This is a genomic window from Devosia sp., assembly GCF_040509215.1.
In the GTDB taxonomy this organism is placed as follows: Bacteria; Pseudomonadota; Alphaproteobacteria; order Rhizobiales; family Devosiaceae; genus Devosia.
Window position 1 is genome coordinate 1 of sequence record NZ_JBEVLL010000268.1, and the last position, 41,916, is coordinate 41,916.

Genomic DNA, 41,916 nt, shown 5'->3' on the forward strand with positions numbered 1-41,916 from the left:
CCGAAACGGCCGGCTTCACATTGGAGCCAAACAGCCGCGCCGTGGATTTGACCCCCACCAGCGCATCGTCCTCGATGTCCTGAAGCGCATAGAGGGTGTCATAGCCGATCACCCAGAGGATGGTGCCGAGGTAGAGCAGGATCGGCGGCCAGGAGAGACCGCCGGTTTCGCTCGTCCACCCGATCAGCGCACCGTAGGAAAAGGCGAGGCCAAGGAAGGACTGCGGCCACCAGGTGATCCGCTTCATGAAGGGATAGATCGCCACGAGCACCAGGGAGGCGACGCCCGCCCAGACGGTGAAGCGATTGAACTGGAAAAGAATGATCGCCCCAAGCAGCGCCTGGGCAACCAGAAAAGCCAGCGCCTGCTGCGAGGTCACCTGGCCCGAGGGAATCGGCCGCAACCGCGTGCGCGCCACCTTCATGTCGATGTCGCGATCGACGATGTCGTTAAAGGTACAGCCCGCACCCCGCATCAGCACCGCGCCGATGAACATGAAAACGGCTGCGATCCAGCCAAAGCCACGCTCCGGAATTTCCACCGCCGCCAGCGCCAGGCCCCAGGCACAGGGCCAGAACAGCAGCCAGAAGCCGATCGGGCGATCCCAGCGCGCCAGCCGCGCATAGGGTTTCAGCCAATCGGGCGCATGGCGATCGACCCAATTGTCCCTCTGGGCGTCAGCAACGGGTGCGGAATGAATATCGGACATGGTGCCACGACCTCGCGGTTCGACTCACCAGAGGTCTACTCCAATCGCTTGAGACAAAGTAGACCTGATCCCAAGCCCATCCAAAGAGGAGGGCGCGGCACGCTGCCACGTCCCAAGAAAAATGCCTCGTAGCCATGCCAGCCTGCCCCGCCTTTTCGTTGACGCCGATCTCGCCAAGGGCGGCGAAGTCTCACTCAACAAGGACCAGTCGCTCTATCTTGCCGCCGTTTTGCGCAAAAACGTCGGCGACGAAGTCGTGCTGTTCAACGGCCGCGACGGAGCCTGGCTCTGTCGGCTGACCAGCGATTCGAAGAAATCCGTCACTCTTGCCGTAGCCGAACAAGTCGCGGCGCAGACGGAAAAATCCGACCTCTGGTACGGCTTTGCTCCCCTGAAGAACGAGCGCCTCGATTATGTGATCCAGAAGGCCGTGGAGATGGGCGCCGGCGCGATCCAGCCGGTGATGACTCAGTATACCCAGGTCCACCGCCTCAAGACCGAGCGCCTCCACGCCAATGCCATCGAGGCCGCCGAGCAGTGCGAAGTGCTCTCGGTCCCCACCATTGCCGAGGAAATCGCCCTTGAGCGCCTCCTCTCCGATTGGCCAACGGACCACGAAAACCGCAAGCTGATCTTTGCCGACGAAGGCGAGGCCTCATCCTCGCCCGTCGAAGCGCTTTCCGCGCTGAAAGGCCAAAAGATCGGCCTCCTCATCGGCCCCGAGGGCGGATTTTCCGATGCCGAGCGCGAAAAACTCCGCGCCCTCCCCTTCGTCGTCCCCATCAGCCTCGGCCCGCGGATCCTGCGGGCCGACACGGCCGCCGTCGCTGCAATGGCCGTCATTCAAGCTATCATCGGTGATTGGCGATAAAAGCCGATTGCATTCCGGCTTGCGCTCGCTATGGTGCCGGCCCAATTTAGACCTCACCCTTTAGACGAGGATCACATGGCCGGCGCCGACACTGCTTCGCCTCTGATTGAATCGCGCGCAGACCTGATCGAAGCGATGGAACGCGGTAGCAAACCCGCTTCCGAATGGCGAATCGGCACCGAGCACGAAAAGCACGTCTTCCACACCGATCCCCTGCGCCCCGTCGCCTATGAGGGCGAAAACGGCATTCGGGCGCTGCTTGAAGGCGTCGAGAAGGAAACCGGCTGGCATCCCTTCTACGATGGCGAAAACCCCATCGGCCTTCGCAATAATGAAGTTGCCGGCGGCATTTCGCTCGAACCAGGTGGTCAGTTCGAACTTTCCGGCGCGCCGATGGAGACCCTCCATGGCACGGCCGACGAAATGGCCGAGCACATGCGCGTCACCAAAAAGGTCGCGGCCCCGCTCGATATCCATTTCCTTGGTCTCGGCGTCACCCCGCTCTGGGCCGTCAATGAAATCGAAGTCATGCCCAAGTCGCGTTATGGCATCATGACGCCCTATATGGACAAGGTCGGCACGCTTGGTACCTCGATGATGTACCGCTCGTGCACCGTCCAGACCAATCTCGATTTCTCCGACGAAGCCGACATGGTCAAGAAGCTGCGCGTCTCGCTGGCTTTGCAGCCAATCGCCACCGCGCTCTTTGCCAATTCACCTTTCGCCGATGGCCGCGATACCGGCTATCTCAGCTTCCGCAGCCACATCTGGCTCAATACCGACAATGCCCGCACCGGCATGCTGCCCTTCGCCTTCGACGAAGGCTTTGGCTTCGAGCAATATGCCGACCATGCCCTCGACGTGCCGATGTATTTCGTCATCCGCAACGGCCAGTACGTGAACGTCGCCGGCGAAAGTTTCCGCGCTTTCCTCAAGGGTGAACTCCCGCAGCTTCCCGGCGAAAAGCCCACGGTGAAAGATTGGGAGGACCACCTTTCCACCCTGTTCCCGGAAGTGCGCCTGAAGCAGTTCCTCGAAATGCGCGGCGCAGATATGGGTGATGAAGCCCATGTCACTGCCCTTTCCGCCTTCTGGACCGGCCTCCTCTATGATGAAGTCTCGCTCGAAGCCGCCTGGGAATTGACGCGCAACTGGACGCAGGAAGATCGCGAGTATCTCCGCCGCGAAGTCCCGCGCCTCGGCCTCACCACGCCCTTCGACCGCTCCAGCATCTTTGACGCTGCCGCCCAGGCCGTCGGCATTGCCGAAGCCGGCCTCGTGCGCCGCAACCGCCTCAATGCCAAGGGCCAGGACGAGACCATCCACCTCGCCTGCCTCGAAGAGACGGTCCGCACCGGCAAATCCCAGGCCGGGCGCTGGCTCGACAAATTCCGCAACGAGTGGAACGGCGACGTCACGCCGATCTTCAAAGAGGCCGAGATGTAACTCGTTCCGACCAGCTTTCCCTTGCCCTTCCCGTCACTCTCGTGCATCACGCCCGCAGCACGGCATGGAGGCACGAGATGCGGGTTCTGGTCATCGGTTCTGGTGGGCGCGAGCATGCTCTTGCCTGGAAAATCGCCCAGTCGCCTGACCTGACCAAGCTCTTCGTCATGCCCGGCAATGGCGGCACCGAAGCCATTGCCGAAAACCTGCCGGTCGACATTACCGACCACACGGCGGTGATCGCCGCCGCCAAGGCGCACAACATCGACTTCGTCGTCGTCGGCCCCGATGCGCAGGTCGTTGCCGGTCTTGGCGATGACGTCCGTGCGGCCGGCTTCACCTGCTTCTGCCCCTCCAAAGCCGCCGGCCAGCTCGAAGGCTCGAAGAGCTTTACCAAAGCCCTCTGCGACGAGTTCGATATCCCCACCGCCGGCTATGCCCGCTTCGAGGATGAAGCCTCGGCCCTTGGCTATATCTACACCCAGGGCGCGCCGATCGTGATCAAGGCCGATGGCCTTGCCGCCGGCAAGGGTGTCACTGTCGCGATGAACGTCGAAGACGCCGAAGAGGCGATCATCGACTGTTTCTCCGGCGCCTTCGGCGCTTCCGGCGCGGCCGTCGTCATCGAGGAATTCATGGAAGGCGAGGAAGTCAGCCTCTTCGTCCTCTGCGATGGCGAGACCCTGCTTCCCCTCACCACCGCCCAGGATCACAAGCGCGCATTCGATGGTGATACCGGCCCCAATACCGGCGGCATGGGTGCTTATTCCCCCGCCCCGGTGATGACCGAAGAGCAATACGAATTCGCGATGACCCACATCGTCGAGCCCACCGCCCGCGGCCTGGCTCAGCGCGGTACGCCCTATCAGGGCGTTCTCTATGCCGGCCTCATGCTCACCGACCAGGGTCCAAAGCTCGTCGAATACAATGCGCGCTTCGGCGATCCCGAAACGCAGGTGATGATGATGCGCATGGAAAGCGACCTCCTTCCCCTCCTCCACGCCACCGCCACCGGCACTCTCAAGGGGCACGATGTGACCTGGAAAGACGCCTATGCATTGACGGTTATCATGGCGACCAAGGGCTATCCCGGCGACTATGGCAAAGGCAGCGAGATCAACGGCGCCGACGGCCTCGATACGGATGATCTGACCGTGTTTCACGCCGGAACGAAGCGCGACGGGGGCCGTTTACTCGCCAATGGTGGGCGCGTGCTCAATATCACGGCGCTTGGTAATTCGGTGAGAGAGGCACAGGACCGTGCTTATCGAGGCGTTGACGCAGTGGATTGGCCAGAAGGCTTCTCCCGAAGGGATATCGGCTGGCGTGAAATCGCCCGCGAGCGGACCTGAACCTTTCCTCAATCTTGCGGGCCTAGAGTCGCGCCGTACCGTCTTCGACGAGACGCCGCCGGAACGCGAGCTGACCCCGCTGCAACTGCGAGGCAAGGTGCTGGTGGACCGGCTGCGCTCCAAGGGAAGGGAGCGAAGCGGAATGAGCACTGCGTCTGGCCCCAAAATCGGCGTCGCCCTCGGCGGCGGGTCTGCCCGCGGGCTTACCCATATCCCCTATATCGAGGCGATGGACGAACTTGGCATCAAGCCTTCGGTCATCTCCGGCACCTCGATCGGCGCGTTGATCGGCTCCGGCTGGGCCGCCGGCATGACCGGCAAGGAACTGCGCGAACATTCCTTTGAGGTCCTCGGCACGCTGCGCACCATTGCCACAAAGCTCTGGTCGACGCAGATCAAGGGCATTGGCGGCCTGCTCCGCAATGGCATTTCCATGCAGCTCGACGCCACCCATATCGTCGACGCCTTCACCCCGCCAAACTTCCCAAACAATTTCAGCGACCTGAAAATCCCGCTCTATGTGGTCGCGACCGATTTCCAGTCCTGGCATCAGGTCGTTTTCAATTCGGGCCCTCTCCGTCCCGCCATTGCCGGCTCCATCTCGATGCCGAGCATCTTCAAGCCGATCGTCCACAACAACCACATCCTGGTGGATGGCGCCGTGGTCAATCCGCTGCCCCTCGACCAGGCCGATATCGGCACCGACTTTCTCATCGGCATCGACGTCAATGGCGACCCGTCGGTCGGCATCAACAAGACCGACCATCGGCCACTCGATATCTGGTTTGGTTCGGCGCAGATCATGATGCATTCGCTGATCGCGCATTCGATGGCCGCCTATCCGCCCGACATCTATATCCGGCCCCATGTCGCCAATTTCGGCGCCATGGAATTCTGGCGTGTACGCGAAATCATCACCCATGTGGAATCGGAAAAAGACCGCTTCAAGCACATCCTGACGCGCAAGATCGAAGACTATATCCAGAACAAGGTCGAGCCGATCCAGAGCAATCCGCGCTAGGATTTACGGGCCACCATGACATTGAGGGTGGTGCGAACTTCATAGCCGAGCGTCTGGTAGAGCGTGATCGCCCCGACATTGTTATCGAAGCAATGGAGATAGGGCCGTTCGCCCCACTCCTGCATATCGGCCGTGACCCGCGTCGAGAGCACCCGTGCCAGGCCCTTGCCGCGCTGGTCGGGATGCACGCAGACCGCGCTCATTTCCGCCCAACCCGGCTGCCGCAACCGCTCGCCCGCCATGGCGACCAGCCGCCCCTCTTCAAAGACGCCCCAGAATTTTCCCATGCGCATGGTGTGCGGCGCGAAAGGCCCCGGCCGGGTCAGCGTCGCCAGCGCATGCGCCTCCTCATCGTTTTCCGCGCTCAATCGCACCAAGCGATCATCCGGCGCCGTGGCCAGTTCCTTCTCCGCCACCATCTGCACAACGCGCGCTTCGGAAACCACCGTCATTTCCGGTGGCGCCACAATGGGCTCGCTGCGCACCATGACGATCGTCTCGCCGGGCGTCACGAGATCGGTCAGGCTATGCAATGTCTGGGGATCGTCATTCTCGACGGCTGCGAATGGGCTGATCAGCGGATCGTACGGCCAGGCACCGCCTCCGCCACGGGCAAAGTTTGCATGGCTCGAGGTCAACGCAGCCAGTATGGGCCGGTCCAGAAGATGGTCAGTCATGATCGATCCTTCAGCAATCGGCCAATCGATCCGAGATCTCGATCAACCGCAAACGCCTTTCGTTATGCCAAGCGGCCTAGCTGCGCAGCTTCCTGAAAAAGTCCACCAGCATGGCCTCGGCGCGTGAGGCCGAAACTCCGCCGATCACCTCGGGCTTGTGGTGGCAGGTCGGCTGCTCAAACAGCCTGACCCCGTTCTCCACCGCACCGGCCTTGGTGTCTTCGGCAGCAAAATATACGCGACGCAGCCGCGTATGCGCTATGGCCCCGGCGCACATGGCGCAAGGCTCGAGCGTCACATAGAGATCGCAGCCATCAAGCCGGCCCGTGCCCCGCACCTTCAGCGCCTCGCGGATCGCCAGCATTTCGGCATGTGCCGTCGGATCACCCAAAGCCTGCATCTGGTTGCTGGTCGCCGCAAGCACGCGATCGCCCTCCACCACCACGGCGCCCACTGGCGCCTCGCCAAGCGCGGCCGCCTCTTCGGCAAGGCGAAGCGCGAGATCCATGGGAGCGAGGGATTGGTTCATCAGCCGGATTTAACGCGTGACGATGCAGACGGCAAGAAAGGCGCTCATCGCTTCGGCGCGATGCCGTCGAGCAGAAAATCGAGGCCCCTGCGAAACGTGCCGTCCCAATCGTCGTCGAGCAACAGACGCGATCGCTCGATGGAGGGGTAAAGAGCACCGAGTTCGGCGAGGCGCTGTTGGGACGCAGCCCTATCCTCGTTCGAAGGCCCGAAGCTGGCGCGCGTTACCGTCGCCCCCATCACGTAGTTCCACAGCGACCAGATGGCGGCATTGACCTCGCCATCCGCCACCCCGCCCGCGGCAAGGCATTTGCTCAGGCGCTCTAGGCGGACGAGAATATTGGGGCCAAGCGCCCGCCGCGGCAGCAGCGAGGCCGACCAGGGGTGACGCAGCATGGTGGCGCGCCAATCCTCCAGCACGTGCACGATGTCGCCGCGCCAATCCTGCAATGCCGTCGGGCCGCGATATTCGAGCACCGTGTCGAGTGCCAGATCGAACACGTCGTCCTTGTTCTGCACGTGCCAATAAAGGCTCATGACGCCGGAGCCTAGCGCCTCGGCCAGTCCTCGCATGGTCAAGCCGTTGAGGCCATTGGCATCCAGCATGACGACGGCGGTTGCAGCGATCCTCTCGCGCGTCAGCCCGGGTTCATTGGGCTCAGCGCCCTGCTCCCGCCCGCCTCGCGCTTTGCCTTGCTTGTCTGCCATCCGCGTCCTCGTTTCCCGTCCAATTCTGACCAGCAGGACCAGCCTTGTCCATTCCGGGTAATTGACTCGTACATCGTACGATGCAATGAATTCGTACACCGTACGAGTCTTGCCTAACGACATCTGGAACAAACTTCAATCGTGTCGGAAACCGGCGGCGCCGCGATCCGCAAAGCCACGAGATCATCATGCCAAACGCCATAACGCGTCTCATCATCGGAGGAACAATCATCATGACCGCAGCCTTTGCAGCGACAACCAATGCCGCCGAAAGCAAGCTGACCATCGTCAACCCGCCCAATCTCGGCGACCCCGCACCCAATGGCTACAGCACGGCGGTGATCGTGGCGCCCAATGCCCGCATCGCCTATATTTCCGGCCAGGGTGGCCAGGACAGCACCGGCGGCCTCTCGCCAGATTTCGCCACCCAGGTCAAACAGGCCTATGCCAATCTCGGCGCCGCGCTTGAGGGGATCGGCGCCAGCCCCGATCAGGTCGCCAAGCTCACCGTCTATGTTGTCGACCACGACATGTCCAAGCTCGGCGTCCTGACCCAAAGCGTCGTGGGAATGTTCGGGACGAACCTGCCGGCGCAGACCCTGGTGCCCGTGCCGAAACTCGCCATCGACCCCATGCTGTTCGAGGTCGAAGCGGTGGTCGTCCTCGACTAGCGCGAGCAGTCTGGGCACAAATGCCATTCCGGGTCGGAAAGCGGCGCGCCCTCCCCTATATTGTGGGCAAGGAGAATCGCCTTGCCCATTCGCCAGCTACCCGAAGACCTGATCAACCGCATCGCCGCTGGCGAAGTGGTCGAGCGCCCCGCCAGCGTCGTCAAGGAACTGGTCGAGAACTCCATCGATGCCGGCGCGCGCCGCATCACCATCGCTACGGCCAATGGTGGCATGGATCTCATCCGCATCAACGATGACGGCCACGGCATGGACCGGGACGATCTAATGCTCTCGGTCGAGCGCCACGCCACCTCGAAGCTCAGCGAAGACGATCTCGACGATATCCGCACCCTCGGCTTCCGCGGCGAGGCGCTGGCCTCGATCGGCTCGGTCTCGCGCCTCTCGGTCGCTTCGCGACCCGCCGATGCCGAAGCCGGCCTCGCCGTCGTCGTCGATAATGGCCGCCGCACCGGCCCCATGCCGCAGGCGATGAACCGCGGCACCGTCATCGAAATGCGCGACCTCTTCGCGCAGGTCCCCGCCCGCCGCAAATTCCTCAAGAGCGCCCGCTCGGAAACAGCCGCGATCACGGATGTGGTCAAGCGCCTCGCCATGGCCAACCCGGAAATCCACTTCATCCTCGAAGGCTCGGACCGGATGATGTCGAATTGGCCGGCAATCACCGGCGAAGGCGCGCTCGCTGCCCGCCTCGGCCAGGTCATGGGCGCCGATTTCGTCGAAAACTCAGTGCCCCTCGCCATGGCGCGCCACGGCGTCGTCGTCGCGGGCATGGCTGGCCTCCCCACCTATACCCGCGCCAATTCCCTGTCGCAGTTCTACTTCGTCAACGGCCGCTCGGTGCGCGACAAGGTGCTGGTCGGCGCCATCCGCGCTGCCTATGCCGACTATGTCTTCCGCGATCGTTTCCCCGTCGTCGCGCTCTATGTCGCCATCGATCCCGCCGAGGTCGACGTCAACGTGCACCCGGCCAAGGCCGAACTGCGCTTCCAGGACCAGGGCGCCATTCGCGGTGCCGTCATCCGCGCCATCGGGGTGGCCCTCGCCGCCGCCGGCTTCAAGGCCTCCAACAGCGTCGCCGAAGACATTCTGGGCGCCTTCACCGCCCCGGAAATGGCCCCCACGCCAGAGCCGATCGGCTACACGCCGACCTTGGCCCCGCCGCGCCCGATGAGCTACGGTTACGCGCCAAGCACGGCCCCACTCAATCTCGACCGCTCTCCCGGCCGCTTCAGTGGTTTCACCGAGCCCAGCGCCCGCGTCGAAGCCCTGCCGGAAACGCCCGAGATCGTCGACTACCCCCTTGGCACCGCCCGCGCCCAGATGTTCGACAACTACATCATCGCCCAAAGCGACAAGGGCCTGCTGCTGGTCGACCAGCACGCCGCCCACGAACGCCTCGTCTACGAGCGCTTCAAGGCCCAACTCGCCTCCGGCCCGGTCGCGAGCCAGGCCCAGCTCATCCCGATCATTGTCGAGCTGCCCGAGGAAGACTGCACCCTTCTCGAAGAAGCGGCGCCTGAGCTCGAAAAATTCGGCCTTTATCTCGACCGCTTTGGCCCCCGCGCCATTGCCGTGCGCGAGACCCCAGCAATCCTGGGCAATAGCGACGTGGAGGGCCTCGTCCGCGATCTCGCCGATGGCCTTGCCGAATGGGAAAGCGCCGCGGCGCTGACCGATCGCATGGAAGCCATTATCGGCCGCATGGCCTGCCACGGCTCCGTCCGCTCCGGAAGGCGCCTGCGCGTCGACGAAATGAACGCCCTCCTCCGCGACATGGAAGCCACCCCCCATTCCGGCCAGTGCATCCACGGCCGCCCCACCTATGTCGAACTGAAAAAGGGCGACATCGAGCGCCTCTTCGGGAGAAGCCGATGACCTCCGGCATCCACCACGTCACCCTCATCACCGGTGACGTGCAGGCCAATGTCGATTTCTATGTCGGCTTTCTCGGTCTTCGCCTCGTCAAGCGCACCGGCGGTTATGAAGACGCGCGCCAGCTCCACCTCTTTTACGGAGACTACGCTGCCTCGCCCGGCTCGCTCATCACCTTCCTCGTCTGGCAAGGCGGCTCAACGGGCCAGGCCGGCGCCGGACAGGTCAGCGAACTCTCCCTTGCCATCTCGCAGGGTTCGATCGGCTATTGGCTCGAACGCGCCTTGACCCATCAGGTCAAGGTCGAGGGCACGGCGCAGGAATTCGGCGAAACCGTCCTCCGCCTCCGCGATCCCGATGGCGTCGTCATCAAGCTCGTCAGCGCAAATCTGCCGGCCCTGACCATGCCCGAAACCGACATCCCCGCCGAACACGCCATCCGCCGCATTCGCGGCGTCACCCTGCTCTCGGAAGTGCAGGAAGAAACCACCGCCTTCCTCACCCGCTACTTCGGTTTTCGCACCGGCCCGACCGAAGGCAAAATCCAACGCCTCGTCTCTGACATCGGCGATGTCCTGGACATCAGAGACGCCGCCGGCTTCTGGCCCGGCGCGCCCGGCACGGGCACGGCCGACCACGTCGCCGTCCGCGCCACGAATGAAGCCGAGGTGGAAGCGGTCGAGCGCGAATTGCGCAAGCTCAATTCGAGCCTGACCAATCTCCACGACCGGCAATATTTCACCTCGCTCTACGTGCGCGAGCCCGGAAATGTGCTTATCGAAATGGCCAGCGACGGTCCCGGCTTCACGCTCGACGAGACGCTCGAAAAGCTCGGCCACACCCTGTTCATGCCGCCCGACACGCCCGACCCCGAGGCGATGAAGGTCATGTTGCCCCAGTTCGGCCTGCCCGGCGAAGAGCGCGTCGTCTACCGCGACCTCATCTACAAGCACCGCTTCTTCACGCCCGAAAACCCTGATGGCACCACCATTGCCCTCCTCCACGGCACCGGCGGCAACGAAACCGACCTGATGCCACTGGCACACCGCGCCGCGCCCAACGCGACCCTCCTCGGTATGCGCGGCCGCAGCACCGAAAGCGGCGTGCAACGCTGGTTCCGCAGCTTTGGCCCGTCAATCTTCGACCAGAAGGACATCCGCTTCGAATCCGGCGCCCTCGAAGCCTTCTTCGGCGAGGTCAACATCGCCTACCAGCCAGATCCCGAAAAGCTCATCGCCCTCGGCTATTCCAACGGCGCCAACCTCCTCGCCGCCGCCATGCTTCTCCACCCCGGCTTCGTCCGCCGCGCGGTGCTCATCCGCCCCGCCATGGTGCTCGACGATGTTCCGCAAACCGACCTTTCCGGCACCAGCGTCCTCATCCTCCTCGGCGAAACCGACGCCTTCCAAACGCAAGGCGAAAAGCTGGCCGAAGCTCTGAGAAGCCTCGGCGCCGAAGTTTCGGTCGAGGTTCTCAACGCCGGCCATGGTCTGGGAGACGACGATGCCCCGGCCATAGCCAACTGGCTGAACTAACCCTCTCCAAAAACAGAAATCCCCGCTTTCGCGGGGATGACGTCGTGCTTGGAATTGCAGGCTCAGGCGTTCCGCCCGGCCCATTCGATGGCGTAGTCCGCCACTTCTTCCCAACCCGGTTCATTGGCGAGGTAGTGCGACCGGCCTGCAAACTCGTGGAAGTCGGTCACTGCCTTCGAACCCTTCTGGCGACCATAGGCCTGCTTGGCCAGGTTCGGCGTCACCGTATTGTCCTTTTCGCCCACGACGATCAACAGCGGCTGTGTGCGCTTCTTCGGGCTCACCCAGGTGCCGATATTGAGCGCGGCCTGGAAGAAGATGCGGCCGGGCGCCGGCACGACATATTTGGCATATTCCTCGTCGCGCTGCGTCTTGGGCGCGGTATTGGCAAAGCTCTTGTCATAGGCGGCCTTGCTGAGCGTAAAGGGCCGGCTCCAGCCATTGAGACGTGCCAAAACCGGGAAGGCGGCCGACAGCGGCTTGGGCCCGGGAATGAGCCCGCCAATCGGGGCCGGGTCCAGTGCCACGCCGGCGCTGCCAAGACCACGATCAAGCAGCAACTGAGCGATGAGACCACCAAAGGAATGGCCAAGGATCAGCGGCTTTTCCGGCAGCGTGCGGATGATGGCTTCATAATGGTCGACAATCGCGCCCACGGTCAGCGAGCCGAATTTCGGGTCGGGATTGGCATTGAGCTCTGCAACCGGGCGATCCATCAGCGGCCAGCTCGGCGCGATGACGGTGTAGCCGGCGGCTTCGAACCGGCTCTTGAAGCGATCCCAGCTTGCCGGAACCTGCCAGGCACCATGAATCAGAACAACTGTCTTGGTCATTTCGGTCTCCCATTGCTCGATGCCGGCCCCATGGCCCCTCAGCACCTTCGATGGCAATTACATCGCATGCGATTAGATCGTATTGAAGTGCAAAAATTGCATGGCTGATGTGAAATCCGCCTCTTGCGATTCCATCGCACGCGACTATATCAACTTTTTGACGTGGAGACCGAAGATGAGCGTGAACAATCTGAGCCCGGAAGAGATCGCCGAGCAGATGACGCTCGACCACATGATCTGCTTTGCCGCCTATTCGGCGAGCCAGGCCATGAACCGCTTCTATCGTCCCATTCTCGAGGAGATGGGCCTCACCTATCCGCAGTTCATTGCCATGATGGTGCTTTGGGAAGACGGCCAGACAACCATGAAGGCGCTGTCGGATCGGCTCATGCTCGAATCCAACACGCTGACGCCGCTGGTGAAGAAGCTCGAAGCCGCCGGCCTCGTCACCCGCGCCCGCAACAAGGACGATGAGCGCCTGCTCGACATTGCTGCCACCGAAAAAGGCATGGCGCTAAAGCGCCGCGGCTGCATGGCCCCGGTGGAATTGGCCGCCGCGACCGGCGAGACGCTGGAGGGTGTCGTCGAACTCCAGCAGCGCCTCGCCAATCTGCGTAACAAACTGAACGCGAAGGCGGACTAGGCGGCCTTGGGCCCAACATAGCGCGATTGCGGGCGGATCAGCCGCCCGTTCGCCACCTGCTCATGGGCGTGGGCAAGCCAGCCGCCGACACGGCCGGCTGCAAAGACGCCGGTAAAGGCATCGCGCGGAAAGCCCAGCGCTTCGAGCAGCAATGCGGTGAAGAATTCCACATTGGTGTCGAGTGCCCGATCCGGCTTCTTGAGCCGCAGCAGCGCCAGTGCCTCACGCTCCACCGCCTCGGCCAGTTTTATCCGCTCCGCATCCATGTCGCCCGCCGCACCCAACCGTGCCAACGCGCCCTTCAGCGCATCCGCCCGCGGATCGCGCACGCGATAAATCCGATGCCCAAAGCCCATCAGCCGCTCGCCGCGCGCCAATTCGCCCGTCAGCCAGGAACTGGCCCGCTCCGGCGTCCCCACAGCATCGAGCATGTCAAGCACCGGCCCAGGCGCCCCGCCATGCAGCGGCCCCTTCAATGCGCCCAGCGCCGCGAGTACCGCCGAAGTATAGCCGGCCCGCGTCGAGGCCACGACACGCGCCGCAAAAGTGGACGCATTGAGCCCATGATCGCTCACCGTCACGAGATAGGTATCGAGTGCCTCAATTTCCGCCTTGCTCGGCGCCTTGCCCTTGAGCATGGCCAGCATGTCGGCCGCATGGCCCAGCGCCGGATCAGGCGCAATCGCCGCCTGCCCCGCCTTGCGCCGCACCAGAGCCGGCACGAACACGGCCGGCGCCGCTACCAGCAACAGTGCCGTATCAGCATCTTCCCCATCCGGCAGCCGCGCCATCAGCGCCCGCAGGCCCTCGGTGATCGACAGCGCCAAAATGGCCTCGTCGAGCCAGGCAACCTCGGCAAAGGCGCGCAGCCGCGCCATGCCCAGCCGCGTCTTCAGCGCCGCGCCGCGTGGCAGCACCTCGCCAGCCAACAGCGCCAGAACTTCCTCATAGGATTTCGACCCGGCCAATTCGTCAAGCCGGTACCCGCAGATCACCAGCCGGCCATTCGTGCCGTCGACTTCGGACAGCGTGGTTTCGGCGGCAATGACATCATCCAGTCCAGACATGTTGCGTCTCCTTCGTCTTTACCGCTAGATTGGCCACATCAAGATTGACGTCAATCTTGATGCAAATGATCAATGTGAGACGCCATGAGCTGGATATCCGCGGAAGCCGCCCTTGCCCTCCTCGGCACCAAGCCACAAACGCTCTATGCCAATGTCAGCCGCGGCCGCATCGCCGCCCGTCCGGATCCGGAAGACCCACGCCGCAGCCTCTATAGGCAAGACGATGTCGAACGCCTCGCCGCCCGCCAGAAGGGCCGCCGCCCGGCCACCACCGTCGCGGCCGAGAGCATCGCCTGGGGCGAACCGGTTCTCTCCACCGCCATTTCCACAGTCGCCAATGGTCATTTTTACATCCGCGGCGAGGATGCAGCGGAGCTTGCGAAGTCTGCAACGCTCGAAGACATGGCCAAGCTGCTCTGGAGCACATCGGCCCCAGTCGATTTCGGCACCATGACCACCACGGGCGCCGATACCGGCCTCATCGCCGCCTATCGGCAGGTGGCCGAACTCGCTGCCACCCAGATGCCACCCTCTGGCCGGGCCCGCAGTGTGCTCATCAAGGATGCGACGCTTGTCGTGTCCCTCGTCGCCTCAGCCATCACCGGCGCACGAACCGGCCCGGTGCACGAGAGGCTGGCCGCTCAATGGCAACGCCCCGAGGCCGCCAACGCCCTGCGCTGCGCCCTAGTGCTCCTTGCCGAACATGAATTGAATGCGTCCACATTTGCGGCCCGCGTTACAGCATCCACAGGCGCTCCACTTGCGGCCGCTGTGCTGGCCGGCCTGGCCGCGCTATCCGGCCCCCTGCACGGCACCGCCAGCCTCAGCATGGGCGCACTCGTCCGCGACGCGAAGCGTTACGGCGTCGAAACCGCCATCTCCAGCCTATTGCGCCAAGGCCGCCCTCTGCCCTGTTTCGGCCACCGGCTCTATCCCGATCACGACGTCCGCGCGCCGGCCCTGATGGCGACTTTCCCCGTTCCAGCGCTCTTTGCAGAATTGGCCGAAACCGGCGAAAAACTCAGCGGCGAAAAGCCCAATATCGACTTCGCCCTCTCCGCCCTCGTCGCCGCACACGACCTGCCCGACGACGCGCCGCTGCAAATCTTCGCCCTTGCCCGGTGTGTCGGCTGGCTGGCCCATGCACTCGAACAGATCGAGACGGGCGCGCTGATCAGGCCAAGAGCCAGATATGTCGGCTTGCCGCCCCTCCAGGAGGCAGGTCACTCCACCTGAGGCGCCAGACGACCCTAAAGCACTACGATGCCGGCGTGCTTTGCCTTGTCTTCGGGCTCGACGTGGATGGTGATCTGCAGGTCTTCGACGGCTTCGCGGAGCTTTGCCTCGATGCAATCGCAAATGGTGTGTGCAGCCTCGACAGTCATGGCGCCGGGCACGACGAGGTGAAAATCGATAAAGGTCAGCTTGCCGGCCTGGCGGGTGCGAATGTCGTGGGCCTCGATGGCGCCATCGGCATTCTGGGAAATCACTTCGCGGATGGTCTTCTGCGTTTCGGGCGGCACGGCAACGTCCATGAGGCCGCCGACACTTTCGCGGATCACGCCCCAGCCGGACCAGAGGATATTGAGCGCGACGAGAGCCGCCAGCACCGAGTCGAGCGCCGCGATTCCGGTGGCATAGACCAGCACAAGGCCGATGATGACACCAATGGTGGAAACAACGTCCGTCATCAGGTGCTTGGCATCAGCGACGAGGGCCGGCGAGCGCACGCGACTGCCATAACGACGCAGATACTGAGCCCAGCCGATATTGATCAGGGTGGCAAAGACGCTGACAGCAAGGCCCTCAACCGGAGCCTCGGGAAGCTGTGGCTCCAAAAACCCGAAATAGGCTTCGCGCAGGATCAGGATGGCGGCGACGATGATCATGACGCCGACAAGCACGGCCGAGAAATATTCGGCCTTGTGATACCCATAGGGCAGAGACGCATCGGCCGGGCGCTGGGCGAGGCGAACCGCGATCAGCGCAAGAATGGCGGTCACGACATTGACGATCGATTCGAGCGCATCGGAATAGAGCGCGATCGAGCCAGTCAGATACCAGGCGAGGAATTTAAGGCCGAGGACGATAAGGCCAATGACGAGGCTAGCCGCCGCAATGGCGAGCGTACGGTTGGTTATGGCCATGTCGTGAGTCCCCGCTGCGGTTCGTCACGCGGCCATAGCGGGAATGCCAATTGCTCGCAAGCCCTTGTAATTGCGAGTGATTTTCAGAAGCATTTGTATCTGCGAAACGCGCCGGCAAGCCCTTGATTATGCTGAGTCTTCTTTCACGCGTCGGCCATGGGCGGTTCGCCTTTTAGTGTGAATGGCAGCCCTGCGGCGACGAAATAAACATCGTCGCAGACCTCGGCGAGGCGCTGATGGGCTGAGCCGGCCAGATCGCGAAAAGTACGGGCCATGGCGTTTTCGGGGACGATGCCGAGCCCAACCTCGTGGGTGACCAGAATCACCTTGGCATCACGAAACTCGACGAGCGTGGCGCAGAGTTCGTCGACCGCCCGCGAAACATCCTCGCTGGCGATAAGGAGATTGGTGATCCAGAGGGTAATACAATCGACCAGAATCACATCGTTCTGCCGGTCTGTCTCGATGATCGCGCGGGGCAGCAACAGCGGCTCTTCGCGTGTCGAAAAACGCCCGGCATGGCCGGCACGGTGGCTGGCAACGCGATCGCGCATTTCCGGATCAAGCGCCTCGGCGGTTGCGAGATAGAGAGGATGCTTGCCGGCACGCAATGCCAGTCGTTCGGCAAAGGCGGTCTTGCCCGATCGGGCGCCGCCCAGAACCAGTGCGTGGCGCATGGGATTTGCTCCTTGGCGAGTGCAGCAAGCCAGATAAAACCCGGCTGAGGGGCAAGGCGTTCCCATATCGATTGCGCTCAGGTGGAAACCAGCTATGCGAAACCTGCTCTTGGCTGGTCGATTTTGTCCGATATGCTACTTTCGTCTTAGCGTCTTTCGCATTATGGTCCGCGCCGAAATGACACCTTAGGGTGTGGCTCTGCGTCGGGTAGGGCAAGGTCCACCCCGGCGATTCCCGTAGCCCATCCCCCTTATGGAGAGACTGCGTGCCCCGATATTATCTTGGCGTCGACGGCGGTGGCACCAATTGCCGCGTACGTTTGGCCGACGAGAATCTGGTGACGCTGGCCGAAGTGAAGAACGGCCGTTCAAACCTGCAGATCGATGCCGGTGATCCCGCCTATAAGGCGATCAGCGATGGCACTCGTGACGTGTTCAAGGCTGCCGGTGTCGATTATGCGGAAACCGCCAATACCTATGCCTGCTTCGGCATGGCCGGCGGTCGCATGGATACGGCCCGCGCCGAGTTCGCCGCGCGGCCTTGGCCCTTTGCGGGCGTAAAGGTTTATGACGATATCGATATCGCCCATGCCGGCGCCCTTGGTGGCGGCGAGGGTGGCGTTGTCATCATCGGCACCGGTTCGGCCGCCATGTCCATCGTCAATGGCACGCGCTACCAAGCCGGCGGCTGGGGTTTTCACATCGGCGACCAGATGTCGGGCGCCATCCTTGGCCGCGAACTGGCACGCTACACGGTTGAAGCCGAAGACGGCCTTGCCGAGGGCTCGCCCCTGACCAAGGCAGTCGCAGCAGCGCTCGGCGGAGACAACCAGGGCATCATGACCTGGTCGTTTGCGACGGCGATGGATTTGAAGCTTTTGAGCGACGATGGCACCGAAGGGTGCGATGATGCGCTGATCGGCCGGGCGCCGGGTGAATATGGCAAGCTGATGCCGCTCTGGTTCGACTATCTCGAACAGAACGACCCGGTTGCCCTCAAACTGCTCGACGTGCAGATGGGCTATATCGACACCTATGTGCGCTGGTTCAAAAGCCACGGCGCCGAGGTGATGGCCATTGTCGGCGGTCTCGGCCAGCGGCTGTTCCCGCGCCTCAATGAGCGTTACGGCACGTTCGTCGCCCTGCCGCAATTCGAACCACTGCATGGCGCTGTTATTCTCGCCAAGCAAAACTTCGCCTCAAACTAGGGACTACGCCTCGTGTCCAGCCGCATCATTCCCGTCCAGCCTTTCGACTATGTGGTGTTCGGCGCCACCGGCGACCTGACCAAGCGCAAGCTCATTCCTGCGCTCTATCACCGCTTCAAGGATGGCCAGTTCGACGAGAATAGCCGCATCATCGGCGCCTCGCGTTCCAAGCTCAGCGAAGCCGATTTCCAGAAGACGGCGCGCGAAGCCATCCAGCAGTTCGTCGAGAAGGAATATCAGGATCAGGCGGTCATCGACCGCTTCATCAAGATTTTCACCTATGTGCCGGTGGATGCCAGCAAGCCCGATGAATCAGGCGATCTCGGCGCGGCCCTGCGCGACGATCCCAAGGTGGTGCGCGCCTTCTATCTCGCCGTGGCGCCCGATCTCTTCGAGCCCATCGCCGAATATCTCCATGCCAAGAAGCTCTATCGCCGCGACGCCCGGGTCGTGATCGAGAAGCCGCTTGGGCATGACCTGGCCTCGTCCAAGGAAATCAATGACGGCGTGTCCAAGATCTTCCAGGAAGATCAGGTCTACCGTATCGACCATTACCTCGGCAAAGAGACGGTGCAGAACCTGCTCGCTCTGCGCTTTGCCAATACGCTTTTCGAGCCAGTCTGGAATTCGGCCCATATCGACCACGTGCAGCTCACCGTGGCTGAAAGCGTCGGCGCCGGCACCCGCGGCTACTATGACGAATCCGGCGCCTTGCGCGACATGATCCAGAACCACATGCTGCAGCTTCTCTGCCTTGTGGCCATGGAGCCGCCGGCATCGGACGACGCCAACGCGCTGCGCGACGAGAAGCTCAAGGTCTTGCGCGCCCTGCGCTCCATCACCAATGGCGAAGTCAGCAAGAACACCGTTCGCGGCCAGTATCGCGGCGTGAAGTCGGAAACCGTTTCGGTGGCCGGCTATCAGGACGAGCTGCCCGAGGACAAGAAGGGCAGCCGCACCGAGACCTTTGTGGCCATGAAGGCCAATATCGACAACTGGCGCTGGGCCGGCGTGCCGTTCTACCTGCGCACCGGCAAGCGCATGGCCGAGCGCGTCTCGGAAATCTGCATCCAGTTCAAGCCCATTCCGCACTCGATCTTCGATCATGCCGAAGGCGCGCCGCGCCCCAACAAGCTGATCATGCGCCTGCAGCCCAATGAGGGCGTCAAGCTCATGATGATGATCAAGGACCCGGGCCCAGGTGGCATGCGCCTGCGCGAAGTGCCGCTCAACCTCTCCTTTGCCGAGACGTTCAACGAACGCACGCCGGAAGCCTATGAGCGTCTGTTGATGGACGTCGTGCGCGGCAGCCAGACCCTCTTCATGCGTCGCGACGAGCTTGAAGCTGCTTGGGCCTGGGTCGATCCGATCCGCGAAGCCTGGGACCGTTCGAGCGAACCGCCGCAGAGCTACACCGCAGGCACCTGGGGCCCGAGCGGCGCCGTGGCCCTGATCGAGCGCGATGGTCGCTCCTGGTATGAGGGCCCCCTCTCGTGAGCATCGACCGCCGCAGCTTCGCCGACAAGCCGACCCTTGCCAAGGAATTGGCCGAGGCTATTGCCGATCGCATTCGCACGGCCATTGCGGAGCGTGGCGAAGCCGCGATTGCGGTGAGCGGTGGTTCAACGCCGGGCAAGTTTTTCATGGCCCTGGGCAAGATGCGGGATATCGACTGGACCAAGGTCATCGTTACCCTCGTCGACGAGCGCTGGGTCGATGAAACCAGCGACCGCTCCAATGCGCTGCTGGTCAACGAGAAGATGCTGCAGGGCCCGGCGGCCGTGGCGCGCTTTTTCCCGCTCTATTCGGGCGGCGATGAGCCAAATGCGGAACAGGTTGCCAAGACCAATACGCTGGTCTCGACCCTGCCAAAGCCCTTTGCGGCCGTGATCCTGGGCATGGGCAATGACGGGCACACCGCGTCGTTCTTCCCTGGCGGCGATACGCTCGAAGCGGCGCTGACCTCGCAGGGCCCGACCCTCGCCATCCATGCCCCTGGCGCCGGCGAGCCGCGCATTACCTTTACGTTGCCGCGTCTCCTCGAGACCGACGGCCTTTATCTCCACATCGAAGGCGACGAAAAGGCCGCGGTGCTGGAGCAGGCGCTGGGCGATGGTCCCACCGAGGACATGCCCATTCGTGCCGTGCTGCGCTCGAATGCGCCGCTAGTTGTTTACTGGTGCCCGTAAGACCCCTGGGGCGGTCCCCAATCGACCGCCCTGGCCGTTGAACGCACCAGTCATTGATGCAAGGAACACCGTGCCAGCGGCCCCCCTTTGGCGCGTCCTTGCCCTATAGGAGCGTAGAACCATGACCGTCCGTCAGGCAATCCAGGACGTGACCGACCGCATTGCGGCCCGCAGCCGCGACACGCGCCGCGACTATCTCAATCGCCTCGATGCCGCCCGCGAGGCCGGCGTTTATCGATCGACCCTTTCCTGTGGCAATCTGGCCCACGGCTTTGCGGCCTGCACGCCCTCCGAAAAGGCGGCGCTGGCCGGCAATAAGACCCTCAATCTTGGCATCGTCACCAGCTACAACGACATGCTGAGCGCCCACCAGCCCTACCAGTTCTATCCCGACATCATCAAACAGGCGGCGCGCGAAATCGGCGCGACGGCGCAGGTTGCGGGCGGCGTTCCGGCCATGTGCGACGGCGTTACCCAGGGCATGCCCGGCATGGACCTGTCGCTGTTCTCGCGCGACGTGATCGCCATGGCGACCGCCATTGCGCTATCGCACAATATGTTCGACGCAGCGGTCTATCTCGGCATCTGCGACAAGATCGTGCCCGGTCTCGTCATCGGCGCCCTCAGCTTCGGGCACCTTCCCGCGGTGTTCATTCCCGCCGGCCCGATGCCCTCGGGCTTGCCGAACGACGAAAAGAGCAAGATCCGCCAGCTCTATGCCGAGGGCAAGGTTGGTCGCGCAGAGCTGCTCGAAGCCGAGAGCAAATCCTATCACTCGGCCGGCACCTGCACCTTCTACGGCACGGCCAATTCCAACCAGATGCTCATGGAAATCATGGGCCTCCACCTGCCGGGCGCCAGCTTCGTCAATCCCGGCACCCCGCTGCGCGATGCATTGACCCGCGAAGCCACCAAGCGCGCCCTGTCGCTGACGGCGCAGGGCAATGACTATACGCCCATCGGCCACATCATGGACGAGAAGGCTTTCGTGAATGGTCTCGTCGGCCTCCACGCCACGGGCGGCTCGACCAACCACACCATGCACCTGATCGCCATGGCAGCGGCTGCGGGCCTGCAAGTGACCTGGGACGATATGAGCGACCTGTCGGACGCGACCCCGCTCCTCGCGCGGGTCTATCCCAACGGCGTTGCCGACGTGAACCATTTCCATGCCGCCGGCGGCATGGGCTTCCTCATGCGCGAACTGCTCGACGACGGCTACCTCCACGACGACGTGAAGACCGTCTGGGGCCATGGCCTCCACAATTACACCGTGGAAGCCAAGCTGATCGAAGACAAGCTGGCCTTCGAACCGGCCCCGGCCGAAAGCGCCCTGCCCAAGGTTCTCACCAGCACCAAGACCCCGTTCCAGACCTCGGGCGGCCTGAAGCTGCTCACCGGCAATCTCGGTCGTTCGGTGATCAAGGTTTCGGCGGTCAAGCCCGAGCATCGCGTCGTCGAAGCACCGGCCCGCGTGTTTCACAATCAGGACGGCATGCTTGCCGCGTTCAAGGCAGGCGAACTGACCGGCGACGTCATCGCCGTCGTCCGCTTCTCCGGCCCCAAGGCCATCGGCATGCCCGAGCTGCACAAGCTGACCCCGCCGCTGGGCATTTTGCAGGACCGTGGCTTCAAGGTGGCTCTGCTTACCGACGGCCGCATGTCGGGCGCTTCGGGCAAGGTGCCCGCGGCGATCCACATGACGCCGGAAGCCAATGACGGCGGCCCGATCAGCAAGATCCGCGATGGCGACGTGATCCGGCTCGACGCCAATGAAGGCACTCTGACCTTCCTGGGCGACGAGAAGGAATTCTTCTCGCGCACCCCCGCCAGCGAAGACCTGCGCCCCTCCCACTATGGCATGGGCCGCGAGCTCTTTGCCGGGTTCCGGAGCCTTGTGGGTGTCGCCGATCGCGGGGCCAGCGTTTTTAGCTGACCGCCCTCGCCTGGCCCTCCCCTCGAACGTGGGGAGGGAGCAAGGTCAACAAAGCGAAACAACGGCCTGAGCGACCCTGCGGACCTTGCCGCGAACCCGCGACGCAGGCAGGATCTCCACCATGCGCCTTTCCCTTGCCCTTCTCGCCTCCCTGCTCCTTGCCATGCCGGCCTTTGCCCAATCGGGCTGGGGCTATTATGCCAATGCCCGCTATGGTTATGAGCTCGACATTCCGCCCGGCTTCGAAGGCCAGGGCGAGAGCCAAAATGGCGACGGGCAGGTCTTCCTTCTCGATGGCCGCGTTGGAAAGCTCACTGCCTGGGCCGGCTATTTCGTCACCGAGCCCGATTTCGAGGCCGAAGCCAATACCCGCTTCGCCTCGGACACGGCAGACGGCTGGGGTGTCACCGCACAAGCGGCAACACCGGGCTGGGCCACCTGGTCGGCAACCAAATCCGGCCGCGTGCTGCAGCAGCACATGATCCAGCTCTGCGATGGCTCGGGCTATGCCGCCCTGCGCCTCGAATATGCGCAGGTCGACCGCTCAAAACTCGACGACCTCGTGCAGCCGCTGACCACCTCGCTCAAGTCGGCCTGCTGACCCTCAATATTCCGGCTGCGGCAGTTCCTCCGGCCACGGATAGCCAAGATTGATCGATTGCACGCGCACATCGAGCGTTTTGAGCAGCGGCTCGGAAGACGGCACGGACACCTCGCCCGAAACGGCAGAGACATCCAGATCCTGCGGATAGTCTTCCGTTGGCGCAAAGCCGATCCAGAAGCCGCAGCCCTCGTCGGAATTGGCCAGCGCACCCGTTTCAAATGTGCTGCCGCCACCATAGTCCCACCAGAAGCCGCCAAGGGTGAACGGAGCGCCATTGATGGCTTCCACTTCGGCCACCGTCATGCCGATCTTCACGCCGGTCGGGGTTTCCTGGCTCGGGGAGAGTTCGACCGAGCTCAAATATTCGTGCTTTTCGTCGTCGAACCAGCTGAACTGCATCACGCGGTCGGGGTCGTTGGGATAGACGGTCGACGCCTCAAACTCGATGCCCTCGACGCCATAGACCAAACCGGTCTCGACATTTTCGTCGCCAAAGGTTTCGCGCACCAGCGCATCCGAGCTTTTGGGACCAAAAACCCCCTCGCAGGTCACCGCCACAGGTGCATCGGGAGTGGTCTTCACCTTGTCCTTGGCCATGACCGGCGTCACGGCCACCGCGAGACTCAGGGCAATCAGCGAGATACGAAAATTCATCAAATGTCCTCCTCAAGCCGCGACATTCTGGCCGAGCTTACGCGTGCCGACAATTGGCGACTCGCGCTATGAACCGGGGCTGAAGGAGTTTTCTCATGAAGCCGATCAAGTTCGACCGCGACGAGACCAAAGCCATCGTTGGCGAGATCCAGGACTATTTCCGCCTGGAACTGGACCAATCCATCGGCGCCATTCCGGCCGAAATGCTGATGCAGTTCTTCGCCGACAAGATGGGCGCCTATTACTACAATCGCGGCCTCTATGACGCGCAGGCGCTGATCCGCAAGCAGGTCGACAGCCTCAGCGACGAGATCTTTGCGCTGGAACAACCGACCAAGCACGCACGCTGATCGACTTGCCAAGTCAGGGCCGCAAGCAGACAAATCTGCCGACGGCCCCTTGGCCGATTCGCTCGTCTTACCGGTGAAAAATGGGCTTCAACACTGCCACGCTGGCCCCGATCGGCCTGCTCATCGCCTCCAACATTTTCATGACCTTCGCCTGGTACTGGCACCTGAAATATCACGGCATGGTGCTCTGGGCCGTGGTGCTGATCAGTTGGGGCGTCGCGTTTTTCGAATACTGGCTGGCCATCCCGGCCAACCGCATCGGCAGCGCCGTCTATTCGGCTGCAGAACTCAAGACCATTCAGGAAGTCATTTCCCTCTCGGTCTTTGCGTTCTTTGCCGTCTTCTACCTCGGCGAAAAGCTCACCTGGAACCACGCCATCGGCTTCGGCTTCATTGCCCTCGGCGCCCTTTTCATCTTCAAGGGACCGCTGAAATAATCAGGACCATGCCGGAAACGGATCAGGCAAACGCGCCCAGGCGTCGGGCGTCATCGTCCGCGCCGGCACCAGACATGCATCGAGCCGCCGCCTGATATCGGCCTCGCTCATCGGGTCCGTGCCGATAAACACCAGTTCCTGCCGCCGGTCGCCCCAGATAGCGTCGAGATAGGGCGCCATGGCATCGCGCCATTCCTTATTGTCGGGCCAGCGTTGCGCCGGCACCGCGGCCCACCAATGGCCCCGCCGTTGCGTGCGCACCAGCGCCCCTGCCTGGCTCAATTCCCCGACAAAATGCGGCCGTGTCGCCAGCCAGAAAAAGCCCTTGGCCCGAATGACACCCGGCCAAGCCTCTTTCAGAAACCGATCCAGCAGCAGCGGATTGAACGGCTGGCGCGCGCGATAGACGAAAGAGCGCACGCCATATTCCTCGGTCTCGGGCACATGGTCCCTGAAACCGTTCAGCTCCTTGAACCAGAGCGGATTGGTCTCGGCAACTTCGAGATTGAACAACCCCGTATCCAAAACCTCGTCCAGCGCCACGACGCCAAAGTCCGTCTCGACAATCCGCGCCATGGGATTGAGCGCCTTGATGATCGTCCGCGCCGCGCGGCGATCACCCTCGGAGGCTGTCGAAATCTTGTTGAGCACGACCACATCGGCAAATTCGATCTGCTCCACCAGGAGATCAACCAACGCCCGCTCGTCACCCTCACCCGCCGTCTCGCCGCGATCGCGCAGGAAATCGGACGAGGCATAATCCTTCAGCAGGTTCGCGCAATCGACGACGGTCACCATGGTGTCGAGCCGCGTCAGATCAGACAGCGAGAAGCCGCGCTCATCGCGAAAATCGAACGTCGTCGCCACCGGCAGCGGCTCGGAAATGCCGCTCGATTCAATCAGCAGATAGTCAAAACGCCCTTCGGCGGCGAGCCGCGTCACCTCGGCTAGGAGATCGTCGCGCAAGGTGCAGCAGATGCAGCCATTGCTCATTTCGACGAGCGTCTCCTCGGTGCGACTGAGATCGGCGCCGCCATCGCGCACCAGCGCGGCGTCGATATTGACCTCGCTCATGTCGTTGACGATGACCGCGACCTTGCGGCCCTCGCGATTGTTGAGGATGTGATTGAGCAGCGTCGTCTTGCCGGCGCCGAGAAAGCCGGACAGCACGGTGACGGGGAGTTTCTTGGGGGCCATGGGATCTGTCCAAAGAGGAAAATGCCCTGCCGCCGGGGGCGGCGGCAGGGCTCGCAGTCAGTGCTGGCTGCCCGAGCCGCCAACGGCGACGATATTATAGGGCGCGCCTTCGACCGCGATTTCACCGGCGAGGGCGAAGTCAGCCACATCCACCAGATGCACCACGCCCTTCAGCGGATCGGTCACGGCAACCTGGTCGCCCGCCACCGCAATGCGCGGCCGCGGCAGGCTCCATTCGCCATCCATGGAATAGGGCTCGGTCACCTTGACCGATTGCACCAGTTCGCCTGACACCACATCGAGCTGCCGCAGGAAGCCGTCTTCGGTGAAGATGTAAGCGAATTTCGGTCGCACGGAGTCCGTAACGAAATGCACGCGACGCGTGGGCAGTTCGACCAGACGATAGGGCGCAGCCTCGGCAGGATCGATGATGACCACCTTGTCGGCCCCATAATTGCCGAGGAAATACTGGATTCCCTGCCCTCCGATCAGTGTCGTGGTCTTACCCTCCGGCAGGCCGGAATAGTCGAGCTTGGTCACCTGCGGTTCGCCCGAGCCGGAAACGATCAACACGCCATCGCCGCAACCGATGATGAGCAGATTGCCCGAGGCGGCCTCGCCATGAAGATCGGAGCAGGCATGCGTCTCGCCCACCAGATTGCCCGAAGCATCGAGCACATTGAGCCCGATCCGCGGCTTCTTCTCGTCCTCGGCATTGGCCGTCGAGACCAGCGTGAACTCACCCCACGGCACGGCCAGCCCATGATGCGGCGTGCCACTGTCGAGCTGGGTGGCCGTGACCTTGCCCTCATCCGCCCATTCGTGCGGGCTGAAGAGATCGACTTTGCCTGACCCGTCGAAGAACAGCGCGACCTTGCCGTCATGCTCGACAAAATGCGCCGGCTTTTCGCCTGTGATCACTGCCTCGACCAGCGTGGGCTCAGAGACTTCGATATCGCCGTGATCGCCATGGTCATCAATGGCAATGCCCGAGCGAATGGCCGAAACCTGATTGCCCGCCCCCTGCACGGCAAACACCGCCTCGCCCGATTGACTGGCAACGAGAGAAGCCGGGCTCTTCAGCGCAAAGCTCCCCAGCGTTTCGCCATTCAGCGCATCGAGCGCGGTGACCTTGCCCTCGGCATGGTCACTGACGAACAGCCGCCACGCGGCGACATCATCGGCCAGAACCGGCACCGTCAGCGCCGTCGCGAGGAGAAGGGAGGTAAGGATATGACGCACTTTAGTTGCTCCGATATGTTAGAACGTTACGTTTTTGATGCTGAGAACGGCGCGTGCGTCATCACCCCACCCTCATTCCCTCCACATCAAGGGGAGGGAGACGCAGACTGCACGTTCTCGGTTCCATCGTCTCCCTCCCCCTTGTGGGGAGGGATCAAGGGTGGGGGTATTTCTTTGGGGCCGGACTAAACTTTACCCCAGGCAATCTACCAGACCCGCCGCGATGCTGCGCAGCAGATCACCATAAAGCCCGGGCCCTTCCGTGAGCGCGCTGCCCTCGGGATCAAGCACCCCAGCCTTTGCCTCGGTGCCTTCCACAATCGTGCTGACGATAGCCGGCTCAAAATTCGGTTCGGCAAACACGCAGGTCGCCCCCAGTTCGCCCACCTTCGTGCGCAACTCATCCACCCGCGCCGCGCCCGGCATGGTTTCAGGCGACACCGTTACAGTCCCCGCGACATCGAGCCCAAAACGGTTCTCAAAATACTGGTAGGCATCGTGGAAGACGATGAATGGCTTTTCCTTGACCCCGTCCAGCGTCTGCGAAATCTCGTTCTCGAGCGCCCCCAGCGCTTCGATTTCGACCTCGGCATTGGCCTGATAGGTCGCCTCGTTCTCGGGATCGGCCTTGCTCAACACCTGAGCGATGTTGGCCACCATCAGCTTGGCGTTTTCCGGATCGAGCCAGAAATGCATGTCGCCTTCTTCATTCTCATGGGCGTGATCGTGCGCTTCATGCCCATGATCCTCATCACCATGCGAATGCGGCTCGAACGCCCCGCCTTCGCGCATGGGCAACAGTTCGATCCCCTCCGACTCGGCCAGTTCCACCGTCTGCGCCTTGGTCGACAGAGTCTCGAGCGCATCGGCGAGGAACAGTTCCATGCCGTGCCCGGTCCAGAACACGATATCGGCATTTTCCAGCGCCGAGGCATCCGAGGGCCGCAGCGAGTAGGTGTGTGGCGAAGCCGCACCCTTGACGATCAAGGTCGGTTCACCCACCCCAGCCATCACAGCCGAAACCAGCGAATGCACGGGTTTTGTCGAAGCAACGACGCTGGGCGCCGCCATCGCCGTGCCGGTCAGCAGCAGGCTTGCGAAGGTAGCGATTGGGATCAGCCGGTTCATGGAGGCACCTCTTGTCGACAGCACATCGCGAACGATATGTTATGTTATTACGCTTGCGGCAGTGTTATGCTATAACGTAAATGACAGCGTCAAGTGCACTTGTGGAAACATTCATGGACATGCGCATGAAGGGCGAAACGCTCATCACGCTCACCAATGCCAGCGTAAAGAGTGGTGGCCGCGTCCTCGTCGAGGGCGTCGACCTCTCCATCGCGCGCGGCGAGATTGTCACCCTGATCGGCCCCAATGGCTCGGGAAAATCGACCACCGCCAAGATGGCCACGGGCGTCCTGAAACCGTCGACGGGCACGGTGACACGCAAGCCCGGCCTTAAGATCGGCTACGTGCCGCAGAAACTCAGCATCGATTGGACGCTCCCGCTGACTGTCGAGCGCCTGATGACGCTGACCGGCCGTTTCTCCCGCCCCGAAATCGAAAGTGCCCTCGCCGCCGTCGGCGCCGGCCGCCTGCTCAACGCTGCCGTGCAGGAACTTTCCGGTGGCGAATTCCAGCGCGTGCTCTTTGCCCGCGCCATGATCCGCAAGCCCGATCTTCTCGTCCTCGACGAACCGGTACAGGGCGTTGATTTCTCCGGCGAAGTGGCGCTTTACGAACTGGTCCGCAGCATCCGCGACACGACCCAGGCCGGCATCCTGATGATCAGCCACGATCTCCACGTCGTCATGGCCGAGACCGACACCGTCATTTGCCTCAATGGCCATGTCTGCTGCCGCGGCACCCCTGCCGCCGTCAAGCGCAGCCCGGAATACCTCGCTCTTTTCGGCGCCCGCGCTGCCGATACGCTCGCCATCTACGAGCACCATCACGACCACGAACATCACGACGATGGTTGTCTCGTCGGCAAGCATGGCGAGCACGAGCATCCGCACGGCCATGTGCATCACGATCACTCGGAGCACGACCATGCTCGGTGATTTCTTCTCCCGCGCCCTCGTCGCCGGCGTCGGCCTTGCCGCCGTCACTGGCCCGCTCGGCTGTTTCGTCGTCTGGCGCCGCATGGCCTATTTTGGCGACACCATGGCCCATTCGGCCCTGCTCGGCGTCGCCATTTCGATCCTGCTGTCGATCAACATGACCCTCGGCGTCTTCGCCGTCGCCGCGCTCGTCGCCGGTGCCCTCCTGTTGCTGCAGCGCCAGAACACGCTCTCCACCGACGCCCTCCTCGGCATTCTGAGCCACTCATCCCTCGCCGTCGGCCTGGTGCTGGTGGGTTTCCTCACCCAGGTCCGCATTGACCTCATGGGCTTCCTCTTCGGCGACATTCTCGCCGTCTCGATGGACGACATCTTCATTATTTACGGCGGTGGCATCGCCATTCTCGCCATCCTCGCGCTCAATTGGCGCCCGCTCCTTGCCGCCACGGTCAGCCCCGAACTAGCCGAAGCCGAAGGGCTGAAGCCCGAAGTCAGCCGTATCCTCCTCATGTTGCTCATGGCCTCGGTCATCGCCATCGCCATGAAGCTCGTCGGCGTCCTCCTCATCACCTCGCTGCTCATCATCCCCGCCGCCACCGCCCGCCGCCTCAGCGCCACGCCCGAGATCATGGCGCTGGTCGCGGCAGTTCTCGGTGCAGCATCGGTCGTCGCCGGCTTGTACGGGTCGCTCACCTGGGATACCGCTTCAGGACCGTCCATTGTCGTCGCGGCGCTGCTGATTTTCCTCGTTTCGCTGACGGTACCGACCGCAAGATTGTTCGGCAGGAGAGAAAGCCATGGCGCATAGTCACGACATCCCGACGGACCTGACCCGCAATCAGGAACTGGTGCTGGGCACACTGACGGCCTCGATGGGCCCACTCAGCGCCTATGACATCCTGGACAAGCTACGCGGCGATGGCCTGCGCGCCCCATTGCAGGTCTATCGCGCTCTCGACAAGCTGGTCGATCGCGGCCTCGCGCATCGCCTTGAATCGCTCAATGCCTTCGTCGCCTGCGCCGACATGCATTGCCACCGCAAGGGCCTCATCGCCTTCGCTATCTGCGAGGGTTGCGGCAAGGTCGATGAATTCGCCGATGAAGTGATCGAAGAGCGCCTTGGCACCTGGGCCCGCAATGATGGCTTCAAGGTAGAACGTACCACCATGGAAATCCGTGGCCGCTGCGCCGATTGCCTCAAGAAGGCTGCCTAAGGGTCCCTGCTCGCCGTCCGCACGCCAGGAATAGCCGGTAGCCAGGGTTCGCGCCGGATGCACCAGCCTTCCACCTTGGGCTCTATGCCATTGGGCGCGTCGTCGAGCGTGCCGAGATAAATTTCTCCGCCGGTCTCGTCATAGGCAAAAAGCCTCGAACCACATTTCGGGCAGAACGAGCGCCCGTCATAGGTGGCGATATCGCCCGTAAAACTGAAGCGATCAGTCGGCCAGTCGGCATAGGCGAGAAATGAGCTGCCGGTCACCTTGCGGCAGTCGGCGCAGTGGCAAAGGCCAGATTTGATCGGCGCGCCACGCACCTCATAGCGCACCGCGCCGCATAGGCAACCACCTGTTCTGATCTCCTCAGCCATCATCTACCTCCATGTCTTGAAGGCAGAAGTGCCGGGGAGCCCAGAAGGTTCAGCCGGCCGACCCCGGAAAAGTCAGAAACCGCACCGCGGCCGCCCCGTATTCGCGCTCGTCATCGAGCTCGAACCCATCCGGCACCGTTACCGGCACATCGACGCTCTCTTCCCAGACCAGCGTCGCGCTTGGTTTCAGCCAGCCATTTGCCGCCAGTTCCGCCAGCGCCTGTTCTCCCAGTCCCTGCCCATAGGGCGGGTCGAGAAAAACCAGATCAAACTGTCCAAACGTGCCCGGCGTCCCCAGCCCCGTCGCATCACGACGCAGAAGTTTGGTAATCCCGGCCACGCCAAAAGCCTGGATATGGTCGCGGATCAGCCCGCGCGATTCCGCCCCGATATCGACAAAGGTGACATGGGCCGCGCCGCGCGACAGCGCCTCGAGCCCGAGCGCACCAGTGCCGGCAAAAAGGTCGAGCACGCGCTTGCCGTCAAAGACGGGGCCGAGGCGCGAGCCGAGGATGTTGAACATGCTTTCGCGCACGCGATCGGCCGTCGGGCGAATGGAATCGTCCGACGGCGAGGAAAGCTGCTTGCCGCGAAATTTACCGGCGACGATCCGCATCCGTTAGCCGCGCGGCTTGCGCGGACCGGAAGGACGGCCACCGCCGCTTGGCTTGCCACCAAAAGGCTTGCCGCCGGTCGGACGACCGCCCGTGGGGCGTGCACCACCGGGACGCCCGCCTTCGGGACGACCGGCACCCGGACGCCCACCCTCGGGACGACCGCCGGGGCGGCCACCTTCAGGTCGGCCACCGGGACGGCCACCCTGCGGGCGGCCTTGGCCGGGACGATCGTCGCGGCGCGGAGGCCGGCTATCGTCAAATGCGCGCTGCGGACGGTCCGGACGCGGACCGCGAGCCGGCTTGTCGCCGTAGGGACGTGCCGGACGCTCGTCACCGCCACGAGCGGGACGGTCGCCAAAGCTGCGGCCCGGCTTGTCGCCGAACGGACGAGCCGGACGATCGCCACCGCTACGAGCGGGACGATCACCAAAGCTGCGGGCAGGCTTGTCGCCGAACGGACGAGCCGGACGATCGCCGCCGCCACGAGCGGGGCGGTCACCAAAGCTGCGAGCCGGCTTGTCACCAAACGGACGGGTCGGACGATCGCCGCCGCTACGAGCCGGACGGTCACTGAACGGACGATCACCACCGCGCGCCGGACGCTCGCCGAAGCTGCGGGCGGGCTTGTCACCAAAGCTGCGCTGCGGGCGCTCGCCGCCGCCACGACGTTCGTCATCGCGACGCGGCGGACGATCGTTGAAGCTACGGGCCGGACGCTCATCGCCATCCGGACGGCGGCTGCGCTGCGGACGATCCCCATAGGACTTGTCGCCATAGGGCTTCTTGTCGCCAAACGACGGGCGCGCACCATAAGGCTTCTTGTCGCCAAAAGAGGGACGATCACCATAGGGTTTCTTGTCCCCGTACGGCTTCTTGTCCCCATATGGCTTCTTGTCACCGTAAGGTTTCTTATCGCCGTAGGGCTTCTTGTCGCCAAACGATTTGCGATCACCCGCCGGGCTATCAGCGCGATCCGGCTTGGGCGCACGGATCGGGGGACGGCCATAATTGCTTGCGGGCTGGTCATCGGGATCGATACGCCCACGCGCCGGGCGGGCCGGTGCCTTGGGTTCGTATTCTTCGGGGGCCCGACCATCATCATCAAAATGCACGCGGCGCGGACGCACCGGACGCTCGTCGTCGCGGGACGAACGGCGATCGTCGCCACCGCGCGAGTCGAAGCGACCACCACCGGCACCACGGCTACGCGGGGATTCGCTGCTCGGCCGCGGCGGCGGGAACAGGCCCTCGGGCATTTCGCTGTCGAAATCGACATTGGCGGCCTCGGCCAGCTTCTTGCCGAGCTGGTCCTTGAGCATCTTGGCCTTCACCACCTCGATCTCGCCTTCCTTGAGGTCGCCGAGCTGGAACGGACCATAGGAGACGCGGATCAGGCGGTTGACCTCGAGCCCAAGCGCGCCGAGCACGTTCTTGACTTCGCGGTTCTTGCCTTCGCGCAAGCCCACGACAATCCACATATTGTGGCCCTGCTCGCGTTCGATCGTGGCTTCGATGGGGCCATAATTGATGCCTTCGACGGTGATGCCGTCCTTGAGCGCATCAAGCTGGGTCTGCGTCACATAGCCATAGGCACGGACGCGATAGCGGCGCAGCCAGCCGGTGGACGGCAGTTCGAGCACGCGCTTGAGCCCACCATCATTGGTCAGCAGCAGCAGGCCTTCGGTGTTGATATCGAGACGGCCAACCGTCACGACGCGCGGCAGGCCCTTTTCTTCAACAGCCTCGAAAATGGTCGGACGGCCTTCGGGGTCCTTCTCGGTCACCACGAGCCCGGCGGGCTTGTGATAGAGCCAGACGCGGGTGCCCTGGCGCTCGGCCAGTTGCTGGCCATCGACGGTGATCTTGTCGCGGCTCGTGACGTTGAAGGCGGGGGTGATGACCTTCTTGCCATTGACCATGACGCGGCCTGCGGCAATCCAGGCTTCAGCGTCGCGGCGGGAACAGAGCCCGGCGCGGGCCATGACCTTGGCGAGACGATCGGCAGTTTCGGGTTTTGGTGTGTCGCTCATGCGAACAAGACTTCCATGTCATGCGGGACCCATTTTGGGCGGCGCGGAGAAAGCGAAAGGCGGCCGGATCATCCGGCCGCCAGAAAAGCGTGATTCAGGCGAGGCGTGTCGTTAGAGTTTTACGTCCGAAGGCTTCAGCGTCACATCGGGGCCACCGCCCAGAACACCGCTGCTGGCAGGACCTTCGGTCCGCAATGCCTTGCGCACGGCCTCGGGGCAGCGCTGATCGTTCAGCGGCACCAGCTCGCCGGCCGGTGTACGGCAGACCAGGTTAGCGTCACCCACGCGGGTGAAATATTCATCCGGCGGCAGGTAGAGCGGACGGCTGGCCGTTCCGGCCACCTGCATGCCCGCGGCGCTCATGCGTGCCGTCAGGGCGCGCGCCTCTTCCGGGGTCAGCGGACGGCCCGAGAGCGAACGCAGGTCGACAACCTTGGCATTGCGCAGGCGCTGAATGTCGGCTTCGCTCAGGTTCGAGGTGTCGATCTGGACGGTGTTGCTATCGGCCGGCAGTTGCGCAGCGGCAACCTGAGTGCTCGGCGTCGGCAGGTTCTTGCCATCGCGCGGCAGCACCAGTGGCGCACGGGCCGCAGTGATATCTTCCTTCGGCGGATCGCCGGGGATAAGGCCGACGCCACGCGCCGTGGTATTCAGCACGTCGCGTTCGAAGGTGCCGAAATCGGTCAGCGCATTGGTACCTTCGACCGTGGTGCAGGCGCCTAGAGCCAGCGTAGCTGCCAGGGCCAACCCTGCCAACACTGCACGCGCCGCGGCCGAAATACGGCCATTATGGCCGGTCAATCCAATACGCATGAAACGTCCCTTACGATAATGGCGGCGCTTATAGCGCATTTGAGGCCCTAAGGCCAGATTTGGGCAGCACAATGGTGCGCGAGCCTTAATCTGCCGGCTTTGCCCTGCTCTTGCCCAAGCCAACGAGGTCCACCAGCAACAGGATCACGCCCAGCGTGATCGCCATGTCGGCGATATTGAAGATGTAGAATGACCAGCTTCCCCAGTGAAAATGGAAGAAGTCGGCCACCGCTCCAAAGATGAGCCGGTCAAGCGCATTGGAAAGCGCCCCGCCGATGGCAAAGGCCAGGCCCAGCCGCACCAGCGGCGCATCCGTCCGCCACCACCAGACCGACAGCCCGATGACCGCCACCATCATGATCGCGCCCAGCGTCCATACCGGCAGGCCATCGAGCAGCCCGTAGGAAATGCCGGTATTCCAGACCAGCACATAGTCGAAGAACGAGGTCACCGGCACGATCTCGCCACCACGCCACCCGGTCATCGAGAACGGCACGTAGTTGGTAAAAATCTCGACGCAGGCGGCCTGGCCGATCGCATAGCATTCGGCCGCGATATGATAGCCCTTTTGCGCGCGGTCGAGCCCAAAGGCGAGGACGGCCGCGACAAGCGAGGTGTAGACGGCGGGCGAAGCGGCCACCGGGTTAGAGCCCTGCCGCCGCACGTTCACGCAGCGCCTGAGCGTCGCGCAGCGTCACATCAGGATATTCAGCATCGGACCCAACTTCGGGCAACACCTTCCACGAGCGGGCACAGCGCGTGCCTTCGGCCAGAGCCGGCTCAACCGAAACCCCCGGCACTTCGTCGAGCTTGAAGGCTTCGGCCGGGCCTTCGCCCTCGGAAACCGCAATTGCCGACGTGATGGCGATCTCCGCTAGGTCCTGCCCCTCGAGCGCCTCGATATAGCGCGCGTCGGAAACAAACACCTTGGGCGCAGCTTCGAGCGAGGAACCGATGCGCTTTTCCCGACGCTCGATTTCGAGCGCCCCGGTCACGACGCGCCGCACGCCACGGATGAGCTGCCACTTGTTGGCAAGATCGTCATCGAGCCACTCTGCCGGAATGTCCGGGAAGAGGCGAAGGTGAACCGACTCGTTCTCGCCCGGATGCCGTTCCAGCCAGCACTCTTCCATGGTGAAGACCAGGATCGGCGCCAGCCAGGCGGTCAGTGCGTTGAACAGGTGATCGAGCACGGTCAGCGCCGAACGGCGCTTCACCGACGAGATCGGATCGCAATAGAGCGTGTCCTTGCGGATATCGAAATAGAACGCCGAAAGCTCGATGTTCATAAAGTTGGTCAGCAGCGAAACCACCTTGCGGTAGTCATATTCCTTGTAGGCCGAACGCACGCCCACATCGAGCTGCGCCAGACGGTGCAGCATCAGGCGTTCGAGTTCAGGCATATCGCGGAAGTCGACGACATCGTCAGCCTTGAAGTGCGCGAGATTGCCAAGCAGCCAACGCAGCGTGTTGCGCAGCTTGCGATAGCCGTCGACGGTCGTCTGGACGATTTCCTTGCCGAGGCGAAGGTCTTCCGAATAATCGGACGAGGCCACCCAGAGGCGCAGAATGTCGGCGCCGTACTGCTTGATGATGTCCTGCGGGGCAACGGTATTGCCCAGCGACTTGCTCATCTTCTTGCCTTCGCCATCCATGGTGAAGCCATGGGTGAGAACGCTGTCATAGGGGGCATAGCCATTGGTCGCGCAGCTTTCGAGCAGCGACGAATGGAACCAACCGCGATGCTGATCCGAGCCTTCGAGATACATCGAGGCCGGGAATTTCAAATGCGGCCACTTCTGCTTGTTGCGCAGCACAAAGGCGTGGGTCGAGCCACTATCGAACCAGACGTCGAGAACGTCTGTCACCATCTCGTAGTCGGCGGCCTTGTGGCCCTCCCCGAGATAACGCTCGGCAGCACCAGCCTTGTACCAGGCGTCGGCGCCCTCTTCCTCAAAGCTCTGGGCAATCCGGTGATTGACCAGCTCATCGCGAAGGATTTCGCCGCTTTCCTTGTGCACGAATACCGTGATCGGCACGCCCCAGGCGCGCTGACGGCTCAGCACCCAGTCGGGACGATCGGCGATCATGGCGCGCAGGCGGTTCTGCCCGGCAGCCGGATAGAACTTTGTCGCATCGATGGCGTTGAGCGCGCGGTGACGCAGCGTATCGCCCTCCACGCCCTCAATGGCCTTGTCCATATAGACGAACCACTGCGGCGTGTTGCGATAGATCACCGGCTTTTTCGAGCGCCAGGAATGCGGATACTGATGCTTCACGCGGCCACGGGCGATGATATTGCCGTGCTCGGCGAGCGCGGCGATGACGCGATTGTTCGCATCGCCCTTCTTGCCATTGTCGTCGATGACGCGCGCGCCATCAAAACCCGGCGCTTCGGACGTGTAGAAGCCGTCGTCGCCCACGACATAAGGGATGGCCGGATCGATGCCGCGATCCTGCAGGGCGCGCGTCGAATCCATCCAGATCCCAAAGTCATCGAGACCATGGCCCGGCGCGGTGTGCACGAAGCCGGTACCGGCGTCGTCCGTGACGTGCTCGCCATCGAGCAGCGGCACGTGGAATTCATAGCCGCCGGCAAGACCGCGCAGCGGATGATGCGAGGAGATCCCTGCCAAAACCGAACTCGGCACGTCCTGCAGCCGCACAAAAGCTTCGACCTTGGACTTGGCAAAAACTTCTCCTGCCAACTTGTCGGCAAGGATCAGCTTGTCGCCGGTTTTCGCCCAGTTCTCGGCTGGCGCAGCGGTGATCTCGTAAAGGCCATAGGAGATCTTGGAAGAGAACGAGATCGCCCGGTTCGCCGGGATGGTCCATGGCGTCGTGGTCCAGATGACGACGCTGGCGCCGGTCAGATGCTCGCGATGAGCGATCACTTCGTCGGTGTCCTTGCCGTCCACTGACTGGATGCGCGCCACCGGGAATTTCACCCAGATCGTGTCGCTCTCATAATCGGCATATTCGATTTCGGCCTCGGCCAGCGCCGTGCGCTCGACCACCGACCACATCACGGGCTTGGACCCGCGATAAAGCTGCCCACTCATGGACACTTTCATCAGCTCGCGCGCGATCTGCGCTTCGGCGTCAAAGCTCATGGTGAGATAGGGATTGTCCCATTCACCAAGGATGCCGAGACGCTTGAATTCCTCGCGCTGGATATCGACCCAGCTTTCGGCAAAGGCGCGGCATTCCTGGCGGAATTCCACCACCGGAACTTCATTCTTGTCCTTGCCCTTGGCGCGGTACTGCTCTTCGATCTTCCATTCGATGGGCAGGCCGTGACAATCCCAGCCGGGGATATAGGCAGCGTTGTGGCCAAGCATCTGCATGGACCGGGAGACCAGGTCCTTCAGCGTCTTGTTCAGCGCATGGCCGATATGGATATTGCCGTTGGCATAGGGCGGGCCGTCATGCAGCGTAAACAGCGGCCGATCCTTGGCCTGCTCGCGCTGACGCTCGTAAATATCCATGTCCTGCCAGCGCTTGAGCCAGATCGGCTCGCGATCGGGCAGGCCCGCGCGCATCGGAAACTCGGTTTCGGGCAGGAAGAGCGTGGCCGAATAGTCTTTTTCGGTCGCGCTTGCAGCGGTATCGGTCATGGAACGGCAATCGGTTTTGGAAGATTGGGCCGCCTTTTAGCAAGTGAGGGCAAAGGGGGCAAAGGTTGATTTTACCGTGACGCGCCCACGGGGCCCTCGCACCTTGCGAAAGCTTCGGCTCGCTAGTGCCGTTCCGTTCGAGAATGCCTAGTGGATGAGCGGCAGGATGCGGCCTCGCACGAGCGCGCCGACATCCCCGAAAAGGTCCGAACGCAGCCTCTCCACCGCCGCCGCATCGCCCCCGCCGATCTCATAGGCTTCCATGATCGCCGCGCTGATTTCGTCAGCGTTGTTCGCCCCGGAATTGACGACCCGCACAGGCGCCAGGTCGGCAGCACGCCGCGCATGAAAATGATGTTCGAGATGCTGGGGGAACGCAACCTGGCCAATCCCCATGCCCAGCCCCATGCAGAGCGTGCCATGCTGACCGGAATGGAGCAGCAGGCGCGACCGCCGGTTGATTTCTTCGAAGGACGAGGGCCGCGTCTCGACCGTCACACCGGCCTCGATAAAGAGCTCCTTCGTCTCGGCCGAGGCGCCGGGTATGAAGGCGCGCATGGGCAGGTCGAGCCCGATCAGTGCGTCCACCAGCGCGTGGTTTTCGGTTTCGCTCGCCGAGAAATAGAAAAACACCTCGTCGCCACTGCCATCGGGACGCGGCAGCCTCTCGTTGAGCGGCGGCAGCAGCGGCGCCCGGCGTGCACCTTTATATGGGTCTAGGCCGGAAATTGTGCGTGGCATGGCCGTGCTCTCTGAATAGATGTCGGAGAGCCTTGCGAGCGGCCGCGCGCCAAAATGGACCAGAGCCATATTGACCGCCCGCAACAGCTCGTCTTCGGCAAAGACCAGCTTGGTATATTCGGGCAGCAGAAAGGGAAAGCGGTCGAGCCCCGAAGGCGGCACCGAATAGCCGGTACCCACCGCCACCGAAGGTATCCCGGCAATCTGCGCCGCCAATTGGGCGCAGGGCGCGAAGTCGGCAACGACCAACTGGCTCTTGCGCGCCTTGATCGTGTCCAGCCACCACTTGATCTGGGCGATCAGAAATTGCGGGTTCCAGAAATTGAGGTCCCCGAGAAAATCCCCCCAGGTTGCCACATGCGGATTGCCGGCCGCCTCGCGCCGCGAGCGGTTGACGGAGAGCCGCGCCCCTTGAAAGACGCTGTCGCAATGGGGCTGCAACTCGCTCGCATGATCCAAGCGGCAAAGCGCGGCGTCACAGAAGACCTCATCGTGGAGTGCCTGGGCGATGACTTTGAGCGTGACCGCATGGCCGCGCCCGGCGCCGCCCTCCCAGGCCAGCAGAACACGCGGCCGCCCCACTTCAACAGGCATGGAAAGTGCCACCGGTAAGGCCGGTCAGCCGGACCCGACATCGGCTATTGGGCCGGGCAACGAAGCGAACGGGCATACGGAATTCCCCGACTAGGACCACTACCAGTGAAAAAGTGATCGAGATGACACCAACCCTCTGGATTGACCGGGATTTTCTAGTGGCTCATGTTGGGGGCCACATCGAACACCTGTTCGATGGGGGGTTCGCGCCCGGTGCGCGATTTGGGCAGGCGATGGGGCGCTTCGAGGATATCCTCGTTACGATCCAGCAGGCGGCAGAGGACGACGCGTCCTGGCCTGACATGCTCATGCGCATCGCGGACTATCTGGGCAGCGTCGAAGCCACCCTTGGTGGCGGCGCGCCCGGCTCGCTACCACAGATGCTGTCGCCCAGAACCAATCCCGCCGAGATCGAGCGCTACTTCACTACGTTCCACGACCGTAATATGCTGATGCGCGACATGATGGGGCAGCCTCCGGGCACCGTCATCGTCGACGAATCCATGCCCCAATTTGCAGAGTTTCAGCGGGACGTCTTCTACAATGAGTGGTGCGTACCACAGCGCTATAACCGCGCCTTCGGCGTCCGGCTCACCACCAGCACCGGCTGGCATGGCGCTCTGATGATCAACGCCCATCACGCCATCGAAGCCGACCAGATCGCCCGTTTCGAGGCTATCCTCCCCACGCTGACCCGTGCGCTCGAAATCAACAAGCTCATCGGCCAGTTCAGCGGCATGGCCCGGGCGAGCCTCGACGTGCTCGAACTCGCCGGACAAAGCGCGATGCTGCTCGACGCCCGCGGCATGCTCCTTGACTGCAACGACAGCGGCCACCGGCTCTTTGAGGAGGGCCGGCTACGCCATCGCCATGGCCGTATCTCCTGCGACGATCCGGCGACGAACCGACGCCTGTCGCGCCTCATTGCCGTCTGCCTGCAGGCACCAGACCACACGACCGGCGGCCGCATGCAGATCGCAACGCCCCAGGGCATGCTGGGCATACACTGCGCGCCCTATCCCGGAGGCCTGCTCTATCCCGCCGGACGCCGGCCGGCAGTCGTCATCATTATTTCCGACCCGCAGAGCCGCCTGCGTCGCAGGCTGGCCAACATGCAGCAACGGTGGGGGTTCACGGCGGCGGAGGTCGAACTAGCCTTGGCCCTGATCGAAACCGGCGGCCGCAAGGCCGCCGCCGAACGGCGCGGTGTATCGGACGCGACCGCCCGCGCCCAATTGACCAGCATTTTCGACAAGACCGGCGTCCGCAAGCAGACCGACCTGATGCGATTGCTGCTGGCCGAAGACTAGCCGAAAAAGCCCAGTGTTTCGTCCAGGGCGCCGATCGGGCGCGCCGCGGCGATCATGGCGCGAGCCTTGCGGCTATCGCGATCCATGGCGGCGATGAGATCGTCGAGACCCTTGAACACTTCCTGTCCGCGGATATGGCCGATCAGCGCCACGCAGATCGTCTGCCCATAGATATCGGCGTCAAAGTCGAACAGATGCGTCTCGAAGGGCGGGCGCTGGTTATCGAACATGGGCTTGCCATAGGCGGCGACGCCATCGAGCAGTTTCCCGGCGACCTTGGCCCGCACGGCATAAACGCCCTGCGCCAACTGGAAGCCTGTCTGGGTCATCGTATTGGCCGTAGGATAGCCCAGTTCCCGCCCGCGCTGGTCGCCCTTGACCACGCAGCCTTCGAAGAACCAGTGGTAGCCGAGAAGCCGATTAGCCGCCGTCACCGCGCCTTCGGACAGCGCCGCGCGGATGCGCGAGGAGGAAATGACCTCATCGCCCTCGTCCACGAGATCGAGCGTCTCCACGGCGAAGCCATGTTCGGCGCCTTGTTCGCGCAGGAAACTGGGCGTACCACGGCGCTGCCGGCCGAAGTGGAAATCGGAGCCGATGATGACCCCCTTCACCCCAAGCGCCCCGACAAGGAAATCAGCGACGAACCGCTCCGCCTCGATCTGCGAGAAGGCCGTGTCGAAGGGCAGGATGATGATGCCATCAAGACCCAGGGCCTCGGCCATTGCCGCCTTGGCGTCGCCCAGCGTCAGCCGGAAGATGAAGGGGGTCGGGGCAAATACGTCGCGCGGATGCGGCTCGAATGTCAGGATCAGCGCCGGCACGCCTGCCGCATGCGCGCGTTCACGCAACTCGGCAATGACGCGCTGGTGGCCGCGATGCATGCCATCGAAATTGCCAATGGCGACATAGGCGCCCTTGAGCGCAGCGGGCAGTTCCGAAAAACCGGAAAGACGAACGAAATCGCTCAATTCAGGACGCCCAGGCCAGACGCGGCAGGAAGCCGGCGACCTGCGCCCGGCTCGGCGCGATCAGCTCGGCGATCGCCTGCGGATCAGGCTTGCCGAAAGCATCAAGCTCAGCCGCATGGATCGAGCCGGTGATGAACAAGAGATCGATGCCGAACTGGGCCGCGCCCGTCGCATCGGTGCGCACGCTGTCGCCAATGGCCAGCACGCGGCTCTTGTCGAGCGCCTTGCCCGCAGCCAGTTCGCCGAGGCGGAACGCCTCTTCATAGATCGGCTGATAGGGCTTTCCCGCCATCAGCACCATGCCGCCCATGGCCGCATAGAGATCGCCCAGCGCGCCGCCGCAATAGATGATCTGGTCGCCGTGCTCCACCACCCGGTCGGGATTGGCGCAGATCATCGGCAGCTTTCGCGACAGCCAGAATTTGGCGCGCTCGCGGTACATTTCGGGGGTGTCGTCATCGGTATCGAGATCGGTCACCACCACAACCTCGGCCTCTTCCGGCCCGGTGCGCCTGAGGTCGAACCCTTCATAGAGCGCATCGTCGTCGGTTGCCGGGCCGACATGGTGGATGGCCCGCCCGCGATATTTGGAAATCATGGTCCGGGTCGCATCGCCTGAGGAAACGATGGCGTCGTAAGCCTCGCGCGGCACGTTGAGGCGATCGAGCATGGCAACGATGGGCGGAGAAGGCCGCGGGGCATTGGTGATCAGCACCACCTTGCCGCCGGCGCGGCGATACTGCACCAGCGCGTCCACCGCCTCGGGAAAGGCCGAGACGCCATTGTGAATGACGCCCCAGACATCGCTCAGCACCGCATCATAGCGCCCCGCGAGATCGGCTAGGCCGGAAATGATGGGCAGGGGCGCGGCTGCGGACATGGGTTCGGTTCCCGTCTAAAAATGTCTCAGGCTGCTATGTGGCAGTTCGGTCCGGGCGATCAAGCCCGAAACCGATGGAACTGCCGATTTCAGAGCT

General features: G+C 63.0%; 41 protein-coding genes. 20 read left to right on the top strand and 21 right to left on the bottom strand.

Annotated features, from left to right (window positions below; translation table 11 throughout):
- On the bottom strand, nucleotides 1-709 hold a 709-nt coding region (gene ubiA / locus ABW043_RS15045; RefSeq protein ID WP_353922015.1), incomplete at its 3' end, for a 4-hydroxybenzoate octaprenyltransferase.
- A gap of 121 nt (nucleotides 710-830) precedes the next feature.
- Here ubiA and ABW043_RS15050 point away from each other — a divergent pair.
- From ABW043_RS15050 to ABW043_RS15065, 4 genes are all read left to right on the top strand, one after another.
- Nucleotides 831-1,580 (top strand): 16S rRNA (uracil(1498)-N(3))-methyltransferase, encoded by a 750-nt coding sequence (locus ABW043_RS15050; protein WP_353922016.1) that lies wholly within the window; start codon nucleotides 831-833, stop codon nucleotides 1,578-1,580.
- Nucleotides 1,581-1,655: 75 nt separating this feature from the next.
- Nucleotides 1,656-3,026 (top strand): glutamate--cysteine ligase, encoded by a 1,371-nt coding sequence (locus ABW043_RS15055; RefSeq protein ID WP_353922017.1) that lies wholly within the window; start codon nucleotides 1,656-1,658, stop codon nucleotides 3,024-3,026.
- Between the two features lie 77 nt (nucleotides 3,027-3,103).
- Complete coding sequence (gene purD, locus ABW043_RS15060) at nucleotides 3,104-4,378, top strand: phosphoribosylamine--glycine ligase (RefSeq protein WP_353922018.1); 1,275 nt, start codon at nucleotides 3,104-3,106, stop codon at nucleotides 4,376-4,378.
- 142 nt (nucleotides 4,379-4,520) lie between these two features.
- A complete protein-coding gene (locus ABW043_RS15065; protein WP_353922019.1) occupies nucleotides 4,521-5,399 on the top strand; it encodes a patatin-like phospholipase family protein in 879 nt (292 codons plus the stop codon).
- On the opposite strand, the gene ABW043_RS15070 is transcribed toward ABW043_RS15065, so the two are convergent.
- From ABW043_RS15070 to ABW043_RS15080, 3 genes are all read right to left on the bottom strand, one after another.
- Nucleotides 5,396-6,076, bottom strand: coding sequence for a GNAT family N-acetyltransferase (locus ABW043_RS15070; protein ID WP_353922020.1), 681 nt, complete (start codon nucleotides 6,074-6,076; stop codon nucleotides 5,396-5,398). The two genes, ABW043_RS15065 and ABW043_RS15070, sit on opposite strands and share 4 nt — an antisense overlap.
- Before the next feature lie 76 nt (nucleotides 6,077-6,152).
- Nucleotides 6,153-6,605 carry a nucleoside deaminase gene (locus ABW043_RS15075; protein WP_353922021.1) on the bottom strand — a complete coding sequence of 151 codons (453 nt, stop codon included), beginning with the start codon at nucleotides 6,603-6,605 and terminating at the stop codon, nucleotides 6,153-6,155.
- Between the two features lie 44 nt (nucleotides 6,606-6,649).
- A complete protein-coding gene (locus tag ABW043_RS15080) occupies nucleotides 6,650-7,312 on the bottom strand; it encodes a TetR/AcrR family transcriptional regulator (RefSeq protein WP_353922022.1) in 663 nt (220 codons plus the stop codon).
- A 188-nt stretch (nucleotides 7,313-7,500) separates the two neighbouring features.
- On the opposite strand from ABW043_RS15080, the gene ABW043_RS15085 reads away from it, so the two are divergent.
- The 3 genes from ABW043_RS15085 to ABW043_RS15095 all read left to right on the top strand — a co-directional run bounded on the left by ABW043_RS15085 (nucleotide 7,501) and on the right by ABW043_RS15095 (nucleotide 11,411).
- Nucleotides 7,501-7,983 (top strand): RidA family protein, encoded by a 483-nt coding sequence (locus ABW043_RS15085; protein WP_353922023.1) that lies wholly within the window; start codon nucleotides 7,501-7,503, stop codon nucleotides 7,981-7,983.
- Nucleotides 7,984-8,064: 81 nt separating this feature from the next.
- A complete protein-coding gene (gene mutL / locus ABW043_RS15090; RefSeq protein WP_353922024.1) occupies nucleotides 8,065-9,879 on the top strand; it encodes a DNA mismatch repair endonuclease MutL in 1,815 nt (604 codons plus the stop codon).
- Nucleotides 9,876-11,411: a VOC family protein gene (locus ABW043_RS15095; RefSeq protein ID WP_353922025.1), complete on the top strand. Its 1,536-nt coding sequence runs from the start codon at nucleotides 9,876-9,878 to the stop codon at nucleotides 11,409-11,411. The genes mutL and ABW043_RS15095 overlap by 4 nt, the downstream gene beginning before the upstream one ends.
- A 62-nt stretch (nucleotides 11,412-11,473) precedes the next feature.
- Here the strand turns inward: ABW043_RS15095 and ABW043_RS15100 are convergent, their stop codons facing one another.
- Nucleotides 11,474-12,244, bottom strand: a complete 771-nt coding sequence (locus tag ABW043_RS15100) for an alpha/beta hydrolase (protein WP_353922026.1) — start codon at nucleotides 12,242-12,244, stop codon at nucleotides 11,474-11,476.
- Nucleotides 12,245-12,419: 175 nt separating this feature from the next.
- Between ABW043_RS15100 and ABW043_RS15105 the strand changes: the two genes are divergently transcribed.
- Entirely contained in the window at nucleotides 12,420-12,887 is a 468-nt protein-coding gene (locus ABW043_RS15105; protein WP_353922027.1) for a MarR family winged helix-turn-helix transcriptional regulator, read from the top strand.
- Here the strand turns inward: ABW043_RS15105 and ABW043_RS15110 are convergent.
- On the bottom strand, nucleotides 12,884-13,954 hold the full coding sequence (locus ABW043_RS15110; RefSeq protein WP_353922028.1) for a citrate synthase/methylcitrate synthase: 1,071 nt from the start codon (nucleotides 13,952-13,954) through the stop codon (nucleotides 12,884-12,886). The genes ABW043_RS15105 and ABW043_RS15110 overlap by 4 nt on opposite strands.
- A gap of 84 nt (nucleotides 13,955-14,038) precedes the next feature.
- Here ABW043_RS15110 and ABW043_RS15115 point away from each other — a divergent pair, with 84 nt between their 5' ends.
- Complete coding sequence (locus ABW043_RS15115) at nucleotides 14,039-15,190, top strand: citrate synthase (RefSeq protein ID WP_353922029.1); 1,152 nt, start codon at nucleotides 14,039-14,041, stop codon at nucleotides 15,188-15,190.
- Nucleotides 15,191-15,204: 14 nt separating this feature from the next.
- On the opposite strand, the gene ABW043_RS15120 is transcribed toward ABW043_RS15115, so the two are convergent.
- Nucleotides 15,205-16,101 carry a cation diffusion facilitator family transporter gene (locus ABW043_RS15120; protein WP_353922030.1) on the bottom strand — a complete coding sequence of 299 codons (897 nt, stop codon included), beginning with the start codon at nucleotides 16,099-16,101 and terminating at the stop codon, nucleotides 15,205-15,207.
- Between the two features lie 143 nt (nucleotides 16,102-16,244).
- Nucleotides 16,245-16,778: a bifunctional adenosylcobinamide kinase/adenosylcobinamide-phosphate guanylyltransferase gene (cobU, locus tag ABW043_RS15125; RefSeq protein ID WP_353922031.1), complete on the bottom strand. Its 534-nt coding sequence runs from the start codon at nucleotides 16,776-16,778 to the stop codon at nucleotides 16,245-16,247.
- 266 nt (nucleotides 16,779-17,044) lie between these two features.
- On the opposite strand from cobU, the gene ABW043_RS15130 reads away from it, so the two are divergent.
- The 5 genes from ABW043_RS15130 (at nucleotide 17,045) to ABW043_RS15150 (ending at nucleotide 22,712) form a co-directional block, all read left to right on the top strand.
- Complete coding sequence (locus ABW043_RS15130; RefSeq protein WP_353922032.1) at nucleotides 17,045-17,986, top strand: glucosamine kinase nucleotide-binding domain-containing protein; 942 nt, start codon at nucleotides 17,045-17,047, stop codon at nucleotides 17,984-17,986.
- A gap of 12 nt (nucleotides 17,987-17,998) precedes the next feature.
- Nucleotides 17,999-19,483: a glucose-6-phosphate dehydrogenase gene (gene zwf / locus ABW043_RS15135; RefSeq protein ID WP_353922033.1), complete on the top strand. Its 1,485-nt coding sequence runs from the start codon at nucleotides 17,999-18,001 to the stop codon at nucleotides 19,481-19,483.
- Nucleotides 19,480-20,175 (top strand): 6-phosphogluconolactonase, encoded by a 696-nt coding sequence (gene pgl / locus ABW043_RS15140; RefSeq protein WP_353922034.1) that lies wholly within the window; start codon nucleotides 19,480-19,482, stop codon nucleotides 20,173-20,175. Before zwf ends, pgl begins: the two co-directional genes overlap by 4 nt.
- 121 nt (nucleotides 20,176-20,296) lie before the next feature.
- Nucleotides 20,297-22,111, top strand: a complete 1,815-nt coding sequence (gene edd, locus ABW043_RS15145; RefSeq protein ID WP_353922035.1) for a phosphogluconate dehydratase — start codon at nucleotides 20,297-20,299, stop codon at nucleotides 22,109-22,111.
- A 121-nt stretch (nucleotides 22,112-22,232) separates the two neighbouring features.
- Complete coding sequence (locus ABW043_RS15150) at nucleotides 22,233-22,712, top strand: hypothetical protein (protein ID WP_353922036.1); 480 nt, start codon at nucleotides 22,233-22,235, stop codon at nucleotides 22,710-22,712.
- Nucleotides 22,713-22,715: 3 nt separating this feature from the next.
- Here the strand turns inward: ABW043_RS15150 and ABW043_RS15155 are convergent, their stop codons facing one another.
- Nucleotides 22,716-23,369 carry a hypothetical protein gene (locus ABW043_RS15155; protein ID WP_353922037.1) on the bottom strand — a complete coding sequence of 218 codons (654 nt, stop codon included), beginning with the start codon at nucleotides 23,367-23,369 and terminating at the stop codon, nucleotides 22,716-22,718.
- Nucleotides 23,370-23,464: 95 nt separating this feature from the next.
- On the opposite strand from ABW043_RS15155, the gene ABW043_RS15160 reads away from it, so the two are divergent.
- A complete protein-coding gene (locus ABW043_RS15160) occupies nucleotides 23,465-23,719 on the top strand; it encodes a DUF2164 domain-containing protein (RefSeq protein WP_353922038.1) in 255 nt (84 codons plus the stop codon).
- Nucleotides 23,720-23,799: 80 nt separating this feature from the next.
- Nucleotides 23,800-24,156 (top strand): DMT family protein, encoded by a 357-nt coding sequence (locus ABW043_RS15165; RefSeq protein ID WP_353922039.1) that lies wholly within the window; start codon nucleotides 23,800-23,802, stop codon nucleotides 24,154-24,156.
- Here the strand turns inward: ABW043_RS15165 and ABW043_RS15170 are convergent, their stop codons facing one another.
- The 3 genes from ABW043_RS15170 to ABW043_RS15180 form a co-directional block, all read right to left on the bottom strand.
- Nucleotides 24,157-25,353, bottom strand: a complete 1,197-nt coding sequence (locus ABW043_RS15170) for a GTP-binding protein (RefSeq protein ID WP_353922040.1) — start codon at nucleotides 25,351-25,353, stop codon at nucleotides 24,157-24,159.
- 57 nt (nucleotides 25,354-25,410) lie between these two features.
- On the bottom strand, nucleotides 25,411-26,595 hold the full coding sequence (aztD, locus tag ABW043_RS15175) for a zinc metallochaperone AztD (RefSeq protein WP_353922041.1): 1,185 nt from the start codon (nucleotides 26,593-26,595) through the stop codon (nucleotides 25,411-25,413).
- A gap of 192 nt (nucleotides 26,596-26,787) precedes the next feature.
- Complete coding sequence (locus tag ABW043_RS15180; protein ID WP_353922042.1) at nucleotides 26,788-27,723, bottom strand: zinc ABC transporter substrate-binding protein; 936 nt, start codon at nucleotides 27,721-27,723, stop codon at nucleotides 26,788-26,790.
- 113 nt (nucleotides 27,724-27,836) lie between these two features.
- On the opposite strand from ABW043_RS15180, the gene znuC reads away from it, so the two are divergent.
- The 3 genes from znuC to ABW043_RS15195 are packed head-to-tail and all read left to right on the top strand — an operon-like array spanning nucleotide 27,837 to nucleotide 29,872.
- A complete protein-coding gene (gene znuC / locus ABW043_RS15185; protein WP_353922043.1) occupies nucleotides 27,837-28,658 on the top strand; it encodes a zinc ABC transporter ATP-binding protein ZnuC in 822 nt (273 codons plus the stop codon).
- A complete protein-coding gene (locus ABW043_RS15190; protein ID WP_353922044.1) occupies nucleotides 28,648-29,466 on the top strand; it encodes a metal ABC transporter permease in 819 nt (272 codons plus the stop codon). Before znuC ends, ABW043_RS15190 begins: the two co-directional genes overlap by 11 nt.
- Nucleotides 29,456-29,872 (top strand): Fur family transcriptional regulator, encoded by a 417-nt coding sequence (locus ABW043_RS15195; RefSeq protein WP_353922045.1) that lies wholly within the window; start codon nucleotides 29,456-29,458, stop codon nucleotides 29,870-29,872. The genes ABW043_RS15190 and ABW043_RS15195 overlap by 11 nt, the downstream gene beginning before the upstream one ends.
- Here the strand turns inward: ABW043_RS15195 and ABW043_RS15200 are convergent.
- The 7 genes from ABW043_RS15200 to ABW043_RS15230 all read right to left on the bottom strand — a co-directional run bounded on the left by ABW043_RS15200 (nucleotide 29,869) and on the right by ABW043_RS15230 (nucleotide 38,658).
- Nucleotides 29,869-30,249 carry a GFA family protein gene (locus ABW043_RS15200; protein WP_353922046.1) on the bottom strand — a complete coding sequence of 127 codons (381 nt, stop codon included), beginning with the start codon at nucleotides 30,247-30,249 and terminating at the stop codon, nucleotides 29,869-29,871. The genes ABW043_RS15195 and ABW043_RS15200 overlap by 4 nt on opposite strands.
- 46 nt (nucleotides 30,250-30,295) lie before the next feature.
- Nucleotides 30,296-30,862 carry a 16S rRNA (guanine(966)-N(2))-methyltransferase RsmD gene (rsmD, locus tag ABW043_RS15205; protein WP_353922047.1) on the bottom strand — a complete coding sequence of 189 codons (567 nt, stop codon included), beginning with the start codon at nucleotides 30,860-30,862 and terminating at the stop codon, nucleotides 30,296-30,298.
- 3 nt (nucleotides 30,863-30,865) lie between these two features.
- Nucleotides 30,866-32,893: a pseudouridine synthase gene (locus ABW043_RS15210; protein ID WP_353922048.1), complete on the bottom strand. Its 2,028-nt coding sequence runs from the start codon at nucleotides 32,891-32,893 to the stop codon at nucleotides 30,866-30,868.
- Between the two features lie 111 nt (nucleotides 32,894-33,004).
- Nucleotides 33,005-33,706: a hypothetical protein gene (locus ABW043_RS15215; protein ID WP_353922049.1), complete on the bottom strand. Its 702-nt coding sequence runs from the start codon at nucleotides 33,704-33,706 to the stop codon at nucleotides 33,005-33,007.
- 85 nt (nucleotides 33,707-33,791) lie between these two features.
- Nucleotides 33,792-34,346 carry a signal peptidase II gene (lspA, locus tag ABW043_RS15220; protein WP_353922050.1) on the bottom strand — a complete coding sequence of 185 codons (555 nt, stop codon included), beginning with the start codon at nucleotides 34,344-34,346 and terminating at the stop codon, nucleotides 33,792-33,794.
- Nucleotides 34,347-34,350: 4 nt separating this feature from the next.
- Nucleotides 34,351-37,323: an isoleucine--tRNA ligase gene (gene ileS, locus ABW043_RS15225; protein ID WP_353922051.1), complete on the bottom strand. Its 2,973-nt coding sequence runs from the start codon at nucleotides 37,321-37,323 to the stop codon at nucleotides 34,351-34,353.
- A gap of 147 nt (nucleotides 37,324-37,470) precedes the next feature.
- Nucleotides 37,471-38,658, bottom strand: a complete 1,188-nt coding sequence (locus ABW043_RS15230; RefSeq protein WP_353922052.1) for a hypothetical protein — start codon at nucleotides 38,656-38,658, stop codon at nucleotides 37,471-37,473.
- A 158-nt stretch (nucleotides 38,659-38,816) separates the two neighbouring features.
- Here ABW043_RS15230 and ABW043_RS15235 point away from each other — a divergent pair, with 158 nt between their 5' ends.
- Nucleotides 38,817-39,968 (top strand): helix-turn-helix transcriptional regulator, encoded by a 1,152-nt coding sequence (locus ABW043_RS15235; protein WP_353922053.1) that lies wholly within the window; start codon nucleotides 38,817-38,819, stop codon nucleotides 39,966-39,968.
- On the opposite strand, the gene ABW043_RS15240 is transcribed toward ABW043_RS15235, so the two are convergent.
- Together ABW043_RS15240 and ABW043_RS15245 are read right to left on the bottom strand one after the other, a co-directional pair.
- Entirely contained in the window at nucleotides 39,965-40,939 is a 975-nt protein-coding gene (locus tag ABW043_RS15240) for a bifunctional riboflavin kinase/FAD synthetase (RefSeq protein WP_353922054.1), read from the bottom strand. The two genes, ABW043_RS15235 and ABW043_RS15240, sit on opposite strands and share 4 nt — an antisense overlap.
- A 1-nt stretch (nucleotide 40,940) precedes the next feature.
- On the bottom strand, nucleotides 40,941-41,819 hold the full coding sequence (locus ABW043_RS15245) for a TIGR01459 family HAD-type hydrolase (protein WP_353922055.1): 879 nt from the start codon (nucleotides 41,817-41,819) through the stop codon (nucleotides 40,941-40,943).
- Nucleotides 41,820-41,916: the final 97 nt, after the last annotated feature.

Bases quoted from the DNA above. Each gene is read 5' to 3' on its own strand.
- ABW043_RS15050 (WP_353922016.1), top strand. From the start codon at position 831: ATGCCTCGTAGCCATGCCAGCCTGCCCCGCCTTTTCGTTGACGCCGAT.
- ABW043_RS15055 (WP_353922017.1), top strand. From the start codon at position 1,656: ATGGCCGGCGCCGACACTGCTTCGCCTCTGATTGAATCGCGCGCAGAC.
- purD (WP_353922018.1), top strand. From the start codon at position 3,104: ATGCGGGTTCTGGTCATCGGTTCTGGTGGGCGCGAGCATGCTCTTGCC.
- ABW043_RS15065 (WP_353922019.1), top strand. From the start codon at position 4,521: ATGAGCACTGCGTCTGGCCCCAAAATCGGCGTCGCCCTCGGCGGCGGG.
- ABW043_RS15070 (WP_353922020.1), bottom strand. From the start codon at position 6,076: ATGACTGACCATCTTCTGGACCGGCCCATACTGGCTGCGTTGACCTCG.
- ABW043_RS15075 (WP_353922021.1), bottom strand. From the start codon at position 6,605: ATGAACCAATCCCTCGCTCCCATGGATCTCGCGCTTCGCCTTGCCGAA.
- ABW043_RS15080 (WP_353922022.1), bottom strand. From the start codon at position 7,312: ATGGCAGACAAGCAAGGCAAAGCGCGAGGCGGGCGGGAGCAGGGCGCT.
- ABW043_RS15085 (WP_353922023.1), top strand. From the start codon at position 7,501: ATGCCAAACGCCATAACGCGTCTCATCATCGGAGGAACAATCATCATG.
- ABW043_RS15095 (WP_353922025.1), top strand. From the start codon at position 9,876: ATGACCTCCGGCATCCACCACGTCACCCTCATCACCGGTGACGTGCAG.
- ABW043_RS15100 (WP_353922026.1), bottom strand. From the start codon at position 12,244: ATGACCAAGACAGTTGTTCTGATTCATGGTGCCTGGCAGGTTCCGGCA.
- ABW043_RS15105 (WP_353922027.1), top strand. From the start codon at position 12,420: ATGAGCGTGAACAATCTGAGCCCGGAAGAGATCGCCGAGCAGATGACG.
- ABW043_RS15110 (WP_353922028.1), bottom strand. From the start codon at position 13,954: ATGTCTGGACTGGATGATGTCATTGCCGCCGAAACCACGCTGTCCGAA.
- ABW043_RS15115 (WP_353922029.1), top strand. From the start codon at position 14,039: ATGAGCTGGATATCCGCGGAAGCCGCCCTTGCCCTCCTCGGCACCAAG.
- ABW043_RS15120 (WP_353922030.1), bottom strand. From the start codon at position 16,101: ATGGCCATAACCAACCGTACGCTCGCCATTGCGGCGGCTAGCCTCGTC.
- cobU (WP_353922031.1), bottom strand. From the start codon at position 16,778: ATGCGCCACGCACTGGTTCTGGGCGGCGCCCGATCGGGCAAGACCGCC.
- edd (WP_353922035.1), top strand. From the start codon at position 20,297: ATGACCGTCCGTCAGGCAATCCAGGACGTGACCGACCGCATTGCGGCC.
- ABW043_RS15150 (WP_353922036.1), top strand. From the start codon at position 22,233: ATGCGCCTTTCCCTTGCCCTTCTCGCCTCCCTGCTCCTTGCCATGCCG.
- ABW043_RS15155 (WP_353922037.1), bottom strand. From the start codon at position 23,369: ATGAATTTTCGTATCTCGCTGATTGCCCTGAGTCTCGCGGTGGCCGTG.
- ABW043_RS15160 (WP_353922038.1), top strand. From the start codon at position 23,465: ATGAAGCCGATCAAGTTCGACCGCGACGAGACCAAAGCCATCGTTGGC.
- ABW043_RS15165 (WP_353922039.1), top strand. From the start codon at position 23,800: ATGGGCTTCAACACTGCCACGCTGGCCCCGATCGGCCTGCTCATCGCC.
- ABW043_RS15170 (WP_353922040.1), bottom strand. From the start codon at position 25,353: ATGGCCCCCAAGAAACTCCCCGTCACCGTGCTGTCCGGCTTTCTCGGC.
- ABW043_RS15180 (WP_353922042.1), bottom strand. From the start codon at position 27,723: ATGAACCGGCTGATCCCAATCGCTACCTTCGCAAGCCTGCTGCTGACC.
- znuC (WP_353922043.1), top strand. From the start codon at position 27,837: ATGGACATGCGCATGAAGGGCGAAACGCTCATCACGCTCACCAATGCC.
- ABW043_RS15190 (WP_353922044.1), top strand. From the start codon at position 28,648: ATGCTCGGTGATTTCTTCTCCCGCGCCCTCGTCGCCGGCGTCGGCCTT.
- ABW043_RS15195 (WP_353922045.1), top strand. From the start codon at position 29,456: ATGGCGCATAGTCACGACATCCCGACGGACCTGACCCGCAATCAGGAA.
- ABW043_RS15200 (WP_353922046.1), bottom strand. From the start codon at position 30,249: ATGATGGCTGAGGAGATCAGAACAGGTGGTTGCCTATGCGGCGCGGTG.
- rsmD (WP_353922047.1), bottom strand. From the start codon at position 30,862: ATGCGGATCGTCGCCGGTAAATTTCGCGGCAAGCAGCTTTCCTCGCCG.
- ABW043_RS15210 (WP_353922048.1), bottom strand. From the start codon at position 32,893: ATGAGCGACACACCAAAACCCGAAACTGCCGATCGTCTCGCCAAGGTC.
- ABW043_RS15215 (WP_353922049.1), bottom strand. From the start codon at position 33,706: ATGCGTATTGGATTGACCGGCCATAATGGCCGTATTTCGGCCGCGGCG.
- ileS (WP_353922051.1), bottom strand. From the start codon at position 37,323: ATGACCGATACCGCTGCAAGCGCGACCGAAAAAGACTATTCGGCCACG.
- ABW043_RS15230 (WP_353922052.1), bottom strand. From the start codon at position 38,658: ATGCCTGTTGAAGTGGGGCGGCCGCGTGTTCTGCTGGCCTGGGAGGGC.
- ABW043_RS15245 (WP_353922055.1), bottom strand. From the start codon at position 41,819: ATGTCCGCAGCCGCGCCCCTGCCCATCATTTCCGGCCTAGCCGATCTC.